Origin of the sequence: Fodinicola feengrottensis (assembly GCF_010993775.1) — a bacterium.
Lineage (GTDB): Bacteria > Actinomycetota > Actinomycetes > Mycobacteriales > HKI-0501 > Fodinicola > Fodinicola feengrottensis.
This window is the reverse complement of record NZ_WOTO01000044.1, coordinates 1-57,671: the sequence shown is the minus strand read 5'-3', so window position 1 is coordinate 57,671 and position 57,671 is coordinate 1. Positions and strand designations below refer to the sequence as shown.

Annotated in this window: 52 protein-coding genes, 9 pseudogenes and 1 riboswitch (1 of these 62 running past the window's edge); of the genes and pseudogenes, 23 read left to right on the top strand and 38 right to left on the bottom strand. The window is 66.8% G+C overall.

Translation table 11 applies throughout. The features are described 5' to 3' along the window. The 3 genes from GNX96_RS33290 to GNX96_RS33280 all read left to right on the top strand — a co-directional run. Positions 1-543: the 3' portion of a hypothetical protein gene (locus tag GNX96_RS33290; RefSeq protein ID WP_163571911.1), read on the top strand. 183 nt of this gene lie to the left of the window's left edge; 543 of the gene's 726 nt are visible here — the last part of the coding sequence; the start codon falls outside the window, past its left edge; it ends in the stop codon at positions 541-543. Beyond that, complete coding sequence (locus tag GNX96_RS33285; RefSeq protein WP_163571910.1) at positions 498-2,168, top strand: helicase-associated domain-containing protein; 1,671 nt, start codon at positions 498-500, stop codon at positions 2,166-2,168. The genes GNX96_RS33290 and GNX96_RS33285 overlap by 46 nt, the downstream gene beginning before the upstream one ends. A gap of 66 nt (positions 2,169-2,234) precedes the next feature. Next, complete coding sequence (locus tag GNX96_RS33280) at positions 2,235-2,690, top strand: pyridoxamine 5'-phosphate oxidase family protein (RefSeq protein ID WP_279582144.1); 456 nt, start codon at positions 2,235-2,237, stop codon at positions 2,688-2,690. Here the strand turns inward: GNX96_RS33280 and argH are convergent. The 8 genes and pseudogenes from argH to argC all read right to left on the bottom strand — a co-directional run bounded on the left by argH (position 2,691) and on the right by argC (position 9,846). Continuing rightward, a pseudogene (gene argH / locus GNX96_RS33275) lies at positions 2,691-4,105 on the bottom strand (argininosuccinate lyase). 101 nt (positions 4,106-4,206) lie between these two features. Then, complete coding sequence (locus GNX96_RS57125; RefSeq protein ID WP_279582143.1) at positions 4,207-4,434, bottom strand: arginine repressor; 228 nt, start codon at positions 4,432-4,434, stop codon at positions 4,207-4,209. 48 nt (positions 4,435-4,482) lie between these two features. Continuing rightward, complete coding sequence (locus GNX96_RS57120; RefSeq protein WP_279582142.1) at positions 4,483-4,710, bottom strand: arginine repressor; 228 nt, start codon at positions 4,708-4,710, stop codon at positions 4,483-4,485. Then, positions 4,707-5,627, bottom strand: coding sequence for an ornithine carbamoyltransferase (argF, locus tag GNX96_RS33265; protein WP_163571909.1), 921 nt, complete (start codon positions 5,625-5,627; stop codon positions 4,707-4,709). The genes GNX96_RS57120 and argF overlap by 4 nt, the downstream gene beginning before the upstream one ends. Further along, positions 5,624-6,793 carry an acetylornithine transaminase gene (locus GNX96_RS57115; protein ID WP_279582151.1) on the bottom strand — a complete coding sequence of 390 codons (1,170 nt, stop codon included), beginning with the start codon at positions 6,791-6,793 and terminating at the stop codon, positions 5,624-5,626. The genes argF and GNX96_RS57115 overlap by 4 nt, the downstream gene beginning before the upstream one ends. An 87-nt stretch (positions 6,794-6,880) precedes the next feature. Then, positions 6,881-7,582: pseudogene (gene argB, locus GNX96_RS57110) on the bottom strand (acetylglutamate kinase); the annotation flags it as partial. A gap of 98 nt (positions 7,583-7,680) precedes the next feature. Further along, entirely contained in the window at positions 7,681-8,781 is a 1,101-nt protein-coding gene (gene argJ, locus GNX96_RS33255; protein WP_279582141.1) for a bifunctional glutamate N-acetyltransferase/amino-acid acetyltransferase ArgJ, read from the bottom strand. A gap of 46 nt (positions 8,782-8,827) precedes the next feature. Further along, positions 8,828-9,846, bottom strand: a pseudogene (argC, locus tag GNX96_RS33250) (N-acetyl-gamma-glutamyl-phosphate reductase). A 334-nt stretch (positions 9,847-10,180) separates the two neighbouring features. Here argC and GNX96_RS33245 point away from each other — a divergent pair. Then, positions 10,181-11,251, top strand: coding sequence for a M20 family metallopeptidase (locus GNX96_RS33245; protein WP_313885837.1), 1,071 nt, complete (start codon positions 10,181-10,183; stop codon positions 11,249-11,251). A gap of 111 nt (positions 11,252-11,362) precedes the next feature. Here GNX96_RS33245 and GNX96_RS33240 read toward each other — a convergent pair whose 3' ends face one another. From GNX96_RS33240 to pheS, 5 genes and pseudogenes are all read right to left on the bottom strand, one after another. Continuing rightward, complete coding sequence (locus tag GNX96_RS33240) at positions 11,363-11,545, bottom strand: BldC family transcriptional regulator (RefSeq protein WP_163571906.1); 183 nt, start codon at positions 11,543-11,545, stop codon at positions 11,363-11,365. Positions 11,546-11,677: 132 nt separating this feature from the next. Further along, positions 11,678-12,911 (bottom strand): annotated as a pseudogene (locus GNX96_RS33235) (Nramp family divalent metal transporter). A 635-nt stretch (positions 12,912-13,546) separates the two neighbouring features. Then, positions 13,547-13,771: pseudogene (locus GNX96_RS61595) on the bottom strand (phenylalanine--tRNA ligase subunit beta-related protein); the annotation flags it as partial. A 27-nt stretch (positions 13,772-13,798) separates the two neighbouring features. Then, a complete protein-coding gene (gene pheT / locus GNX96_RS33230; protein ID WP_313885835.1) occupies positions 13,799-16,042 on the bottom strand; it encodes a phenylalanine--tRNA ligase subunit beta in 2,244 nt (747 codons plus the stop codon). Further along, positions 16,042-17,111 (bottom strand): annotated as a pseudogene (pheS, locus tag GNX96_RS33225) (phenylalanine--tRNA ligase subunit alpha). Before pheS ends, pheT begins: the two are co-directional and overlap by 1 nt. Before the next feature lie 455 nt (positions 17,112-17,566). On the opposite strand from pheS, the gene GNX96_RS33220 reads away from it, so the two are divergent. From GNX96_RS33220 to GNX96_RS33210, 3 genes are read left to right on the top strand one after another with little or no spacing between them, the layout of a single operon-like run. After that, positions 17,567-17,917, top strand: coding sequence for a hypothetical protein (locus GNX96_RS33220; RefSeq protein ID WP_163571905.1), 351 nt, complete (start codon positions 17,567-17,569; stop codon positions 17,915-17,917). After that, entirely contained in the window at positions 17,902-19,029 is a 1,128-nt protein-coding gene (locus GNX96_RS33215) for a serine hydrolase (protein WP_279582140.1), read from the top strand. Before GNX96_RS33220 ends, GNX96_RS33215 begins: the two co-directional genes overlap by 16 nt. A 24-nt stretch (positions 19,030-19,053) precedes the next feature. Then, positions 19,054-20,592, top strand: coding sequence for a serine hydrolase (locus GNX96_RS33210; protein ID WP_163571903.1), 1,539 nt, complete (start codon positions 19,054-19,056; stop codon positions 20,590-20,592). On the opposite strand, the gene GNX96_RS33205 is transcribed toward GNX96_RS33210, so the two are convergent. Further along, complete coding sequence (locus tag GNX96_RS33205) at positions 20,518-20,949, bottom strand: hypothetical protein (RefSeq protein WP_163571902.1); 432 nt, start codon at positions 20,947-20,949, stop codon at positions 20,518-20,520. The two genes, GNX96_RS33210 and GNX96_RS33205, sit on opposite strands and share 75 nt — an antisense overlap. A 35-nt stretch (positions 20,950-20,984) precedes the next feature. Between GNX96_RS33205 and GNX96_RS33200 the strand changes: the two genes are divergently transcribed. Beyond that, on the top strand, positions 20,985-22,100 hold the full coding sequence (locus tag GNX96_RS33200; RefSeq protein WP_163571901.1) for a serine hydrolase: 1,116 nt from the start codon (positions 20,985-20,987) through the stop codon (positions 22,098-22,100). Between the two features lie 117 nt (positions 22,101-22,217). Next, positions 22,218-23,798: a D-alanyl-D-alanine carboxypeptidase/D-alanyl-D-alanine endopeptidase gene (dacB, locus tag GNX96_RS33195; protein WP_163571900.1), complete on the top strand. Its 1,581-nt coding sequence runs from the start codon at positions 22,218-22,220 to the stop codon at positions 23,796-23,798. A gap of 39 nt (positions 23,799-23,837) precedes the next feature. On the opposite strand, the gene GNX96_RS33190 is transcribed toward dacB, so the two are convergent. Continuing rightward, on the bottom strand, positions 23,838-24,407 hold the full coding sequence (locus GNX96_RS33190; protein ID WP_163571899.1) for a CPBP family intramembrane glutamic endopeptidase: 570 nt from the start codon (positions 24,405-24,407) through the stop codon (positions 23,838-23,840). A 28-nt stretch (positions 24,408-24,435) separates the two neighbouring features. On the opposite strand from GNX96_RS33190, the gene GNX96_RS33185 reads away from it, so the two are divergent. Then, positions 24,436-24,747: a hypothetical protein gene (locus tag GNX96_RS33185; RefSeq protein ID WP_163571898.1), complete on the top strand. Its 312-nt coding sequence runs from the start codon at positions 24,436-24,438 to the stop codon at positions 24,745-24,747. 119 nt (positions 24,748-24,866) lie between these two features. Here GNX96_RS33185 and GNX96_RS33180 read toward each other — a convergent pair whose 3' ends face one another. From GNX96_RS33180 to GNX96_RS33150, 7 genes are all read right to left on the bottom strand, one after another. Beyond that, positions 24,867-25,694 carry a TrmH family RNA methyltransferase gene (locus tag GNX96_RS33180; RefSeq protein WP_163571897.1) on the bottom strand — a complete coding sequence of 276 codons (828 nt, stop codon included), beginning with the start codon at positions 25,692-25,694 and terminating at the stop codon, positions 24,867-24,869. A gap of 17 nt (positions 25,695-25,711) precedes the next feature. After that, positions 25,712-26,098, bottom strand: coding sequence for a 50S ribosomal protein L20 (gene rplT / locus GNX96_RS33175; RefSeq protein ID WP_163571896.1), 387 nt, complete (start codon positions 26,096-26,098; stop codon positions 25,712-25,714). 100 nt (positions 26,099-26,198) lie between these two features. Further along, positions 26,199-26,393, bottom strand: a complete 195-nt coding sequence (gene rpmI / locus GNX96_RS33170; protein ID WP_163571895.1) for a 50S ribosomal protein L35 — start codon at positions 26,391-26,393, stop codon at positions 26,199-26,201. Between the two features lie 84 nt (positions 26,394-26,477). Further along, positions 26,478-27,074, bottom strand: a complete 597-nt coding sequence (infC, locus tag GNX96_RS33165) for a translation initiation factor IF-3 (RefSeq protein WP_163571923.1) — start codon at positions 27,072-27,074, stop codon at positions 26,478-26,480. Between the two features lie 203 nt (positions 27,075-27,277). Continuing rightward, a complete protein-coding gene (locus GNX96_RS33160) occupies positions 27,278-27,745 on the bottom strand; it encodes a PH domain-containing protein (protein ID WP_279582139.1) in 468 nt (155 codons plus the stop codon). Between the two features lie 200 nt (positions 27,746-27,945). Then, positions 27,946-28,560 (bottom strand): hypothetical protein, encoded by a 615-nt coding sequence (locus GNX96_RS33155; protein ID WP_163571894.1) that lies wholly within the window; start codon positions 28,558-28,560, stop codon positions 27,946-27,948. A 1,544-nt stretch (positions 28,561-30,104) separates the two neighbouring features. Continuing rightward, the gene (locus GNX96_RS33150; RefSeq protein ID WP_163571893.1) at positions 30,105-31,031 is read right to left on the bottom strand and encodes an ATP-binding protein; all 927 of its coding nucleotides are present in this window, start codon (positions 31,029-31,031) and stop codon (positions 30,105-30,107) included. Positions 31,032-31,130: 99 nt separating this feature from the next. Here GNX96_RS33150 and GNX96_RS33145 point away from each other — a divergent pair, with 99 nt between their 5' ends. The 4 genes from GNX96_RS33145 (at position 31,131) to GNX96_RS33130 (ending at position 33,544) form a co-directional block, all read left to right on the top strand. Further along, a complete protein-coding gene (locus GNX96_RS33145; RefSeq protein WP_163571892.1) occupies positions 31,131-31,634 on the top strand; it encodes a hypothetical protein in 504 nt (167 codons plus the stop codon). Further along, positions 31,603-31,914, top strand: a complete 312-nt coding sequence (locus GNX96_RS33140; RefSeq protein ID WP_163571891.1) for a hypothetical protein — start codon at positions 31,603-31,605, stop codon at positions 31,912-31,914. The genes GNX96_RS33145 and GNX96_RS33140 overlap by 32 nt, the downstream gene beginning before the upstream one ends. A gap of 95 nt (positions 31,915-32,009) precedes the next feature. Further along, entirely contained in the window at positions 32,010-32,345 is a 336-nt protein-coding gene (locus GNX96_RS33135) for a hypothetical protein (RefSeq protein WP_279582138.1), read from the top strand. A gap of 2 nt (positions 32,346-32,347) precedes the next feature. Continuing rightward, the gene (locus tag GNX96_RS33130) at positions 32,348-33,544 is read left to right on the top strand and encodes a hypothetical protein (RefSeq protein WP_163571889.1); all 1,197 of its coding nucleotides are present in this window, start codon (positions 32,348-32,350) and stop codon (positions 33,542-33,544) included. A gap of 66 nt (positions 33,545-33,610) precedes the next feature. On the opposite strand, the gene GNX96_RS33125 is transcribed toward GNX96_RS33130, so the two are convergent. The 8 genes from GNX96_RS33125 to GNX96_RS33100 all read right to left on the bottom strand — a co-directional run bounded on the left by GNX96_RS33125 (position 33,611) and on the right by GNX96_RS33100 (position 37,550). Next, positions 33,611-34,009, bottom strand: coding sequence for a S26 family signal peptidase (locus tag GNX96_RS33125; RefSeq protein WP_163571888.1), 399 nt, complete (start codon positions 34,007-34,009; stop codon positions 33,611-33,613). After that, on the bottom strand, positions 34,009-34,761 hold the full coding sequence (locus tag GNX96_RS57105; RefSeq protein ID WP_279582148.1) for an ABC transporter ATP-binding protein: 753 nt from the start codon (positions 34,759-34,761) through the stop codon (positions 34,009-34,011). Before GNX96_RS57105 ends, GNX96_RS33125 begins: the two co-directional genes overlap by 1 nt. Positions 34,762-34,807: 46 nt before the next feature. Next, on the bottom strand, positions 34,808-35,221 hold the full coding sequence (locus tag GNX96_RS57100) for an ABC transporter ATP-binding protein (RefSeq protein WP_279582136.1): 414 nt from the start codon (positions 35,219-35,221) through the stop codon (positions 34,808-34,810). After that, on the bottom strand, positions 35,209-35,757 hold the full coding sequence (locus tag GNX96_RS57095; protein ID WP_279582135.1) for a 6TM ABC transporter family protein: 549 nt from the start codon (positions 35,755-35,757) through the stop codon (positions 35,209-35,211). Before GNX96_RS57095 ends, GNX96_RS57100 begins: the two co-directional genes overlap by 13 nt. Positions 35,758-35,838: 81 nt before the next feature. Beyond that, positions 35,839-36,381 carry a TlpA family protein disulfide reductase gene (locus GNX96_RS33115; RefSeq protein WP_313885834.1) on the bottom strand — a complete coding sequence of 181 codons (543 nt, stop codon included), beginning with the start codon at positions 36,379-36,381 and terminating at the stop codon, positions 35,839-35,841. A gap of 81 nt (positions 36,382-36,462) precedes the next feature. Further along, on the bottom strand, positions 36,463-36,657 hold the full coding sequence (locus GNX96_RS33110) for a hypothetical protein (protein WP_163571886.1): 195 nt from the start codon (positions 36,655-36,657) through the stop codon (positions 36,463-36,465). 157 nt (positions 36,658-36,814) lie between these two features. Next, positions 36,815-37,021 carry a hypothetical protein gene (locus GNX96_RS33105; protein ID WP_163571885.1) on the bottom strand — a complete coding sequence of 69 codons (207 nt, stop codon included), beginning with the start codon at positions 37,019-37,021 and terminating at the stop codon, positions 36,815-36,817. A gap of 43 nt (positions 37,022-37,064) precedes the next feature. Further along, a complete protein-coding gene (locus GNX96_RS33100) occupies positions 37,065-37,550 on the bottom strand; it encodes a hypothetical protein (RefSeq protein WP_163571884.1) in 486 nt (161 codons plus the stop codon). A 159-nt stretch (positions 37,551-37,709) separates the two neighbouring features. Between GNX96_RS33100 and GNX96_RS33095 the strand changes: the two genes are divergently transcribed. Continuing rightward, the gene (locus GNX96_RS33095; protein WP_163571883.1) at positions 37,710-38,687 is read left to right on the top strand and encodes an excinuclease ABC subunit UvrC; all 978 of its coding nucleotides are present in this window, start codon (positions 37,710-37,712) and stop codon (positions 38,685-38,687) included. Positions 38,688-38,851: 164 nt separating this feature from the next. Further along, on the top strand, positions 38,852-39,883 hold the full coding sequence (locus GNX96_RS33090; RefSeq protein ID WP_390624200.1) for a phytanoyl-CoA dioxygenase family protein: 1,032 nt from the start codon (positions 38,852-38,854) through the stop codon (positions 39,881-39,883). A 7-nt stretch (positions 39,884-39,890) separates the two neighbouring features. On the opposite strand, the pseudogene hisG reads toward GNX96_RS33090, so the two are convergent. The 3 genes and pseudogenes from hisG to GNX96_RS57090 form a co-directional block, all read right to left on the bottom strand. Next, positions 39,891-40,762 (bottom strand): annotated as a pseudogene (hisG, locus tag GNX96_RS33085) (ATP phosphoribosyltransferase). Between the two features lie 18 nt (positions 40,763-40,780). Beyond that, on the bottom strand, positions 40,781-41,098 hold the full coding sequence (locus GNX96_RS33080) for a phosphoribosyl-ATP diphosphatase (RefSeq protein ID WP_279582134.1): 318 nt from the start codon (positions 41,096-41,098) through the stop codon (positions 40,781-40,783). 195 nt (positions 41,099-41,293) lie between these two features. Further along, the gene (locus GNX96_RS57090; protein WP_279582133.1) at positions 41,294-41,416 is read right to left on the bottom strand and encodes a hypothetical protein; all 123 of its coding nucleotides are present in this window, start codon (positions 41,414-41,416) and stop codon (positions 41,294-41,296) included. Between the two features lie 2 nt (positions 41,417-41,418). Between GNX96_RS57090 and GNX96_RS33075 the strand changes: the two genes are divergently transcribed. Then, complete coding sequence (locus GNX96_RS33075; protein WP_163571881.1) at positions 41,419-42,168, top strand: FAD:protein FMN transferase; 750 nt, start codon at positions 41,419-41,421, stop codon at positions 42,166-42,168. Between the two features lie 81 nt (positions 42,169-42,249). Then, the gene (locus GNX96_RS33070) at positions 42,250-42,531 is read left to right on the top strand and encodes a DUF6355 family natural product biosynthesis protein (RefSeq protein WP_163571880.1); all 282 of its coding nucleotides are present in this window, start codon (positions 42,250-42,252) and stop codon (positions 42,529-42,531) included. Between the two features lie 253 nt (positions 42,532-42,784). Here the strand turns inward: GNX96_RS33070 and ribH are convergent, their stop codons facing one another. The 3 genes and pseudogenes from ribH to GNX96_RS33055 all read right to left on the bottom strand — a co-directional run bounded on the left by ribH (position 42,785) and on the right by GNX96_RS33055 (position 45,096). Beyond that, the gene (gene ribH / locus GNX96_RS33065) at positions 42,785-43,270 is read right to left on the bottom strand and encodes a 6,7-dimethyl-8-ribityllumazine synthase (RefSeq protein WP_163571879.1); all 486 of its coding nucleotides are present in this window, start codon (positions 43,268-43,270) and stop codon (positions 42,785-42,787) included. Further along, positions 43,267-44,509, bottom strand: a pseudogene (locus GNX96_RS33060) (bifunctional 3,4-dihydroxy-2-butanone-4-phosphate synthase/GTP cyclohydrolase II). Before GNX96_RS33060 ends, ribH begins: the two are co-directional and overlap by 4 nt. After that, positions 44,506-45,096 (bottom strand): riboflavin synthase, encoded by a 591-nt coding sequence (locus GNX96_RS33055; RefSeq protein WP_163571878.1) that lies wholly within the window; start codon positions 45,094-45,096, stop codon positions 44,506-44,508. Before GNX96_RS33055 ends, GNX96_RS33060 begins: the two are co-directional and overlap by 4 nt. A 97-nt stretch (positions 45,097-45,193) precedes the next feature. Further along, a riboswitch (FMN riboswitch) is annotated at positions 45,194-45,322 on the bottom strand. A 446-nt stretch (positions 45,323-45,768) separates the two neighbouring features. On the opposite strand from GNX96_RS33055, the gene GNX96_RS33050 reads away from it, so the two are divergent. The 4 genes from GNX96_RS33050 (at position 45,769) to GNX96_RS33035 (ending at position 51,323) form a co-directional block, all read left to right on the top strand. Next, on the top strand, positions 45,769-48,351 hold the full coding sequence (locus GNX96_RS33050) for a transglycosylase SLT domain-containing protein (protein WP_163571877.1): 2,583 nt from the start codon (positions 45,769-45,771) through the stop codon (positions 48,349-48,351). Positions 48,352-48,510: 159 nt separating this feature from the next. After that, positions 48,511-49,161 (top strand): peroxiredoxin-like family protein, encoded by a 651-nt coding sequence (locus tag GNX96_RS33045; protein WP_279582132.1) that lies wholly within the window; start codon positions 48,511-48,513, stop codon positions 49,159-49,161. A 167-nt stretch (positions 49,162-49,328) separates the two neighbouring features. After that, positions 49,329-50,723, top strand: coding sequence for an alpha-amylase family glycosyl hydrolase (locus GNX96_RS67415; protein WP_163571876.1), 1,395 nt, complete (start codon positions 49,329-49,331; stop codon positions 50,721-50,723). A gap of 198 nt (positions 50,724-50,921) precedes the next feature. Next, positions 50,922-51,323, top strand: coding sequence for a hypothetical protein (locus tag GNX96_RS33035; protein WP_163571875.1), 402 nt, complete (start codon positions 50,922-50,924; stop codon positions 51,321-51,323). A 23-nt stretch (positions 51,324-51,346) separates the two neighbouring features. On the opposite strand, the gene GNX96_RS33030 is transcribed toward GNX96_RS33035, so the two are convergent. Next, complete coding sequence (locus GNX96_RS33030; protein ID WP_163571874.1) at positions 51,347-53,074, bottom strand: DUF4185 domain-containing protein; 1,728 nt, start codon at positions 53,072-53,074, stop codon at positions 51,347-51,349. Positions 53,075-53,175: 101 nt separating this feature from the next. Next, positions 53,176-53,846 (bottom strand): annotated as a pseudogene (gene rpe, locus GNX96_RS33025) (ribulose-phosphate 3-epimerase). 158 nt (positions 53,847-54,004) lie between these two features. Here rpe and GNX96_RS33020 point away from each other — a divergent pair. Then, complete coding sequence (locus tag GNX96_RS33020) at positions 54,005-57,631, top strand: TIGR03560 family F420-dependent LLM class oxidoreductase (RefSeq protein WP_163571873.1); 3,627 nt, start codon at positions 54,005-54,007, stop codon at positions 57,629-57,631. The last annotated feature ends 40 nt before the right edge of the window (positions 57,632-57,671 follow it).

The window sequence follows — 57,671 nt, the reverse complement described above, 5'->3', positions numbered from 1 at the left end:
GAGGCGTTGGCCGCGCTTGGCGACCAGCCGTCGGTGAAGGACTTGGCGCACCTGATGGGTGTCCGCAGCCGGGACGAGGACCTGCAGCGCTGCTTGGCCGTCCTCCGCTCGTACGCACTGGTCACCGAAGACACCGGTGGCAACCAGCCCCGGCTGGTCGCCGACCACGGCGCGACGGTGGGGACCTTGCGGCTGGTAGCAGCGGCGCGGATGGCGTGGGATCCCCCGCTCGGTCTCGGCCCGCCGCTGGCCGACCTGCTGCCGGACCGGACCGTCGACGCCCTCGGCAAGATGTTGCTCGCCCTCAATATCCCCCGGCCGCGGCTGAAGGCCGAGATAGTCGACGCGCTGCTGGCCGCGCTCGGCGATCCGGAGCGGGTGCGATCGATCGTCGGGCACGGCGACGACGAGATCCAGGCCATCCTGGCCGAAACCGCCGAGACCGGTCAGGCCATCAGCAAGTTCGACTATCCAGCCGTACGAGCGAAAAAAAAAACGTGTCGCCACTGGACTGGGCGGTGGCCCGCGGCCTGCTTTTCGTGAGCATGTGGGACAACACTGAGCTGGTGATGCCCTCGGAGGTCATGCTCGCGTTGCGGGACGGCGGTTTCACCGCGCCTTTCGAGCCGCGCCGGCCAGAGGTCGAGCACTGGCCGGTCGAGCCTGCCCTGGTCGCCCAGGACTCGCTCGCGGCGGCCGGCCGATTCCTGCGGTTGGTCACCGAAATCCTCGACCAGGCCGGTCGCAAGCCGATCCCGTCGCTGAAGAGCGGGAGGCTGAACGTACAAGAACGACGCCGGGTCGCGAAGACTGTCGACACCGCCGCGGAGGTCAACGCCGTCGTACGACTGGCCCTGAGCGCTGAGTTGCTGGCCGTGACCGACAAGGCGCTGTCGCCCACCGAGGCGTACGACGACTGGCGGCTGCTGGACCCGGCCGACCAGCTGGCGAACCTGCTGTCGACCTGGTGGACCCTGCCCGCGCCGGCGTCCCCTGACAAGGTCACCCACCCTGACCTGGACATTTCGCCTTTGCGCCGGAACATCCTGCGGGTCGCTGCGGCCACTGGGGAGGCGGTCAACGGCGAGAGAGCGGTCACCGCCGGGTTCTGGGCCGCGCCGGCCTGTTGGCCGGACGACCTCACCTCGGACGACGGGTGGGCGACCTGGCAGGAAGCGGTTCTCCTCGGGGTGATCGGCGCGGAGGCGGTCAGCCCGGCCGGTCTCGCGTTGCTGGCCGAGGATCAGGACGGACTACGCAAGGCCTTCGACGGCGTCGGTGAGACCGAGCACACCGTACGACTGCAGACCGACCTAACCGCCGTGGTGAGCGGCACCCCGAGCGCTCAGCTGCGGGCGTTGCTGGATCTGGTGGCCGATCGGGAGACTCGCGGCACCGCGTCGACCTGGCGGTTCTCCCCGGCGAGCGTCCGGCGCGCGCTCGACTCCGGCTATCCGCTGGAGGACCTGCTCGGCGATCTGGAGGCGGCCGCGAGCGGTTCGCTGCCGCAGCCGCTGGGCTACTTGATCCGCGATGTCGGTCGTACCCACGGAGGCATCCGCGCGGTCGAGGTGGCTTGCTGCCTGCGCTCGGAAGATGCCGCGCTGCTGACCGAAATCGTGGCGGACCGGCGGTTACGCGCTCTTGGGTTATGGACGCTCGCGCCGACCGTGGTAGCCAGCCCGCGACCGCTCGCCGCCGAGACGCTGGATGCGCTGCGTACGGCCGGTTTCGCGCCGGTCGCCGAGTCCGCCGACGGCGTACCGATGCTGGAACGTGTCGTGCACCACCGTGCCGATCCAGCCGGGAAGCGCCGGACCGCGACGGTGTCCCGGACGACCGATCCGGCCGAACTGGCTCGGCTGCTGCTGGCCAGCTCGGACCACGACGCGGCGCTGACCCCGCCGTCGAACACCACGAACCTGCTCCGCCCGCAGGCTCGCCGGCTGAGCGACAGCGACAGCGACCTGCGGATCCTCGCCGACGCGATCGACGAGCAGCGGCCGGTCAGCATCGACTACGTCACCCAGAACGGCGGCCACAGCCGCCGGGTGATCGAGCAGATCGAACTCGACGGCGCGGTCCTGCACGCATATTGCCGGCTCCGCGAAGACGACCGCGCCTTCACCCTCAGCCGGATCCTGTCCGTCGAACCCGTCACCGACTGATTTCCGTCAGACCCGGCCTTTCAGTGGGGGTCATGTTCTGTCGGTGCTCGGTGCGACGATGAACACATGACGGCGTGGCGGGACGTGGAAGCGGCGGAGCCGGAGTTCGCGCGGCGCGTACGAGCGCTGTTCGACGCTCACAAACACAAGACGATCGCGACCCTGCGTGCCGACGGGTCGCCGCGGATCTCCGGCATCGAGACGGTCTTCGAAGCCGGAGAGCTGGGTTTCGGCTCGATGCCGAAGGCGCGCAAGGGCGCGGACCTGCGCCGGGATCCGCGGTTCGCGCTGCACAGCAGCACACGTCGACCCGGTCGAGGGCGCCGAGGCGCAGTGGCCGGGCGAGGCGAAAATCGCCGGGCGGGCGATCGCCGCCGGACCGGACGACGACAGCTTCCACGCCGACATCGCCGAAGTCGTCCACACCCACCTCAACGAAACGGCCACGCTGCTCGTGGTCGAGTGGTGGACACCCGCCGCCGGACTCCGAAGAGTCGACCGCGATTAGGAGACACGCCCTAACTACCGGCCGGCCCAGGCGCGCTGGAGGGCCACGTCCTTACGAGCGTCCGCCAGTTGTTCCCGTACGCGATCAGGCGCGGTGCCGCCTACGGCGTTCCGGGAGGCGATGGAGCCGGAGACGCTGAGGACAGCGCGTACGGCCGGAGTGAGGTGCGCCGAGATGGCCGCCAGGTCGGCGTCGGTCAGGTCGGACAGCCCGATGTCGCGAGTCTCACACGCCTGGACGCAGGCGCCGGCGACCTCGTGCGCCTCCCGGAAAGGCACGCCCTGGCGGACCAGCCACTCCGCGATGTCGGTGGCGAGGGTGAAACCCAGCGGCGCGGTCTCGGCCATCCGCTCGGTGTTGAAGCGGATTGTCGACATCATGCCGATAAAGGCCGGCAGCACGGTTTCCAGCGTTTCCAAGGAATCGAAGACCGGCTCCTTGTCCTCCTGGAGGTCCCGGTTGTAAGCGAGCGGCAGGCCCTTGAGCGTGGTCAGCAGGCCGCTGAGGTTGCCCACCAGCCGACCTGTCTTGCCGCGCGCGAGCTCGGCGATGTCCGGGTTTTTCTTCTGCGGCATGATCGACGACCCGGTCGCGTACGCGTCGTCCAGCACCGCGTAGAAGAACTCGGCGGTCGTCCAGAGCACGATCTCCTCGGCGATCCTGGACAGGTTCACGCCCGCCATCGCGAGCACGAAGGCCAGCTCAGCGGCGAAGTCCCGGGACGCGGTGCCGTCGATCGAGTTCGCCACCGGGCCGTCGAAGCCCAGCTCGGCGGCCACGAACGCCGGGTCGAGGCCGAGTGAGGAACCGGCCAGCGCGCCGGATCCATAAGGCGAGTACGCCGTACGACCGTCCCAGTCGCGCAGCCGCGACGCGTCCCGGCTGAAGGCCTGGACGTGCGCGAGCAGGTGGTGCGACAGGAGCACCGGCTGAGCGTGTTGCAGATGCGTACGCCCTGGCAGCGCCACGCCCATGTGCAGCTCAGCCTGGTCGCAGAGCGCCTCGGACAGCTCGGCGAACAGCCGCCCGACGATCCGCGCGTGATCCCGGCAGTACATCCGGAACTGGGTGGCGATCTGGTCGTTCCGGGAACGCCCGGCGCGCAACTTTCCGCCGAGCGTGCCGAGCCGCTCGATCAGGCCGCGCTCCAGCGCGGTGTGCACGTCCTCGTCGTCGATGGTCGGCTTGAACTCGCCGGACGCGCAGGCCGCTTCGAGGTCGTCGAGCGCGGCAAGCATCGACCCGAGCTCGTCGTTGGTCAGCAGCCCGGCGCGGGACACAGCACCTTCGCGTGGGCGCGGGAGCCGGCGATGTCGTACGGCGCCAGCCGCCAGTCGAACTGCACCGACACCGACAGTTTCGCCAGCGCGTCGGCCGGGCCGCCGGCGAACCGGCCGCCCCAGAGTCGGGTGGGTTGCTGCGTCGTCACGTCTTGCGACCCTACGGGAGCCACTTCGGCGGCCTGCGATTGCACTGCGTTACCCCTTCACGAACTTGAAGTTTTTTTGTTGCTGTGTCCACAAGACCGGCTCAGGGTTCTCGGTGGGCCCAGCGGCGAAGACGAGAGGCGAGATCCTCGCCGCCGTCGGAAGCGCGGGCGATGACCAGGATCGTGTCGTCGCCGGCGATGGTGCCGAGGATGTCGGAAAGGCCGGAGCGGTCCAGCGCCGAGGCGACATATTGGGCGGCGCCGGGCGGCGTACGCAGGACGACCAGGTTGCCGTTGGCTTCGGCGGAGGTCAGCAGCTCCTCGAGCACCCCCGCACCATCCTCGCCGGCGCGTCCACCGAAGGGCGCAGCGGGCCTTCACCCTCGTCGGGAATGACGTAGACCGACGGCTCGCCGTCCGCGCCGCGCAGTTTTGACCGCGCCGAGTTCCTCCAGGTCACGGGAAAGCGTGGCCTGGGTGACCGACATTCCGTGCTCCGCCAGCAATCCGACCAGCTCGGTCTGCGATTTCACCGCACGCGTACGCACCAGCTCCGAGATTCGGGCGTGCCGGGCGGTTTTTGTGGGTGGCGCGGCCGAAGTCATCTCGACAGCAGCCAGGTAAGCAGCGCTTTCTGCACGTGCAGCCGGTTTCCGGCCTGCTGCCAGACCGCGCTGTGCTCGCCGTCCATCACCTCATCGGTGATCTCATCACCACGATGGGCCGGCAGACAATGCAGAACCACCACATTCTCGGCTGCCCGCCCGACCGCGGCACTGTCCACTGTGTACGGACGGAAGGGCCGGTGCCGGTCGACGCCGTCTTCCTCCTGGCCCATCGAGGTCCACGTGTCGGTGGCGAGCACGTCCGCGCCGTTCGCCGCCTCGGCCGGATCAGGTACGACCGCGACCGACCCGCCGGTTTCCTTGGCGATGGTCGCGGCCCGCTCGACAATCTCCGGCGCCGGGTCAAAACCGTCCGGGCCACACACTCGTACGTGCATGCCAGCCGTCGCGCCGGCGAGCAAATAGGAATGCGCCATGTTGTTCGCCGCATCGCCGAGATAAGTCAGGGTCAGGCCGGCCGTACGACCGAACTTCTCCCGTACGGTCAGCAAATCCGCCAGCAGCTGGCACGGGTGAAAGCCGTCGGTCAGGGCGTTGACGACGGGTACGCTCGCCGCGCTCGCCAGCTCGGCGATCCGGTCGTCGCCGAAAGTCCGGATAACAATCGCGGACACGTATTCTGAGAGCACTTTCGCGGTGTCAGCGATGGTTTCGCCGCGTCCCAGCTGCGAATTCTGCGCGTCCACGACCACCGCATGGCCGCCCAGCTCGGAAATGCCCACGTCGAAAGAAAGTCGCGTACGCGTCGAAGGCTTCTCGAAAATCACTGCCACCGACCGCGGTCCATCGAGCGGTTTTTGGCCGTAGCGGTCGGCTTTCATCGCGGCGGCGAGGTCCAGCACCTCGGCCTGCTCGGCCGGGCTCAGGTCATCGTCTCGCAGGAAATGCCGGGTCACTGGCCGGCCCTGTCCAGCGCGGTCGGCAAGGCGGCCACAAACCCGTCGGCCTGCTCATCGGTCAGGATCAGCGGTGGCGCCAGCCGGATCACGTCAGCGCAGGTCGCGTTGACGAGATAGCCGCTTTCCTGCAGCTCCTCCTGAAGCCGCGCCGCGATCGGGTCGACAGTGACCACGCCGATGAGCATCCCGGCGCTGCGGACCTTCGCGATTTTCCGATGGTCAAGACCTTCGATGCCGCTGACGATCCGCTCCCCCAGCGTCTTTGCCCGGTCCAGCAACCCTTCGGACTCGATGACATCAAGGGTGGCCAACGCGGCCGCGCAGCAGATCGGATTGCCGCCGAACGTCGTACCGTGCTTGCCAGGCGTCAAAAGCTCAGCAGCCGGGCCAAAAGCGAGGCAGACGCCGATCGGCAGGCCACCGCCGAGCGCCTTGGCCACCGTCACCAGGTCGGGTTCGATTCCCTCGGCCTGATAGGCGAACCAGCCGCCCGTACGCCCGATGCCAGTCTGGATCTCGTCGATCGTCAGCAGGGCGCCACTGTCCGCGGTGATCTGCCGAGCCGCGGCCAGATATCCGGGCGGTGACGGAATAACGCCGGCCTCACCGAGCACCGGCTCGACGATGACCATCGCGGTCTCGTCGGTGACGGCCGCGCGCAGCGCTTCCACGTCACCGAAAGGCACGTGCGTGACAGTTGGCAGCAAAGGCGCGAAAGGCGTGGTCTTCGCGGGCTGTCCGGTCAGCGAGAGCGCGCGCCCCATCGTACGGCCGTGGAACGCGTCCACGGTGGCGACCAGATGCGTACGACCGGTCAACCGGGAGATCTTGATCGCGGCCTCGACGGCCTCGGTTCCGGAATTGCCGAAATACACCTTGCCGTCGCGGCCAGTCAGCGCCAGCAGCCGCTCGGCCAGCTTCACCACCGGTGGGGTAGCGAAGAAATTCGACGTGTGCGCGAGCGTCGCGATCTGGTCGCTGACCGCCTTGACCACCGCCGGATGGCCGTGGCCGAGCGCGTTCACCGCGATGCCGCCAAACATGTCCACATAGGACTTGCCGGTCTCGTCGGTGACCACCGCGCCGTCGCCTCGGACGAGGGCGGCGCGGGGACGGCCGTACGTGTTCATGATCGACGACTCAAACTGGTCGAGAAGGCTCATGACGGGTCCACCATCGTTTCCGATCCCCTCCGGGGTGAAGATTTCCAAGAGCACCGAATGCGGCAGCCGGCCGTCGATCACGTGCGCACCGGAGCAGCCGCCCTGGACGGCCCGCAGGCAGGCCTCCATTTTCGGCACCATGCCACTGTCCAATGTGGGCAGCAGTTTTTCCAGGTCGTTGGCGTTGATCCGGCTCACCAACGAGTCGCGGTCCGGCCAGTTTCGGTACAGGCCCTCGACATCGGTGAGCACGACGAGCCGCTCGGCGCCCAGCGCGATCGCCAGGGCGGCCGCCGCCGTGTCCGCGTTCAGGTTGTGCACCTGACCGTCGACATCTGGGGCCACGGTGGATATCACCGGGATCCGGCCGGCTTGGATCAGGTCCGTCACCGCGTCCGGGTTCACCGACTCGACATCGCCGACCAGGCCGACATCGACCGCTTCGCCGTTCACGTACGCGGATCTGCGAGTCGCCGTCAGCAGCCGGCCGTCTTCACCGGACATCCCCACCGCCAGCGGACCGTGCGCGTTGAGAGTGTTCACCAGTTCACGGCCGACCTGCCCGACCAGCACCATCCGGACGATTTCCAGGGTTTCCGCAGTGGTCACCCGCAGGCCGCCGCGGAACTCACTGTCGATGCCCAGCCGGTGCAGCATCGACGAAATCTGCGGGCCGCCGCCGTGCACCACCACCGGCCGGATGCCGGCGGACCGCAGGAACACCAGGTCCTGCGCGAAAGCCTCGGTCAACGGCCGATCGGTCATCACGTGACCGCCGTACTTGATCACCACGACCTTGCCGTAAAACCGTTGCAACCATGGCAAAGCCTCGATAAGCGTACGCGCCTTGGCGACCGCGTCGACGGCGTGCGCCGGAATAGTGGCGCTCACGTCGAATACGCCGAATTCTCGTGGACGTACGCCTCGGTGAGATCGTTCGTCCAGATCGTGCCGCTCCGCGTACCCGCGTGCAGGGCCACCTTCACATGCACAGCCCTGCCTTGAAAAACGACCTTCTCCGGAGACTCGTCCGGCTCGCCGCCCGTACACACCTGGACGCCGTTGATCGCCACATCCAGTTGGTGCGGCTCAAAAGTCGCCTTGGTCGTACCAGCCGCGGCCAGCACCCGACCCCAGTTCGGGTCCTCGCCATAAATCGCGCATTTGAAGAGTGAGCTGCGGGCGACCGCGCGGCCGACTTCCAGAGCGTCCGCCTCCGAAGCCGCGTCGACCACCTCGATGGTGATGTCATGCGCCGATCCTTCGGCATCGCCCATCAACTGCATCGCAAGATCCTGGCAGACCGCGGTGACCGCTGAGGTCAGCTCGACCACATCCACCTCGATACCGGACGCACCGGATGCCAACAAAGTGACAGTGTCGTTTGTGGACTGACAGCCGTCGGAGTCGAGCCGGTCGAAGGTTGCCGCGGTCGCGGACCGCAGCGCCTGGTCGCAGGTCGCGCTGTCGGCCTTCGCGTCCGTGGTGATCACCACCAGCATGGTCGCCAGCGCCGGCGCCAGCATTCCAGCGCCTTTCGCCATGCCGCCGACACTCCAGCCATCCCGGCGTACGAGCGACTGCTTGGCGTGGGTGTCGGTCGTCATGATCGCCTCGGCGGCGTCATTCCCACCATCGCTGGAAAGTTTGTCCGACGCCTCGCGTACGCCAGCCAGCAGCCGGTCACGCTGGAAATGGACGCCGATCAGACCAGTCGAGCAGACCAGCACGTCGACCGCGCCGGAGCCGATCAGCTCGCCCACCAGTTCCGCGGTCGCGTGGGTGGTCTCAAAACCGGTGGCGCCGGTGTAACAATTGGCACCGCCGGAGTTGAGGACGACAGCCCGCAGATGCCCGTCCCGGATCGCCTGCTCGCTCCACAACACCGGGTTGGCTTTGCAGCGGTTGCTGGTGAAAACCGCCGCGGCCGCGTCGAACGGGCCGTCGTTGACGACGAGAGCAACATCTTTGTTGCCGCTGTCCTTCAACCCGGCGGTAACGCCAGCAGCCCGAAATCGGCCGGATAGGTCACACTCACGGAGCCACCCCGTTGATCGGCAGGCCGGCCGTCTCGGCCAGCCCGAGAACGATGTTCGCATCCTGCACCGCCTGGCCGGCGGCGCCCTTGCCCAGGTTGTCGATCGCGCTGACCACGATGATCCGGCCGGAGTCGATGTCCACCGTGCCCTGCAAATGAGCCGAGTTGCTACCAAAAGTCGCCGCGGTGTGCGGCATCTGGCCTTCGGGCAGGACATGCACGAACGGCTCGGTTCCGTACGCGTCCTGCAAAACTTCGCGTACGTCCGCGGCTGTCACGTTTTTGGTCGGTTGCGCCGTCACCGTGGACAGCAGGCCACGAGGCATCGGGGCGAGCAGCGGCGTGAGAGACAGGGTTTTCGCTCTGCTGGCCTGCTTGATCTCCGGCACGTGCTGATGGGCACCCACTTTGTACGGCGAAAGGTCCCCCATCACCTCACTGCCGAGCAGGCGCGCCTTGGCCGACCGGCCGGCGCCCCCGAGGTGCCGGAAGCGGCTACGACCACCACGTCCTGCGGCGACGCGATGCCGGCGGCGATGAGCGGCGCCAGCGCGAGAATCGTTGCCACCGCGTAACAACCGGTGTTGGCGATCCTCTTGGACGCGGCGATCGCCGATCGCTGGCCCGGCAGTTCCGGCAGCCCGTACGTCCAGGTGCCGGCGTGCTCACCGCCGTAATAACGCTGCCACGCATCGGCGTCGGCCAGCCGAAAATCGGCGCCAAGGTCCACTATCGCGGTCTGTTCCGGCAGTTGCGCGGCCAGCGCGGCCGACTGTCCGTGCGGCAGCGCGAGAAACACCAGGTCCGCGGCGCCGAGCACGTCCACGTTGGTCGGCTGCAGCACCAGGTCCGCGAGAGTGACCAGCTGCGGGTGCACCTCCCCGACCCGCTTGCCGGCCTGCTCGTACGCGGTCGCCGCGACGACTTCCAGCTCCGGATGGCCCGCCAGCAGACGCAGCAGCTCGCCGCCCGCGTACCCGCTGGCACCGGCCACCGCCACCTGTATGCCCACCATGTCTCCTCTCGCCCTCCCGTACGACTATGCACTAGACCGCATATTCATGCAATCTCATTGCTCGTACGGTCGCACTCCTCTCTCGCTGACTGTGACGAAACGGCGGATGAAACGGACTTGGGTTCGGCGACTCCGCAGCACCGAAGTCAGATACCGTACTCACACGGATCAAGAGAGGGACAAGGGTGAGCGTCCGAGGTGTCGACCGGATGGCCGTACGCGCCGGCGCACACGATGACCGCGAATCCGTTCTGGCTTTGACCCGTAGCCTTGTGCGGATTCCCAGCCGCAGCCGTATCGACTCGTACGAGCCGATTGTCGACTACCTCATGACCTGGATGGCCAGCCACGGCCTCCCGGCCGCGGTCCTTCGCGACACCGCGGGCAACGCCGTGGCCGTCACCGCCCAGATCAGCGGCGCGGCCGGGTCACACTGGGTTCTGGACGCCTGCCTGGACACCGCGCACCGTTCGGCGACGAGTCCGCCTGGGCCCATTCGCCCACTTCCGCCGTCATCCAAAACGGCTGGATGTACGGCCGTGGCAGCAGCGACTCCAAGGTCGCCATCGCCATTTTCTGTCACCTCGCGGTGCGCCTTCAGGCCGCCCGCCATCGACTCCACGGGACCCTTAGCCTGCTCTTCGATCTGGACGAACACACCGGCGGATTCGCTGGCGCCAAGGCATTTTTCGAGGGTTCACAAGGCAACGCGGTCCGCCCGGACGGGGTGATGATCGGCTATCCGGGCCTGGACGCGTTGGTCATCGGTGGGCGAGGCGTCCATCGGCTCCAGATCGACGTACACGGCGTGGCGTCCCACTCGGGTGGCCGCGTGGGCACCCCCAATGCGGTCGACAAAGCAGCCGACCTCATCCGTCGTCTTCGGGCCACACCAATTCCCGCGACGGGGACGACACATTTTCCACCCGAAGCGAAAATTACCGTCACCGCGATCTCGGGCGGTCAAGGTTTCAGCATCACACCCGACTTGTGCCACCTGAACGTCGACATTCGCACGACTCCAACCTTCGACGACGAAGCCGCGACACAACACATCGCCGAGATCGTCGCCAGCGTCGACAAAGACTGGACCGCCACACCTGCGACGCGCGTTCAACTACTTCTGCATTGGCCCGCCTACGCACTTGACAAGGAGTCGCCGCTGCGCGCGACGATCATCGCGTCCGCCGCCGGTCACGGTATTCGGGTCCGACCAAAGATCGCTGGACCTTCCAACATCGGAAACTACCTCGCCGAACTCGGCATCCCAGCCACCGCGGGATTCGGCGTCGTCCACGCCGGTCTGCACGCCACTGACGAACGATTCCGAATAGACTCGGTTCCCGCTGTCCAAGCCATCTACCACGAGTCTTTGCTGATGCTCATGAGTCCGAAACTGCGCTAGCTCGCCGACGGCCAGATCTGTTGCGCAGTCGAACATTCTCGCGAGTGCGCGCCCGTACGAACGAATGCCCAGCACCTAATCGATCATTATCATCGCAGATTTGAGGCGCCGTCACGAGCGACCGCTGCCCCAGGCGAAGCAGGCCTCTACGTCCGCTTCGGCAAAACGATGGTGTCCTCCAAGAGTCCGGACACTCGGGAGTCGACCCGCGATCGCCCATCGTCTGACTGTGCGGGGGTCCACCCGGAAAAGGACCGCGACCTCGGCGGGCGTGAGTAGCCTTTCGGAATCCATCCAACACCTCCACTCCAAGGATCCCGGCTTTTTCGTCCCTCGCCTAATGCGCAGTCGAACCGAGGTCGGGACCGACACCGGCCGGTGACTTGACCAGCTGCGTACGGGACCCACCCCAGGTTTGTCGGGTGACTACGAGAGGACGGTCAGCCAAATAAGGGTGAGGTTGAGGACAATCACGGCCGCCGCGATCAGGCTGGCGATGACCACCGTCGTACGCGCGTTGGCCGACGCGCCCATGATCGCCCGGCGGGAGGTCAGCACGACCAGCGGAATCATCACGAACGGGATCCCGAAGGACAACACCACCTGGGAGATGATCAGCGCCCACGTCGGGTCGACGCCGATGCCCAGGATGACCAGCGCGGGCAGCAAAGTGACAACCCGCCGGATCATCAGCGGGATCTTCCGGCGGAGCAGCCCCTGCATGATCACGGCGCCGGCGTAACACCCCACTGACGTCGACGCGAGGCCCGAGGCCAGCAGCCCCACCGCGAAAAGCAGCGCGACCGGCGCGCCCAGCACCTGACCGATGGCCGCGTGGGCACCCTGCAGCGTGTCCACGTGAGAGCGGCCGCGCAGCGCGGAAGCGGCCAGCAACACCATGCCCAGGTTGACCGTGCCAGCCAGCAACATCGCCAGCACCACGTCCCAGCGGGTCGCCGACAGCAGTCGCTTGCGGGTCTCGCCGGACACCTGACCATGCCGGTCCCGGGCGAGCGCCGAATGCAGGTAGATCGCGTGCGGCATGACGGTCGCACCCAGCATGCCCGCGGCCAGCAGGACGCTCGGCGGGCCGTCGAAAGCCGGCACCAGCCCGCCCACGACTCCACTCACCGACGGCGGTGACCAAAACAGGCCGGCCACGAACCCGACGGCGATCACCAGCAACAGGCCGGAAATCACCCGCTCGAACGGTCGCTGGCCGCGCTGGCTCTGCACCGCCAGCAAGCCCAGCGACACCGCCCCGGTGATCACTCCGCCGACCAGCAGCGGCAGATGGAACAGCAGGTTCAGCGCGATCGCGCCACCGATCACCTCGGCCAGGTCGGTCGCCGCGGCCACCACCTCGGCCTGCAGCCAGTACGCCACTCGGGCCGGCCGGTTCATTCGGTCCCGTACCACCTCCGGCAGCGACTGGCCGGTGACCAGGCCGAGCTTGGCTGACAGGTACTGCAGCAGGCCGGCCATCAGGTTCGCCACCACGATGACCCAGACCAGTAGGTAGCCGTACCGCGCGCCGGCCGACACGTTGGTCGCCACACATTTCCGGGTCGACGTACGCGACCGCGGCCACGAACGCCGGCCCCAGCAGCGCGGACGAGGCGACCATCCGTGCCATCGTGGGCCGTACCTTCTGCAGCATTCCCTGTTCCTACCGCCTCATCCGTCCCGATGGTTCGTACCCCATCTTCGCCGATGTTCGTCCCAACGGCGGATCGAGAACAGGAAAAACGAACCTGGCATCTCACCATGGTCGTGACCGGCCGGGCCCGCCGATGGTGTCGGCGTACGGCCGTGGCGGCTAACCCGCTGCTCCGTGCTCGGGCTGCTGCGCCGCAGCGGCAGCACTCTACATAGGGTGCGGCGCGAAACTGTCGTACCGTCGTGAAATTTTGAGCCCCCGCCCTTTCAGAAGGGTGGGGGGCGGGTGGCGGGTTTTTTATTACGTAAGTAACGCGCGCGCGAGATAAGCGCGCGTTCAACAGGGCACTGGCTGGCGGCTCGGCTGCCGGGCGGCTTGGCTTGCCGGGCGGCTTCGCCGAGTGCGGGACTTTATCCCGCACTCAACGCCGAGTGCGGGACTTTGTGCAGCGTTCGGTGTGAATACCGCGGGCTTGGCAGCCCAGGAGCCACACTGATCCCACAGGCCCCATATAGGGGCAGGCGCAAGAGACGAGCCGCTCCTGAACAGCGTTGACGCAATCGGAATCCGATTGTCACCGCGCCACCCCGGTGAGCTGCGGTTTCGGGATGGCGCGGTGACAATCGGACAAGGGGCTAACCGCGCAGGACCGCTCCGCAGCGGCGGCTGGCCTCGGCGACGGCGGCCTGGCGGGCGGCGGTCGCTTCCTCGACGGTGAGGGTGCGGTCGGGAGCGCGGAAGCGGAGCTTGTACGCCAAACTCTTGCGGCCCTCGCCGAGCTGCTCGCCCACGTAGACATCGAAGAGCCGCACGTCCTCGAGCAACTCCCCCGCGCCGTCCCGCAGTGCCGCCTCGACCTCGGCGGCCGGCGCGGGTCGACGGCACGGTCAGCGCCACGTCCTGGTGGCCGGCGGGTAGCCGGACACCTTCGGCGCGGACGGGTCCGGCTCACCGGCGTCCAGGATCGACGTCAGGTCGAGCTCGGCGGCCACCGTCCGGCGGGGCAGCTCCAGCGCCTCGCACACCGCCGGGTGCAGTTCGCCGGCATAGCCGACCACCTGCCCGTCGACACTGATCGCGGCGCACCGGCCCGGGTGCCACGGCGACTGCTCGGCGGCCGAAACGGTGATATCGACCTCGGCGGCCGAGGCGATCACGCGGACCGCATCCATGACGTCCGTCCACGAAAACTCCCGACCCTTGCCCCACCAGCCGGCCGGTTCGACCGCACCGGCGGCCGCGACCGCCACGTGCTCCCGCTGGATCGGCAGCGCCGCGTCCTGCGCGGCCAGCTCCTGCGCGGTCGGCCGGCGAGCGCCGGGCAGCACCGGGGCCGGCTGGCGGCCACCGACCGGCTCGGTGAAGGTCAGGCCGCATTCGTACGCCGACACGTCCCCGAGCCCGCGGCCAACGTTGCGTACGACCGTGGCCAACAACCCCGGCAGCAGGCTCGACCGCAGGTAGGACTGGTCGGCGGACAGCGGATTGGCCATCCGTACCAACCGGCGGCGCTCGTCGTCAGCCGGTACGCGCAGGCCGTCGAGCACCTCCGCGGACTGGAACGGGAACGACGGCACCTCGACATATCCGCCGTACGCGAGCGAGCGCGACACCGCACGGCGGCGCGACGCTGCCGGCGGGTCAGGCCACGGCCGGCCGGCGGCGGCCGGCAGCACCGGCTCGATCCGGTCATAGCCGTCGATCCGGGCCACCTCTTCGGCCAGGTCGGCGAGCTCGATCAGATCGGCCCGCCAGGTCGGGGGGGTCACGGTGAGCAGGCCAGCGGACTCGGCGACCGCGCATCCGACCTGGCTGAGCCGCCGGGCGACGGTGGCCGTGTCGTAGTCCACGCCGACCAGCCGGGACACCCCGGCTGGGTCGATCTCGACCGCGGGCAACGGTGTGGGCGAACCGACACTGCCGATGCCACCCTCGGCGTGGGCGCCGCCATAAGTCGTCAGCAGCTCGCTGGCCAGGGCGATCGCGACCGGACCCATCGCCGGGTCCACCCCGCGCTCGAACCGCCGGCCAGCCTCGGACAGCAGCGCGTGCCGGCGGATCGCCCGGCTGATCGTGACCGAGTCGAAGTGCGCCGCCTCCAGCAGCACGTCGGTGGTCGCGGCGCTGATCTCGCTGTACGCGCCGCCCATCACGCCGGCGAGGCCCTGGATGCGCTCGGCATCGGTGATCAGCAGGTCCTCATCGCCCAGGAAGTCCCGCTTGACGTCGTCGAGCGTGACCATCGACTCGCCGGCCGCCGCCCGGCGCACCACGATCGGACTCGCGAGCTTGTCCAGGTCGTACGCGTGCATGGGCTGGCCGGTCTGCAGCATGACGTAGTTCGTCACGTCGACCGCGAGGGAAATCGGGCGTACGCCCGCTTTCGACAGCCGAGCCCGCATCCACAATGGACTCGGCGCGGCCGGGTCGAAGCCGCGCAGCACCCGGTAGCTGAACCGATCGCAGCCCAGCGGATCCTCGATGCGCACCGAGAAAGCCGGCTCCGCACCGGCCGGCAATTCAATGTCACCCGGGTCGGCGAAATCCTCGTCCAGCACGGCCGCGAGTTCACGTCCAAGGCCACGCACCGAAAGTTGGTAACCGCGGTCGGGAGTCGGCTCGGTGACAAGCACGTCGTCGTGCAGTCCCAGCAGTTCCACCGCGTCGGCGCCGATCTCGGTTTCCGGCGGCAGCACCATAATCCCGGTGTGGTCGTCGCCCAGCCCGAGCTCGCGGGCCGAGCAGATCATCCCGTCCGAGGTCTTGCCGTACGTTTTCCGTGCGGTGATAGCGAAACCGCCGGGCAGCATCGATCCCGGCAGGGCCACCACGACGCGGTCCTGGGCGGCGAAGTTCTGCGCGCCACACACGATTCCGCGTACTGCGTCGTCACTGTCACTGTCCTTTGTGGATACCCGCAGCTGGGCCCACCGGATCGGCTTCTTGAAACCTTCCAGCACCTCGAAACTCAGCACCTCGCCGACCACCAGGCCGGCCACGTCCGCCGGGCCGGTGCTGACGATCTCGTCGACCTCAACACCGATCCGCTCGAGCAGGTCGACCACCTCGGTGGCCGGCCGGCCAGCCAGCGCCGGCACCGCTTCGACGAGCCACGACAACGGGACCCGCATTACGCCTCCACTCCGAAGTGCTGGGTGAACCGCAGGTCGCCCTCGGCGAACTCGCGCAGGTCCTCCACGCCGTGCCGGAACATGATCGTCCGGTCGATGCCCATGCCGAACGCGAAACCCGAATACTCGTCCGGGTCGATGCCGGCGGCCCGCAGGACATTGGGATGCACCATCCCGCAGCCGCCCCACTCGATCCACCGCGGGCCGCCCTTGGCCAGCGGGAACCACACGTCGACCTCCGCGCTGGGCTCGGTGAACGGGAAGAAGTGCGGCCGCAGCCGGGTCTTCGCGGCTGAGCCGAACAGCGCGCTGGCGAACCGGTCCAGCGTCCCGCGCAGGTGCGCCATCGACAGACCGCGGTCCACCGCCAGCCCCTCGACCTGCGCGAACACCGGCAGGTGGGTGGCGTCGTACTCGTCGTCTCGATAAGTGCGGCCGGGCACCACCACGTAGACCGGCAGCTCCCGGGACAGCAGCGAGCGCGCAGCTGTCCGGGTGAGGTGTGGGTCCGCAGGACGATGCCGTTTTCCGGCGGGTCAAGGAAAAGCGTGTCCTGCATGCTGCGGGCCGGGTGGTCCCGCTTGAAGTTCAGGCCGTCGAAGTTGAACCACTCCGTCTCGGCCTCCGGTCCCTCGGCGACCTCATACCCCATCGCCACGAACGTGTCCGCGATCAGCTCGGCGACGCTGGTGACCGGGTGCCGGGCACCGACCGGCCGGCGGCCGCCGGGCAACGTCACGTCCACTGTTTCTTCTCGCAGTACGTGGGCCTCGCGCTCGGCAGTCAACTGCGCACGGCGGCTGTCGTACGCGGCTTGGACGGCTTGCCGGGCCACATTCACTCGCTGGCCGGCATCTTTCTTGGCCTGCGGCGGCAATGCGCCGATCTCTCGACGGGCCAGCGACACCGGCGATCGGTCGCCGAAATGCGCGGGGCGCAGGGCCGTCAGCTCGTCAAGGTCCGCGGCGGCCGCAAAGGCCTTCTCGGCCGCCTCGGCGGCCGCGGTCAGGGCGTCCGGGCTGAGCGCGGCGACCTGTTTGGGATCGTAGGGATCGTTGGCACCTGACATCACATGATCGCTTCCGTGGGCGGACTCTCAGCAGCAGAGTCTATGGACGACGTCCGCACGGCTTGGCCGCGGCCCGCGAGGCCGGCGAGGACTGCTCAGACAGTCGCCGAGCAGGCGTCGATCGCGGCCCCAGCGGGCCGCGGAAATCGACGATCACGCACCATGGTGACGATTTTACCATCGCGGCCGCTGGGCAGCGGGACGCGGTCAGCACCGGACACCCCGAAACCCATCGGGTTTAGCGCCAAAAAAAAAGATCTCGAACCAATAACCCATCGACCGAACCGCCATAGAAGCCCCTCGACCACCTGCTATAACGTTGTAAATGTATGATCGCCCGCTATTTACTATCCGTCACCTACCGAACACAAAAAAATGACTTTTGTCATTTCTCCTTAACAATGCAACCAGCCAAGGCAAACCGTGAGTCTGTTAAACAAAAACGAGGTAGCTAAATGACGATGTCCAGGCGCGCCTTTGCCGTAGTGGCGGCCGGTGCGCTGCTGCTCGGTGGGGCCACCGCCCCTGCGCAGGCCGCCCCCAGCGGTGGCGCCGGGTTGGACGGCTGGCGCAGCGCACGGCTCGCGGTGGAACTACAGCACGCGATAGCGCAGCAGAATTTCAAGAACGTGCTCGACACCGAGCCGCCGGGCAGCGCGGCCGCCAGCCGGCTGGCCGCGATGTCCGACCAGGGGTACGAGCCGACGACGCCGACCCAACAGCGACTGCAGGCTCGTACGCTGAAGGCCGCCGCGACCACCCCCCGCAGCCGATCCACCAGACCCCCAACGTGGACGCCACGGTGATCGAGCTCGCCGCCGACGGCCACGCGCTCTCGGCCGCGAACGTGTTGCAGAGCCCGCAGTATCCGAACGGCCGGATCGTGCCGCTGGACGCGAACCTGTCCACCGACCAGGTCCGCTGGCGGTTCTGGGACGACACCCAGTGGGACGCCAACGGCGGCAGGGGCACCGACGACGTCATCGCCGGGGAGAACCAGCACGCTCCGATCGACTTCATGTCCCCCTATCCGGCGTCGGTGCTCAAGCTGATGGTCGGCTTCGGCGTGATGCAGCTGGTCGACAAGGGTGAGATCAAGCTGGACGACCCGTATTCGTACGTCCGTGCCGGCACCACTGGCTCGGCCTGCGGCACGAACGTCACCAAGCCGATCCGGCAGTTCTTCGACGAGATGATCACCGTCTCCAAGAACGAGTCGACCTGCGCGCTGATCAAGCTGCTGTGGGACCACAACGCGGTCAGCGGCCTCAACCAGCAGTTCGTCGACCTCGGCCTGCCGTATTTGCGGCTGGTCGGCACGAACCCGCAGAACGGCGGCACCTGGGGCGGGTCGAACATGAACTCGCTGGACACCGCGAAACTGCTGATGATCCTCAACGGCGCGGCCGGCCGGCTCTGGACCGCCCCGAACGGCTCCCCGGTCACCAAGGCGCTGCTGACCGACAGCTCCCGGCAGTTCTTCCTGTCCGAGCTGGGGCAGAACGCGCTCAGCCAGGTCTTGTCGACCACGGTCTGGTGTGGACGTGCGTACCCGGCGCCGGGCATCCCGGCGAAGCTGGCCGATCGCTGGGTGAACCCGACAAACGGCACGGTGACCGCGGACGGACGCGTGTACGGACAGGACGTACGCCCATGCAACGCCGCCGCGCAGGTGACATATGCACACAAGACCGGCTTCGTGGACACGTCCGGCCAGGATGCCGGCATCGTGCAGAACCTTCCTGGCAAGGCCTCGCGTCATTTCATCGTGGTGGTGCACACGAACCTGGGCACCCGCTACATCGACGTGAACCGCCCGGCCGACCCGCCCGGTATCTACCCGGTCGTTTACACCGAGAAGTTCGGCCTGCTCGGCAAGGCCATCGATCAACTCGTGACCAACCACCACAACAGCTAAACCCTTTCTCAACGAGGAGAACACATGAAATCGCATCGACGCCGGCTGCCTTGGTATGCCGGTTTCGCGGTGGGTACGGCGGCGGTCGTCGCCGGCGCCCTCGTGGTCGTCGGCGTGGGAGGTCAGGCCTCGGCGGACTCGGACGGCGGCAACGGCTGGCGCAGCGCCCGCCTCGCCGTGGAGCTGAAGGCCGCCATCATCAAGCAGAACTTCGGCAACGTGCTGGACACCACCCCGCCGGGGTCGGCGGCGGCCAAGCGGTTCGCCCCCAGCGCGGCCGAAAAGGACGGCATGGAGCCGTCCGTCGCCCAGGTCGCACAGCGGCTGAAGGCTTTCGCGGCCGCCTCGCCGGCCGCGCCGCCGCAGATCCACCAGACCCCGAACGTGGACGCGGCGGTCATCGAGCTGGACCACCAAGGCCACGCGGTCTCGGCCGCCAACGTGCTGCTGAGCCCGCAGTACCCGACCGGCAAGGTCGTCCCGCTGGACAAGAACATGGCCACTGACCAGGTCCGTTACCGTACGTGGGACGACGACACCTGGGACAACAACGGCGGCTTGGGCACCACCGACGCCATTCCCGGCCGGGAGAACGCCCCGATCGACTTCATGTCGCCGTATCCGGCATCGGTCTTCAAGCTGATGGTCGGCTTCGGGATCATGCAGCTGGTCGACAAGGGCCAGCTCAACCTGGACGACGATTACGCGTACGACCGGACCGGCGCGCCGAACACCGCGTGCGGCCTGAATGTCACCAAGCCGATCCGGCAGTTCTTCGACGAGATGATCACCGTCTCCAAGAACGAGTCGGCTTGCGCGATGACCAAGCTGCTCATCCAGAAGAACTACCTGACCACGCTGAACCAGGAGTTCGTCGACCTCGGCCTGCCGATGCTGCAGATCAACGGCGTCCGGGCGGTTGACGGCGGGCACTGGGGCGCCAACGTGATGAGTTCGCTGGACACCGCGAAGCTGCTGATGATCATCAACGGCGCCGGTGGCAAGCTGTGGACCGCACCGAACGGCACCGCGGTCACCAAGGCGCTGCTGACCGACAGTTCTCGGGCGTTCTATCTGAAGGAACTCGGTGACCAGGGGCTCAACCAGCTGCTGTCGACCACCAACTGGTGCGGCCGGGCGTACCCGGCGCAGGGCCTGCCGCAGAAGGTGGCGGACCGCTGGATCAACCCGGCCGACGGCACCATGACCGTCGACGGCCGCGTGTACGGCCAGGACGTACGCCCGTGCCAGGCGACCGCCCAGGTGACCTTCGCGCACAAGACCGGGGGCTGGACACCACCGCCGGGAACGACGCCGGCATCGTCACCTCGCTGCCCGGCAAGGCCGGCCGGCACTTCATCGTGGTCGTTAACAGCAACCTCGGCGACCGCTACATCGACACCAACCGGACCGCCGACCCGCCGGGCATCTACCCGGTGCAGTACACCGAGAAGTACGGCCTGCTCGGCAAGGCGATCGACCAGTTCGTCACCAGGCACCACAACGGCTGACAAAGTTCCTGACCCCGGAGATGCCGACCTGGCGTCTCCGGGGTCTTTTTAGCCAGTAATTCCCTTCAGGAGGACAGATGAAGTCACACCGACGCCCCAAGCGTTGGTACGCCGGTGCCGCGGCGGTCGCGGTCGCCGGCATCGCGGCCGGTGCGGTGATCGTCGCCGCCACCGGCTCGGCCTCGGCGGACACCGACGGCGGCAACGGCTGGCGCAGCGCCCGCCTCGCCGGCCAGTTGCAGGCAGCGATCAACCAGCAGGACTTCGCGAACGTGCTGGACACCATCCCGCCCGGCTCGACCGCGGCGAAGCGGTTCGCGCCGAACGCGGCGGAAAAAGACGGCATGGAGCCGCCGGTCGCGCAGATCGCGAAGCGGCTGAAGTCGCTCGCCGCCACCACGACGCCCACCCCCGATCCACCAGAACCCCAATCTGGACGCGGCGGTGATCGAGCTCGACGCCAGCGGGCACGCGATCTCGGCGGCCGACGTGGTGATGAGCCCGCAGTATCCGAAGGGCAAGATCGTTCCGCTGGACGGCAACCTCTCCACCGACCAGGTGCGCTACCGGGCCTGGGACGACGACACCTGGGACAGCAACGGCGGCCAGGGCACGATCGACGCGATCCCCGGCCGGGAGAACGCGCCGATCGACTTCATGGCGCCCTATCCGGCCTCGGTTTTCAAGCTGATGGTTGGTTTCGGCGTCATGCAGCTGGTCGACAAGGGCCAGCTCAATCTGGACGACACGTACGCGTACGACCCGACCGGAGAGCCCGGCGGCAGCGCATGCGGCGGGAAGGCCACCAAGCCGATCCGGCAGTTCTTCGACGAGATGATCACCGTCTCCAAGAACGAGTCCGCGTGTGCGCTCACCAAGCTGCTCATGCAGAAGGACGCGGTGACTCCGCTCGACCAGCAGTTCGTCGACATGGGTCTGCCGATGCTGCAGATCAAGGGCGAGCGGCCGGCCGACGGCGGCCGCTGGGTCGACAACATCATGAGCTCGCTGGACACCGCCAAACTGCTGATGATCCTGAACAGCAGCCCCGGCCCGCTCTGGACCGCGCCGAACGGCAAACCGGTCACCAAGGACGTGCTCAGTGACGCGTCTCGTGCGTACTTCCACCAGGAGATCGCCGACCAGGGCCTCAACCAGGTGCTGTCGACCACCAACTGGTGCGGCCGGGCGTACCCGGCGCCAGGCATCGCGCAGAAGATCGCGGACCGCTGGGTCAACCCGACCGACGGCACGGTGACCGCCGATGGCCGCGTTTACGGCCAGGACGTACGCCCCTGCCAGACCAACGCCCAGGTGAGTTTCGCCCACAAGACCGGGCTCGCCGACACCTCCGGCAACGACGCTGGCATCGTCCAGTCACTGCCCGGCAAGAACGGCCACAACTACATCGTCGTGGTCAACTGCAACCTCGGCTACCGGTACGTGGACCCGAACCGGCCGGCCGACCCGACCGGCATCTATCCGGTGCAGTACTCGCAGAAGTACGGCCTGCTGGGTAAGGCGATCGACGGCATCGTGGCCGGCCACCACAACAGCTGAACCGGCTACCGGCGGCACCCGAGCGGGGTGCCGCCGGTTCGCTTTCAGGTGGAAACGAGATGACATTCGCCAACCGGTAGCGTTCTGCGCGAAGACGACTTCCGGGAGGACTTTTTAGTGAAATATCAACGGATTGCCGGCGTTGTGGCCGGAATCGTGGCTTTCGCCGGTATTACCGGGACGGCGTTGGCGGCGACCACCCCGGCGCATGACTTGGTCGCCAAGCCGCACGCCGACACCACGTTGAAGGCCGACCTGGACAAGATCCTGTCCGACCCGCGGCTGGCCAAGGCGACCAGCGATGTGGACGTACGCACCGCCGCCGGCGCGAGCCTCTACGCGAGCTCCGCGGTGGACTCCCCGGTCCGGCCGGCCTCCAACGCGAAGCTGTTCACCACCACCACCGCGCTGGACCTGCTAGGCACTTCGTACCGGTTCAGCACGACCGTCGGCTCGGTGGCGCCGGTCAGCGGCTCGACTCTGCGCGGTGACCTGGTCCTGCGTGGCACCGGCGACCCGACCGTGAGCGCCGCCGACTACGACACGCTGGCGGCCGGCATCGCGAGCCGCGGGATCAAGACGATCAGCGGCAAGCTGCTCGCTGACGACACGTATTTCGACAGCCAGCGGTGGAACCCGCACTGGGATGACAGCGACAAGCCTTTCGCGTACGCGTCGGAGATCTCCGCGCTGACGGTGGCCACCGACTCGGTCGATGACACCGGGGCCGTCCAGGTCACCATCTCGCCGGCCGCGCAGGGCAAGCCGGCGGCGATCGCGCTCAGCTCGGACACCGGCTACGTGAAGGTGTCCAACAAGGCCACCACCGGCGCGGCGGGCTCGGCCAACACCATCGCGGTGGACCGCCCGGCCGGCGCGAACACCGTCGTCGTCACCGGTTCGATCCCGGCCGGCGGCGCCGCGGTGGTCAAGCTCCGCACGGTCGAGGACCCGGCGCTGTATGTGGCCAGCATCTTCCGCGCCGCGCTGGCCAAGCACGGCGTCAGCGTGACCGGCCAGACCGCCCACGGCACCGCGGCGGCCGGCTCGAAGGTGCTCGCCACCAAGCAGTCCGCGCCGCTGAGCGACATCCTCACGCCGTACCTGAAGCTCAGCAACAACGGCATCGCCGACATCCTCACCAAGACGATCGGCAAACGGGTCTCCGGCACCGGCAGCTGGGCCGCCGGCACCGCGGCCATCAAGCAGCACATCACCGCGCTGGGCGTGAACACCACCGCGCTCAGTCTGTACGACGGTTCGGGCCTGTCCGACGACGACCGGGCGTCCGCGCACGGGGTCGCCGACCTGCTGGTCAAGGTGCGCTCCAAGAGCTGGTTCCCGACCTTCTACGCGGCGCTGCCGATCGCCGGCCAGCCCGACCCGCTGGTGGGCGGCACGCTCGCGGCCCGGATGGCCGGCACCAAGGCGGCCGGCAACGTACACGCGAAGACCGGCACGCTGACCGGCGCGACCTCGCTGTCCGGCTATGTCACCGGCCCGGACGGGCAGGTGGACGTTTTCTCGATCCTGCTGAACAACTACGTCACCCCGACGCCGACCGACCTACAGGACCGGATCGCGGTTCGGCTGGCCACCGGCTCGGCGGCGACCAGCAGCCTGCTGCACGCCCCGGCACCGACCAAGCGTTCGGGCAGCGGTAAGGAAATCGAGCCTTCCTGGGCCAAGGCCGCCTGATCACACCACCACGGTCTGAGTCACCCTTTGTCGGGTGGCTCAGACCGTTGTTTTGGTGACCAGCAAAGAAAGCAGAATGTACGCGAGGGGCAGAACGGCGACCGGGATGCTGACCAGGAAGTGCGCGAAAACCAGCGTCGCGATCCGCCGCTGCAGGTGCGAGATCACCCCGGCGACGATCCCCCAGACCAGATAACCAGCCACAAAGACCGGCACCGAGCCCCAGGCCCACGCGTACGCGGCATATTGCAGGCCGAAGAAGATGCTGGTGAAGCCGATGGCGATCCAGGCGTGCTTGGTCCGGGCGGCGATCCTGGGCTGCACATAGCCGCGGTAGTGGATCTCCTCCAGCAGCGGGTTGATCAACGGGAACAACACCGCGATCAGAATCCCGTACCAGAGCGGGAAACTCCGGCCCGCGCTCAGCCCGAGCGGACCGATGAAAAGCTTCTGCACGGCCAGGATGAGCGTGTTGAGGTCCTTCGGGTGACCAAGCGCCACCGCCACCCCTGCCACCGCGAGGTCGAAGGGCAGCATCAACGCGGGCACCCAGAGCAGGCTCCAGCCGGCGTCCTTGAGCAGCGACTTCCAGCCGGTCCGAAAACCCATCAGGTCGCGCAGCCGAAAAACCCTCGCGGTGGCCGCGCCAGACCAGGATCTCCAGGCTCACCAGGTTGGCCACCAGCGTCATCGGCAGTGCCGCCGTCAGCGCGAGAAGCAGCGCCTGCGAGCTGTGGAGCAGGACGGCGACGCCAAAGACGATGCCGACGCCGGCGGCGATGATCCCCAGCCGGATGGCGATCATCGCGATCGGCCACCCCCAGCCGACCGTGCCGGCCCTGACGGCGACCGCGCCGACTCGTACCGCATCGGGCGTTTTGGTGGGCTTGGGAGGCACGGTCGTGTCAACCATCAGCATTCGTACGCACCATCACGGCACCCGACGTAGTCGTGCGCCCGCTTTCCGTCGTGGTCTACCCCGTCGCCGATCATCGCCTTCAACCCTATCCACGGTTGCCAACCACCACGGCCGTTTCAGGGCATTGATGCCCGGAAAGGCCGTGATGCCTATCGCTGTGCGGCGGCGGTCGTGTAGAGGCAGACAGCCGCGGCGGCGGCCAGGTTGAGGCTTTCGGCGCGGCCGAAGATCGGCACCCGTACCCGTGCGTCCGCGAGCGCCGCGATCTCGTCCGGCAGCCCGCGGGCCTCGTTGCCGAACAGCCAGGCGGTCGGTCCGGCCAGCCGGCCGGCGGCGGCCTCGCCGAACAGGTCGGCCTCCCCGTCGCCGGCGGTGGCCAACACCCGCAGCCCCGCCGCGCGGACCTGCGCGACGGTCTCGGCCGCGTCACCGCCGCGGACCACCGGGAGGTGGAAGAGGCTGCCGGCCGAGGCGCGTACGCACTTGCCGTTATAGAGGTCGACGCTGCCGTCGGTGAGGACAACGGCACCGGCACCGGCCGCGTCAGCAGTACGCAGGACCGTACCGGCGTTCCCGGGGTCGTTGGCCTCGACCATGACAGCGACCAGCGCCGGCAGGCCCGTCAGCGCGGTCGCGAGCGGCACGTCGAGGAAGCCGCAGACGGCGACCAGGCCCTGCGGGGTGACCGTCTCGGACAGGCCGGCGACCGCGCTGTCCGTGGCAACGCTCACCCGTACGCCCCGGCGCTCAGCGGCTTCCAGCAGCTCCGGATAGCGGCCGGCGGCTTCTTCGGTGGCGTACACATCCGTCGCCGCGCCCGGCGAGTCGGCGGCCCGTGCCACCGCTTCGGCCACCGCTTGCGGGCCTTCAGCCAGAAACTGGCCGGCCTTGTCCCGATGGGAGCGCCGCATCAGCTTGCGGGCAGCGAAAACCCGGGGAGTCCGCTCGGTGTGCAGCGGAATGTCCCCGGGTTGCATGAAAAGTCGAGTGACGCTCAGGCAGCCGAGTCGGCGGCGCCGGTGTGCCCGACAACCGCGCTCTTGGCGACCTTCACCAGTGCCGCGAACGCGGGCGCGTCGGTGACGGCGATGTCGGCGAGAACCTTGCGGTCCACCTCGACGCCGGCCAGCTTCAGGCCCTGCACCAGGCGGTTGTAGGTCATGCCGTTCTCGCGCGCGGCGGCGTTGATCCGGGTGATCCACAGCTGCCGGAAGTCGCCCTTGCGCTGCTTGCGGTCACGATACGCGTAAGTCGCGGAATGGAGCAGCTGCTCCTTCGCCTTGCGGTAAAGCCGGGAACGCTGGCCGCGGTAGCCGCTGGCCGCCTCAAGCGTGGTCCGTCGTTTCTTATGGGCGTTTACCGCCCGCTTCACGCGCGCCACTTGTCCACCTATCTCGTCGCTATCCCACTTTGCGGCGGGATTTTCATCTCGGTCCGCCGTCGCCGGCGGTCACTGTCTTTTGGTGCTGGTGCTGGTATTTCTAGCGACCGAGCATCCGCTTGATCGTCTTGGTGTCCGCCGGAGCGATGTCCACGATGGCGGCCAACTTGCGGGAGCGCTTGCTGGACTTGACCTCAAGCCGGTGCTTGCGGTTGGTCTGCTCACGCTGCAGCTTGCCCGAACCGGTGATGCGTACCCGCTTTTTCGTCCCGCTGTGGGTCTTCATCTTCGGCATTGGTCGTTGTCTCCTCGTTCAGATGGCGGCGGCTGGCATCCCTCCGCGCCGGCGTACGCCGGGCGGAGAGCGAGTCAACTGCCGTTATTTCGCGGTCTTCAGTGCACGGTGCGGGGCCATCACCATGATCATGTTTCGACCGTCCTGCTTGGGCTGAGACTCGACGTAGCCGAGCTCCTCCACATCCTCGGCGAGCTTGCGCAACAGCCGGAACCCGAGTTCCGGACGGCTCTGCTCGCGACCACGGAACATGATCGTGATCTTGACCTTGTCGCCGGCCTTGAGGAACCGCTCGACGTGACCCTTTTTGGTGTCGTAGTCGTGTGGGTCGATCTTCGGCCGAAGCTTCATTTCCTTGATGACCGTGAGGGTCTGGTTGCGGCGGGCTTCCCGGGCCTTCTGCGCGCTCTCGTACTTGAACTTGCCGTAGTCCATGAGCTTGCATACGGGTGGGCGTGCGGTCGCCGCGACCTCCACGAGGTCAAGGTCGGTGTCAGATGCCAGTGCTAGCGCTTTGTCGATCGGCACGATGCCGATCTGCTCACCCTCCGGACCGACTAGACGCACCTCGCGGGCGCGGATCTGGTCGTTCACACGCAGGTCGACGCTGATGGGGCCTCCTTGGACGTAACTGTTTCTGCTTCGTGCAGCCCCGAACACAACAAACAGGGCCCCGGGCATATGCCCAGGGCCCTCGCTCAACCGGTCCGCCACGCTGGAAAAGCCATAGCCGGCGACGGGGTGAACCGCCACCAGGACCGGAACCCGGACGCCTGGGTCGTACGCAACGGCGACTCGGGTGGGAGCGGGGCTCCACTTGACGCCACCTGACAATCCAGGAGGCTGGTCAACAAGCGATGCTAGCAGGTCAGCGGTGCGCTGTCCTAATCGGTGCCCTCGGCACCAGTCTGCGAGTCGGCGAGCAGGGCCCGCAACCCTCGTACGGCCGCGACCGCGCGGTCCTTGTCCTGCCGCTGGATCGCCATCACCGCCACCTGATCGTCGTCGGCGAGGTCCAGCGCCGCCCACGGCGACCCCTCGTCGAACCGTACGGCCGTGACCACCTGCCAGGGCAGGTTGTACGACCCGAACATGTTCCGGATCCGGACGCCCTTGGTGTCCGCGTACACACGGGGCCGGGTGAACCAGAGCACTCCCGCCGCCAGCAGGATCCCGAGACCCACCATCGCGTACTGGTCACCGGTGCTGAACATCCCGCCGCCCTCGGTCCGTCCGGTCAACCCGAACGACAGCGCGATGAACATCAGCACGATGAACGGCGCGACCACCCAACACACTTGCGACAACCGGCGCGGCAGAGCCCTCACGTCCGGCGGATGCTGTTCACTCACGCCCCCAGTCTGCTCCCCCGCCAGACCGGCCCTTCACCGTGCCCTCGCGAACTGCGCCATCTCTCCTTGATCAACAACTCCATCCAGCGACAGGTCCAGCGTCGAGTGCGGGACAAAACCCCACACTCGACGTCGACTGTGGGGTTTTATCCCGCACTCGACGAAAATCCAACCCAACCTCAAGTTCACGACGTCCGGCCTCAGGGCTGGTCCGTCACCTTCCAGGTGCGCGGCAACCCTGGCCCGGCCTGATAGAAGCACTCCGTGCCGGTCACGACTGCTCCGCGCAGCCGTGATCCCAGCTCCTGGTCGGCGGCGGCGACGGCGTCCACGGCACGACGTAGGGCCTTCTGCACAGCCGTACGCGCGCGCTCACGGCTGTCAGTGAAGGCGCGCGACCGTCCGCCGAGGCCGGTGTGGCGGGCGATTTCGTCCAACAGGGCGGCTCGTTCGGTCCGAGCGAGGTCGGCGCGGCCCAGGTCGGCGCAGGCCTCGGCATCGGCCAGGGTCTCGTCCAGGTCAGCGAGCCGGCGGCGGTACGAGCGGCGGGCGGCCGGGTCGAGCACGGCCTGCGCGGACGCGGCGGCGGTCCAGCCGGCGAGGTCCTCGGCGGCAACTGGTTGGCCGGGGTGACCGAGCAGGACCGCGAGGTGGGCCATCCCCCGGGAATGCGGCACGTCGACCGCTTGGCCGCCGATTTCCAGGCGCCAGCCGGCGGACATTCGCCGCAACGTCCCGACGGTCGCCTCGGCGGCGTCGTTGGCGGTGGTGTCCGCGCGCTCGAGCCACTGGCGGGCCCGCTCGTCCAACCCCATCGCGGCGGCCGCCGCGGCGGCTTCCCGCCATCGTACGATCGCTTCCGCCGCGTCGCCGCGGGCCGCCAGCGCGTCGCCGAGCTCGCCCCGGGACAGGCACGCGAACGGCAGGTTGCCGAGCTTTTTTGTTTGCTCGTACGGCAGCGTCGAAGTGCTCCACGGCAGCGTCCAGATCGCCGGTGGTCATCGCGCACACGCCCAGGGTCCGCTCGACCGAACCCAAACACACCACCGCGCGAAGACGTGTGGACGGCCAGGTCCGCGTACGGGCGCAGTTTCGTGGCCCACTCCGCCGCGAGCGCCCGGTCTCCCAGCAACCGCGCGCGTCTCGCTGATCACCACGCCCATCGCCAGCCACGTCGAGGCCAGCCGCTCGTCATCGTCCCCACGCGGTCGGACCGTGTCCAGGCACCGCCGCGCGCCGGCCAGGTCGCCGCCGGCGGCGAGCACCAACGACGCCATCGCCGTGTACGCCGAATCCGGGCCCAGCGAAGCCGAGTGCAGCTTCCCGACCAGCTCGGTGAGCTCGCCGGCGCGGCCCTGCATCCACCGGATCGCCAGCAACTGCGTGCCGTACCACCCGAGCGCGTCCGGGTCCCCGGCGGCGAGCCCGGACTCCAGGCAGGTCGGCGCCTGTTCCTCGACCTCGACGATCCGGCCCTCCCGCAGCATCAACATGAGATCGAGTACGTCCACCACGTAGCCGATGCCCCGATGCCCCAGCGCTCCGGACCGAATCCGCAGGGTCGAGCGCTCGCTCAGCGTCCGGATCAGTAACCAGGAAGGCGTCGATCGTCGCCCAGCACCGGCCGTACAGGACCAGTACGTCGTTGCCGGCCGCGGTCGCCACCTCGACGAGCTCACGCGCCACCGCCACCCGCTCGACCGCCGCGGCCGGACCCATCAGGGTGTGGTGTCGCATCGAAAGCGCCTCGCCGAGCGCGTCCCGGTCGCCGATCTCACGGGCCCGGGCAAGCGCCAGCCGGACCGGCTCGTCCGGCCCGCCGGCATAGCATTCGACCGCCGCGATCCGGGACTGCAGCCGGACCCGCAGTGCCGCCTCCCGCGCCGGCAGCCGTTCCAGCGCCGACCGCTGCAACGCGAGGATCCGCTCGCCGTCCAGCGCCGTCACCGTCTCGTTGATCCACACACCGCCGAGCCCGAGCGCGGCCCTGCCGAGCATCACCGCGTCCCGCTCGTCCTGCGCGGCGGCGCCGGCCAGTTCGAAGGCGGCTCGCGCGGCGGACAGCTGGCCGGCGGCCCGCAATGCCTCAGCGCGTGCGGTCAGCAACGGCGCCCGCGGGTCTGTCATGCCCGTACGGTCGAGCACCTCCAGCGCCTGTCCCAGCCAGGTGGCGGCCCGCTCGTACCCGCTGGCGTAGTCAGCGTCCGCGGCGGCCCGCAAACACGAATCGACTGCGAGCCGGGCATCGGCTCGGCCGCGGGCGGCCGCTCGTACGGCGTGATGCGCGCACCTCGCGAGCCGCTCCGGTCCGCTGCCGGCGGCGAACAACGCGGCCGCTTTCGCATGTGTTTCCAACAAATCACCGGCCGGCAGGCTGTTCGCCAGCGCCTCCCGGACGAGGTCGTGGGCGAACCGCAGCCGGTCGGCGGCCGCTGGCTCGGCAAGCTCGGCATGCACCGCTTCGGCGACCACGGACAGGACGGCCCGAGCCGACACCCCGGCGATCGCGGCGATCTCCTCGACCGTACTTTCGGTGCCCAGCACCGCGGCCCGGGTCAGCACCGACACCGTCGACAACGCCAGCGGCCGCAGCCGGGCGGTGATCGCCTGCCGGATCGTGAGCGGCAGCGGCCGCCGGCCGTGCGCGACGCATTTCCTTCAGGAACAACGGATTCCCGCCAGTGGCCGTACGCAACCGAGGGGCGTCGGCGGCCGACAGGCCGACCGCGGTGAGATAGCCACCCACGTCCTGGACGCTCAGTCCCTTCAGGGCCAGCGTCGCGCCTTCCCTTGCCAGCTCAGCCAAACCCGCCGCCGACCGGGCCTCGGTCGACCGCCAGCTGGCCAGCAGCAGGAGCCGGGACCGAGCCGCCTCAACTGCCAGCATCCGAGCCACCATCAGCGCGTCCGGGTCGGCCTGATGCAGATCCTCCAGCACGAGCAACCGTGGCCGTTCCACGCAAGCTGCCCGTACTGCTTCGACTATGCCCAGGAAACGACCAAAACGCGGCAATGGATCGGCACTGTTCTCCGGCTGACCCAACTCCGCGATGACCTTCGGCCACGGCCACAACGCCGGCGCGTCGCCGCCCGCCCAACACCGCCCCCAATGTACGACAAAGCCGGCGTTTTCCGCGGAAAGCGCGCATTCCTCCAGCAGTCGCGTCTTGCCCATGCCCGGTTCGCCGGTCACCATGACCAGCCGGGACTCACCGTTGTCGGCGGCCGCGAGCGACTCCCGGAGCAGACGTGTCTCTGCCCGGCGCCCGACAAACGGCCTGCCCATCCCCGCCACGGCCCAACCGTATCGTCCCACCGCATTCCCGATAGGGCAGTTGGCACACCGATGTCACACCGTGAGATGGAGGTCATCGGGAGGTCACACATGCTCATCGGGGGCACCACACAGCTCGACCACACCAGAATCCTGCTCGGCATCTGGACCGCGGCCGACCAGGAAGTAGCCGCGGCCACCGCGGCTGGCTATGTCATTCCGGTGGAACTACGCAGAATAGGGCGGCATGCCCAAAATCAACTGAAACGCGCAAGACACCGTTGGGCCGCCCATCTTCCCGACCACGAACAGCAGATGAGCCCGGCCGAAGAACACCGCCTCGCCGACTTCCAGCGAAACGCCCTGGATCTCATCACCGACATGCGCGTTCGCCGTACGGCCGACATGCGCCGGACCGCGACCGCCGAGATCCGGGCACTGGAAGAACTCGCACACGGCCGCCTTCTCTCGCTGCGCGTCGGCGGTCGCGGACCAGCGCCGGCACGCTTTCGCGACGAACCAGCAGGCCGGGATCGGCCCCCTGCACAACGCACTCGTCGAGATCACCCTTGCCATCGAGGAAGTGCTGGCCACCGCGCAAATCATCACCACTGAGCTGGCATCCGTCGCGGCCGGAATCGACCGGCCACTGGTCATTCCGATGGACCAGATCAAGCACATCCACGACCGCATCCGCTGCGCTTTGCGACTGCTGGACAAAAGTGACACGGCCGTGACGGAGCTGGACCGCGGCTCGCATTACCTGCGACAGCCCGGCTACGCGATCAAACGCTTCGCCGGCGCCGACGCGTGCCCCTTCGTGCAGACGTACGTCAGCCAGTTCCTGGTCCCCGCGCTTGACCGCTGCCTCGCGTCCCTGCCGGAGCTACCGTGAGAACTCGCCCCACCGGCGCCGAACACCGGCTGCCACCCGGACCGCCGACCGCTCGCGCGACCAGTGCGGATACTCGAAAACTGGCGCCTGCCGCGATGATCGCCCTGCAGCGTGCGGCCGGCAATCGAGCGGTCGCCGGCGCCGTACGGCAGCGGGCAGTCACCGTCCAACGACACAATTCGTACGAACATGCCCTCATGGCGGACACCCCGCGCAAGGACATCGAGTCAGTGGTCTCGGGGCTGCCCGGTCGCGCGCACGCGGCCGAAGAGGAACGCCTGCGGCTGCAGTTTTTCGCGACGGACCCGGCACGCGAGAAACCACAGCTGCAGTTTCCTGACGTCCACTGGATAAAGCTCGATGGGAGCGGCCTCTGGGTGAGCGCCGGCGAGATCACCGCGCTGGCCGATATCCTGCCCAACCCGCCGTGATCATGTCCTCCTCGAAGAAATTCCTGGCACCGGTCTTGCAGAAACTCCGACAGGACATGGTCGACGCGATCACCGGCCTCACGTACGTCGGGGACACCAAGGTCACCTCCTTCGCTGGCGCCGCCGGGCTGCCTGCGTACGTGAAAGTCGGCAAGAAGGTGGTGGATATTCCGGACAGCGCGGCACAGATCGCGACCTTTGACGAGGCCACCGCCACCCTCGGCCCCGACCGGCATCGTGGAGTGCTGGCCCGAAACGCCTGTCATTTCGCACCATTCTCCTGGCAACGCTGGGCGAACTATCACAATGAGGCGCGTCGGGAAGCCACCGCGCACCATGCCAAGACCGGCGGAAAGCTTGGTGCACCGGGAAAGCTGGAGCACCACGAACAGCTGGCCAGGGTGAACAATTATTATGCCAACCATTTCCTGCAGGACAGCTTCGCGGCTGGCCACCTGATCAACAAAACCCTGGTCATGCAGTGGTTTCTGGAATATGCGAGTAAATGGGCCGGCATGCCCAAACTCAATGCCGCCAAGGCAATGACCACCAAGGCACAGCCGGGAATCGCCGGGCGACATCTCTATGGCGGACCTGACACCAGGACATCGGCCAGCCAGGACAGCAACAGCGGAACCATCGCGGCCGACCCACAAACGACCAGAGAGCGCACCGACGGTGGCCGAAAGCTGAGCGGCAGCGGCCTGAACGCCGGTGCGCATGGGAGGGCCTTCGCGTACGCGCAATACAACGCTTTCCTCAACTCTTCCTACATCAGCCTCGCCGCCAACGCGGCCCACGATCATTTCAACGACATTGGCTTGACTGTTGTCAACGGCCGCGGCGACCGATACACGATTGGCGGCGACGGCACGCTGCTGGACCTGAACGACGCAGCCGCCATGACCAACGTACTGGAGGCGAACGTCAACGCCGATCAGGCGATCGAGGAACTGCTCACGCTCACGGTCGGCAAAACCAGTGTGGACCTGGACTCGATCTTCGCGCGGTTCCCGAGGGCCGTGGTGGTCAAAGGCGTCAGCGCACCGGTCCCGCTGGAAAGCTGGAACGATGGAGTGTTGCGCGAGATCTGCTTCAAGACAATCTTTCCCAAGGAAATGGAAAGTTTTCTCGTACTCCGGGCCCAGTTCCCGGAATTGGTGGAAGGCACCGGCCCAGTGCCCCTCTCGAGTGACTGAACCCTCTGACAAGGCCGCCATCTCGCAGAATCGGCACTTTCCCGAAGATTGCCCACGGCCCGAAAGTCAGGGGGCGAGGCGGCGGATGGCGATGCCCAGGACGCGATCAGTGCGGAAATAGCCGGCGGTCCGCGAATCGTAGCTGGCCGCCGGATTGTCGCCAACCAGAACGATCTTTCCTGCTGGTACACGATCTTCTGGCACATCGGCTAGCGCGTCGGCCCGGTCGCGCGGCACTGGATCGCCGGCCACCGCGACCACTCGCTTGATCATCCAGCCGCCGGTTCCCACCGGTGAGCCGGTGGGTATCTCCACCACGACAACCTGTCCGACCACGGGTGAATGGCCGCGTCGTGCCAGCACCCGATCGCCGTCGCGGTAAGTCGGCTCCATGCTCACGCCCCGCACAATCACCGCGATCAACTTGCGGCTCATTACCCCAAGAACCACCTGCCACCAGGTCATCAACGCCCGCTCGCCAGGATCGGCTCATCGGCTTGGTAGCCGGCCGCCTGCAAGGTGAAGAGCCGCGCGTATCCACCACCGGCGGCCAAAAGTGTGGCGTGGTCGCCCTGCTCCGCGACTGCGCCGCCGGCCAGTACGACGATGTGGTCGGCGTCCCGCACCGCGCCCAGCCGATGCGAGATCAGGAGGCTGGTTTTCCCGGCGCGGTGGGCGCCGAGGGAGGCATGGATTTCGTGTTCCGCCTCAGCGTCGAGCCCCGCGGCCGGTTCATCGAGGATCATCAGGTCGCAGCGATCACGCACGATGGCGCGGGCCAGCGCGAGCCGCTGCTGCTGGCCGCCGGAGAGTACGACGCCGGACTCCGGATCGTCTTTGTCGGACTCGGTAAAGAACATCCGCGACAGCATCGTGTCGTATCCGTGTGGCAGCTCGGAAAGTTTCTGGTGAATGCCGGCCTTGCGAGCGGCGGCCTCCAGCCGGGGACGATCCTGAAGAGCACCCAGGTCGCCAAGGGCGATGTTCTCCGCGGCGGTGAGGTCGTAGTGCATGTAGTCCTGGAAAACCGCGCCAATCCGCCGGCGCAGCTCAGCCGGGTCGACTTCACGAATATCCACGCCGTCCCAGCGAATCTCGCCCTCCACCGGGTCATAGAACCGGCACAACAGTTTGACCAGGGTGGATTTCCCGGCGCCGTTCAACCCGACCAGAGCCAGCGAATTCCCACGTGGGATGAACAAGTTTACCCCGCGCAGGATCCACGGGTGGTCGTCAGAATACCGGAACCAGACGTCCCGCAGCTCAATCGTCGCGCAGCGCCGGGAGCGCGTGGGGAGCCGCGACGACCGGCAGATCCGGTGCTGCCGCGATCACCGCCGCATAGTGTTCGAATGTCAGCAAAGCCTGGTGCGTACCGGCAACCTCGCCGGCCAATGACGCGAGCGCGCCCTGTACGCCGACCGCCGCCGCGGTGAAAACCGCGATATCACCAACCGAAAGAGTACCGGCCCGCGCGGCGATCACCGCCCACAGCAGCCCCCCCCCGCCGGAAACCAGCGCGGTCAGCAGGCCAAGGCCACCCTGCACGACAACCTCGGTGCGCTCGGTAACCCGCTTTCCCTCATTGGCCTTTCGCCGCTCGGTCCGCATCCTGGTCCGCAGGAACCCACCAATCCCAAACAGGCGAACCTCTTTTGCCGCGTTCACGCTGGACAACAGCTCCGCATAGAAGAACTCGCGGCGCTGGGCGGGCTCGATTTTCCAGAGCATGTGCGCTTTGCGCCGAGAAAGCGCGACCTGCGCGCGAGCAGCCCGGGAGCCCCGGAAGCGAGCACCACCGCGGTCATCACCGGGCTGATCACCCAGAGCGAGGCGGCGAAGCCGCCGACCGTGATCACCGCCCGACCCACTCCAAGCATGCCGTCCACAGCCTGTTGTACGGTCCGCATACTGGCCTGCTGCGCGAGCCGCAGCCGGTCCAGAAAATGCGGATCCTCGAACCGGGCCAGTCCGACGAAGCCTTCCAGCGCGACGAAAAGCCGGTCGGTCGCCAACAAGGCCACCTGTCGCTCCAGCTCGGACCGCAAAAACTGGATGAGCTGCGGAGTGACCCTCGCGAGGACGCCGGCGACCGCCAACCCCAGCCCCAACCAGACCAAAATGATCAGCGGCGCCGAACCCACCACGCCATCGAGCACCAGTTTTGTCAGCCAGGCGACCACGACCGGCAGAGCACCGGTGGTCAGGGTCAACAAACAGTAGACGGCTAGCCGGCCCGGCGAGGTTTTCGCGCGCGAGCGCACAGACCTGCCCCAGCTGCCGAGCGAGCGCTCTCACCCGACGAGAGCCGGTTGACCCAAAGGCACGTCGTTGGCGCGTACGACCAGACGGCCGGCCTCGTCCGGGGCGACTGTCAGCAGCGTCGGGAACGACTGAGTCTGGAACGCTGACACCAACGAACTTTCCATGCTCTCGACGACAACTCGCGCGACTGGGCGCAATGCGGCGACAAACTCCGCGGCCGCCTCGGGCTCGCCGACAATGGTCGCCAGCACTCGCTCCCGGCCGCCGGGCATCGCCTTCGCGTATTCCACGAAGCTCGGCATCTTCGCCCGGCAGGGCTTGCATTCCGGCGAGAAGAACGCGACCACGGTTTCCCCGTCCAGCCGCGCCGGACTCAGCACCTCACCGTCCACAGTGGACGCGGAGAACGTGCCGATCTCGGTGCCGACCGCGACCACCGGCTGGCTGCTCCTGCTGTTGGCGAGCTGCTCGGTGTGCTCTCGCAACCTCCTGATCACGCCCACCATGAGAACGAGATTCACTGCGCCCAGCACGCCAACCAGCAGCACCGACGCGACCAAGACTGCCATCACAAAACTCCCTCTATTTTCCGCTATCCGCATACGAACAGCTGGGAAGGAAGGCCGCCGGACCTCCCCTCCCAGCTCAGCAAACTAGTTGTAGCAGCTGGTGACCCAGCAGTCCTCGCGGACAATGCAGCCGGCACCCGGCCAGCAGTGGTTGGAAAACGGCAATGGGCAATGACCCGGGGCATAGCAGAACGGGGTGCACTGCGCCGCCGACGCCTGGACCTTGGGCACGAACCGGGCCAGCATCCGGTCCGCGACTGCCTGGAACTTCTTCTGCACGCTGAGACTCCTCACATGTCTTTTTGACCTTCCGATGGGTACGATGCGCGAGACCCACCCATTGGTTGCGGCGAACCCCAAATATCTCAGCAAACACCGCGAACAAATGGCATTTCGGCCGAATTTTCCTTCAGTTCCTGACAAATGTCATCACGAGTCAATGGGTCGACAGAGCCGTTCGTTGACCCGCTGCACGGCACCAGTCGGTTCGCGCCGGCGACGGCACATCCACGTACGAAAACCCGGTCACGTCCGCGATGAGCTGTCCGAGAATCGCGTACCCGCCATTGCTGGGCAGGAACTCGCTGCGCCGATTGTGGCCCGGCACCGCCATTCCCCACAGGGCCACCCGGATCGGGGACACTGTTCGCGAATTCCCGCCGATCGCGGGTCGCTTTCGCCAGGTATTAGTTGGGGCGGCGTCCCGAGGTGGAGAAGAGCGGGTACGAGCTGACGGCCAACTCCGGATCGTCCAGCAGATTCAGGAAAGTTTCCACCTCGGCCTCGGCGGCGAGGCCTTTCGCGACCAGTTCGGCGCGGACCTGCACGGTGTTGGCGCTGTGCAGGCCAATCGCCGCCGACCCGCCCTGCCACGACTCCGAAAAACTGGTCATCGAGAGATCGACGAACCCGGCCTCGCGCATCGCCCGGTAAAGCGTGGATGCCCCATTTCTGGTCACCACCACGGTCGTCGACGAGCTGATGAACACCGCCGCTGATCTTCGCGAAGAGCTCCGCGCTCGGCTGGTCCGGGGCCGCCAGCACTGGGAGGTACGAGCAGTCAAACTCGTCCAGCAGCGCCAGCCCGGCGCGATGTCCAGATCGGTCAGCCGAGCGGTGGTCACCGGGTCATAGCGGTGCTCCAGCGCGGCGAACCGGTTCGCCGTCGGCACCCGTCTGGCTGTTGTCGAAGACGTAGCCGGACACCGGAAACCTCCCCCTTGGATCCTCCCGAATGTAACGTCGTCGTCGGCGTCGGCTACCCGTAGTAAGGACCGATGTCCTCATCGGGCACCGCGGAGCGCGCGTGTACGCGGCAAACTGTCCGCCCGATGCTGGATGATCGGTTTCGGGGGCAGCTCAGCGCGAAGACGATCAAGGAGTTCTGGCCGATGGCAGCTGCGGGACCGCCGCCTTCGGTGCGGATGCTGCCGGCCGAGCCCGGTGTCTACCGGTTCCGTACGGCTGCTGGGCGCGCGCTCTACATCGGACGCGCGATCGATCTCCGCCGCCGCGTCGGGTCGTACTGGCGGGATCTGCGCGACCGGCCGCACCTGTCCCGGATGGTCGCCCAGGTCGGCCGTATCGAGGCGGTGGCCTGCGACTCCGGGCACGAGGCCGCGTGGCTGGAGCGCAATCTGCTGGAGCGCGAAATGCCGTATTGGAACCGCACGCCCGGCGGCGCGGAGGTCCCCGTCTACATCCGGCTGGACCAGCGGGTCGGGCTGCGGGCCGTCCGCTCCCCCGACACGGTCGCCGGCTCCCGTCTTTTTGGACCGTATTTGGGCGGTCTCAAGGTCCGGCTCGCGCTGTCGGCGCTGGAACGACTGATCCCGATCGCGTACGCGGCCAGCAAGCTCAGCGGCTCGGAGCGGGACCTCGCTCGTGTACGGGGTGTTGAACAGTCTGATCGCGCCGCACTTATGGACGCGGCGATGGCCGTGTTGGAGCGTGACCCGGCGGCGGTCGCGGCAGTGCGGACCGAGCTCGTACGTCGGCGGGACTGCGCGTCCGCCGACCTTGGCTTCGAGCTCGCCGGCCAGCTGCAGGCCGAGCTGGAGGCGATCGAGTGGATCGTCTCCGAACAGAAGGCGACCCGCACCGACACCCGTGATCTTGTCGTGCACGGCTGGGCGGACGGTCTGCTCGTACGCTTCGAGATGCGCGCTGGCCGGCTGTCGACCTGGACCCAGCGCCGCTGCAGCGAACCCACCGCCCGCGACCGGGTCGCCGCGACGGCGCCGGAATGGCAGTCCTTCGCGACCCGCAATGCCGCCCTCGCGGCCCGGTTGCATCACGTTCAACGATAGAAAGCCGCTCGGCGTACGACCTGAGGATGAATGCCGCACGCTGGACATAATCCGCTGAGCAACGCTTCACGCGACCGGTTGCGGACGCGGTCGGGCGTTGTTCGCGTGCACAGTTGCATAAGGCCGATCAAGGCAAAAGAAAGTTTCATCCTTCGACCAACCTGATGCCGCCCACAGCCGTTTATTCCTGTGAAGGACCTTCGAGGCATCACCGGGAGAAGGGGTGTGGACATCACCCGGCTGTTTTGGGTGATCTGCACGACACATCACAAAAGAGGGAAACGCGAAACATGACTATTGACGACGACGTCAGAGCTGTCTCCAGCACTGGGTACGAACGCATCAGCAAAAGTGAGCGCGAGCAATTCCAGGAACAGGGCTGGCTGTTGATTCCGAACGCGTTGGAATCGACGATGCAAAAGCGGCTCGTACGCGCCGTCGACAAGGTCTATCAGGAGGAGGCCAACGCGGGCGGATTGCGCGCCGACAAATCCCTGCACCTACTGGGATTCTTCGCCCGCGATCCGATGTTCGCCGAGCTGCTCGACTATCCGAGCACTTTCCGCTACGTGTGGAGTCTGCTGGGCTGGAACATCTACAGCCACCACAACCACATCGATGTCAATCCGCCGATCACCGAGCCGGTGGCACCGTTCTGGAACTGGCACCAGGACGGTTACCGGCAGAATTCCGACATCGACGCCGCGGTACGTCCAATGCTGTCGCTGAAGGTCTGTTTTGTGTTGTCAGACCTCGGGAAAGGCAGCGGCGCGACCCAGATCATTCCGGGCAGCCACCTCAACAACGAGCTGGCCGGCCGGCCAGCCAAGCCCGGCGATCCGGTCATCACGCCACCCGGCGCGGTGAGCATCGAAGCCAAAGCCGGCGACGCGTTCATTTTCGACCGCCGACTGTGGCACTCCCGCTCGGTCAATGTTTCTTCCGTCACCCGAAAACTCGTCTTCGTCGGCTACACCCATCGCTGGATCCGGCCATTGGACGAGGAGCGCTATCACCCGGATCCACACTGGCAGCGCATTCTCACGCCCGTCCAGCAGCAGCTGCTGGGTAACGGCCCGGACCACGCGAATTTCTGGGGCGTACGCCAGGATGGCTGGATCGACAACGACATTCCGCTGCGCGCCGAACTCCGGGCCCGCGGCCTCCTCGACGGCAGCGAGCCCTACCTCCGCTAGCGGTGGTTTACAAGCGGCACGCGTGAATGTCGGTGACGAGAATCGCGCGCGCCCCCACCTCGTAAAAAGTGCATCCATGATCGGGTGGATATCGGACCGCAGGATCATCGCCTGCACCGCCACCCATCCTTCGCGCTGCAGCTGCGAAACGGTCGGCGACTCGATGCCCGGAGTGTGCGCGGTCGCCTCGGTCAGCAGCGCGGTCGGCACGTCGTACGCGAGCATCACGTACTGCCGGGCGACCAGCACGCCCTGCAGCCGGCGCAGCAGCAGGTCCACGGCGTGCTGGACGCTGTCGTGGCCACCACCGGGCCGGCGGACCAGCACCGCCTCGGACTCCAGGATCGGGTCGCAGACGATCTCCAGACCGGCCGCGCGCAACGTGCTGCCGGTCTCCACCACATCCGCGATGGCGTCCGCGACACCGAGCCTGATGGCACTCTCCACCGCGCCCTCCAGCTGGATGATCGTGGCCGCGTGGCCGTGCTCGCGTAGGTGCGCGGCGACCAACCCGGGGAACGAGGTGGCGATCCGCAGCCCGTCCAGGTCAGCCAGTTCCTTGACCGCGCCGGGACGTGCCGCATAGCGGAACGTGGAACCGCCAAAGCCCAGCTTGAGCAGCGTCTCGGCCTCGATTCCGGCGTCCAACAGCAGGTCCCAGCCGGTGACGCCGAGGTCGATCTCGCCGGAGCCGATGTAGGTGGCGATGTCCCGTGGCCGTAGGTAGAAGAACTCGACCTGGTTGGGCGCGTCGAGGATGGCCAGCTCGCGATGGCTCCCGCGCTGCGCGTACCCCGCCTCCCGAAGCATGGTCGCCGCCGGGTCGGCGAGCGAACCCTTGTTGGGCAGGGCGATGCGCAGCGTACGGGTGGATTCCATGACAGCCAGCGGTCTCCTTTAGAGGTGTGCGTAAACGTCGTCGAGCGTGATGCCGCGGGCCAGCATCACGACCTGCAGGTGATAGAGCAGTTGGGAGATCTCCTCGGCGGTGCGGTCGGTCGACTCGTACTCGGCCGCCATCCAGACCTCGGCCGCCTCCTCGACGATCTTCTTCCCGATCGAATGGACGCCGGCCTCCAGCGCCGCGACCGTGCCCGAACCCGGCTCGCCGGCGGCCGCCTTGGCCGACAGCTCGCCGAACAACTGCTCAAAAGTCTTCACATCGGTATCTTTCCAGGCCGGCCGGGCCGTACGACGGAGGGTCTCGGCGGTCATTCTCACCGACCGAAGAGCACATTCTCAGGAAACTGTCAGGTACCTCACGCAGACTCAGGTTTATGAGCACGTCCGGGGAACGTCGATCAGCACCTGAGATTAATAAGAACGCACTGGACCGGCGAGCCAAGTCCAGCCGCGAGCGCCGCCGGATGGCCGCCGTCACAGCGGCCACGGCTGGCGGATTGATCAGCCTCACGGTGGCCCTGCTGGGCCCGACGCCAGCACGGGTGCGGCCAGTACGGCAGCGCCGAGCGTGCAGCGACCAGCGCCGTCCTCGGTGACGGTCGCCGCGACCACCCAGCGGCGGTGACGCACGGATGAACGTCACGCACAGTGAGGTGCACCCGTCCGCGTCCCTGATCCGCCTGAAGACGTACGACGACGCCGACGCCGCGCCGATCTTTCGCAGTCATGTCTGCGACGACCGCGACGACGTCGAGCTGGTGGTGATCGGCGGCGACGCCGGGGTCATCGAGGATGCTCGCGACTCGCTGCATCGGCTGGCCCGGCGGTGGGATCTGGAGCGCCGCGGCAGCGAGCTTTGCAAGATCAACACCGCCGACGGTCCGGTCCCGGTGAGCCCGGAGACGCTGCTGCTGGCCGGCCTGCTGGAGGATCACGGCATCGCGCTGTCGGTGGATTTCACCACCGGGACGGTTCGCCGCGACAGCGCCGAGCCGATCGATCCGGCCGGCATTCCGGCCGCGCTGGCCACCGACCTGGTGGCCGCGGAGGCGCTGGAAGCCGGCGCGGACGGCGTCGCAGTGGCCGTCGGCAATATCGTACGCGTCGCTGGTGTCGGTCCTTATAGAGCCGGCTGGCAGGTGGAAGCGTGGTTGGGGTCGGACGGCTGGCGGCCGCTGACGCTGCGCGAGGGCGCGGTCGCGGCCGTGCGAGCCGGCGCCCGTACGGCCATCGCGGTGGACACTCAGGCGTGGCGAGCGCAGCGCGCGCTCACCGCGCTGCTCGCCGGCGACGAGCCGGAACCGCAGGTGGGAGCGCTGGTCGTGGGCGGCGAGCAGCCTGCTTGGCGGACGGCGGCATGGGACCAATACATCTCCGCTTGAGGCGTTTGTCCGTATTCTATCCCGATTCCATCTCGGCTTGGCACTGTGCGGGAGTCACAGTTCCACCGAGAGGAGACGATCGTGAAGCTCATCCCCGCCGTCGCGTTGGCTGGCCTGCTGGCCGCCGGCACGGTCGCTTTGACGGCCGCGCCGGCCGCCGCCGACGGCCCGCCCTCCCAGTGCGGGTTCTGGTCGGACACCGCGAACCACTCGCATTGGGGCAACTGCCGCCCGACCAACGTGAACATCGAGGTGCACACCTGGGTCGGCTCGAACTGGACCCGCTGCGTGCCGGGCTTCCAGACCACCGACCTCGGCAACGGCTTCAACATCCGAACCGCCAACGAAATCGGCGGTTGCTAGTGGTCTGTCCGCCGCGAGGGCGGAGATTTCCCACGCCACCCTCGCGGAATCGGCTCAGCTCTGCGGGTTGAACGCGCGCTTATCTCGCGCGCGCGTCAACTTACGTAATAAAAACCCGCCACCCACCCCCCCCCCTTCTGAAAGGGCGGGGGCTCAAAATTTCACAACGGTACGACAGTTTCGCGCCGCACCCTAGGTAGACCTGCACAATCGGAATCCGATTGTCACGAAGGCGGGCGCCTGGTGGGTCGGCTCAAACCGATGCACCAGCCGCCAGCCGGCGGAGCGTGACGGCCGTGTCGAGCGCCGCGACCGTCGCCTCATAGCCCTTGTCCTCCGCAGATCCGGGCAACCCCGCCCGGTCCTGCACCTGCTCGAGGGTGTCGCAGGTGAGTACGCCGTTCCCGACCGGTACGCCGGCGTCCAGCGCGACCCTGGTCAGGCCGGCCGTGACGGCGTCGCACACGTACTCGAAATGCGGTGTTCCGCCGCGTACGACCACGCCGAGCGCGACCACCGCGTCGACCTCCCGGGCCAGCGCCTGCGCCACCACCGGCAGCTCGATCGCGCCGGCTACCCGCACCTGGACAATGTCCGTCACGCCGGAGTTGGCGGCCGCGATGCGGGCCCGGTCAAGCAAAACTCCGGTCAGCTCGCCATGCCAGCGGGTCGAGACGATGCCAAGGCGCAGCCCACTCGCATCCACCGATTCCACGGCCGGCCGCCCGTCGCCGCTCACAACACACCCGCTTCCGGAAGATCGAAGATCTCGTGCCCCATCCGGTCCCGTTTCGTCCGCAGATAACGAATGTTCTCGGGATGGACGTGGGTCGGCAGCGGCACCTGCCCGTTGACGGACAGCCCGTAACCCTCCAAACCAGCGCGCTTGGCCGGATTGTTGGTCAGCAGCAACATGCTTCGTACGCCGAGATCGGCCAGGATCTGCGCGCCAATGCCGTAATCCCGTGCGTCGGCGGGCAACCCGAGCAGCGTGTTCGCGTCGACGGTGTCGGCGCCCTGGTCCTGCAGTTTGTACGCCTGCAGTTTCGCCATCAGCCCAATGCCACGGCCTTCATGCCCGCGGATATAGAGCACCACGCCCCTGCCCGCAGCCGCAACCGCGCCCATCGCCGCGTCCAACTGCGGACCGCAGTCACACCGCAGGGAGCCAAAAGCGTCACCGGTCAGGCATTCCGAATGCACTCGTACGAGCACGTTCTCGCCGTCGCCGAGGTCGCCACTGACCAGCGCGACATGTTCGCGCCCGTCCACAATGGACCGATAGCCGTATGCGGCGAAGTCACCGTATTTGGTGGGAATCCGAGTGTCGACCACCTGCTCCACCTGCTTTTCCGACCGCCGCCGGTAAGCGATCAGATCGGCGATGGTGATCAGGCAGAGGTCGTGTTCCTTGCAGAACTCGACAAGCTGCGGCAACCGCGCCATCGAACCGTCGTCGTTCACGACCTCACAGCAGGCCGCGGCTGGCCGCAGGCCGGCGAGCTGGCACAGATCCACCGAAGCCTCGGTGTGGCCGGGCCGACGCAGCACCCCACCATCCTTGGCTCGCAACGGAAAGATGTGTCCGGGCCGGGTGAGATCGGCGGCGACCGTCGCCGGAGCCGCGATCGTACGCAACGTGTGCGCCCGATCGGCGGCCGAAATGCCGGTGTCGACGCCGTTTCTTGCGTCGACCGACACCGTGTAAGCGGTGCCCTTCCGGTCCTGGTTTGTGTGGTACATCGGCGGAAGTTCGAGCCGGTCCGCCTCGTCACCAGTAAACCGGCGCGCAGATCACGCCGGATGAATAGCGAACGGTGAAACCGACCAGTTCCGGCGTCGCCATTTCGGCGGCGAAGATGATGTCGCCCTCGTTCTCGCGATCCTCGTCGTCGACCACCACGACGGCCTTGCCCGCCTTGATGTCCGCGATCGCGTCTTCGATGCTGTTAAAGGGCGTTGTCCCTGGCTCAATCATCGCGTACTCACCAACCGTTCCACGTATTTCGCGATCACGTCGACCTCGATGTTGACCAACTGGCCGGGTTCCTTCTTGCCGAGCGTGGTCAGGCCGAGGGTGGTCGGGATCAGGCTGACCTCGAACCAGTCGTCGCCGACCGCGGTCACTGTCAGCGAGACGCCGTCCACAGCCACTGAGCCTTTTTCGGCCAGATACCTGGCAGATCGGCGGGGTACGGAGAATCTGAGCACGTCCCAGTGCTCGTCCGACTGCCGGCTGAGCAGCTCGCCGGTGTCGTCGACGTGGCCTTGGACGATGTGCCCGCCGAGCCGGTCGCTGGCGCGTACGGCCCGTTCCAGGTTGACCTGGTCGCTGGGCTGGACGCCGCCCATGGACGAGCGGTCGAGGGTTTCGGCCATCACGTCGACGGTGAAATGCTCACCGTCCGTACGGATGACGGTCAGGCAGACGCCGTTGACGGCGATCGAGTCGCCGTGTTTCGCGTCCGCGGACACGGTCGGGCCATGCAGCGTCAGCTGCCCCGCCGTACCCAGGTTTTCCCAGCTCACGACGGAGCCGAGCTCTTCCACGATGCCAGTGAACATCCTGCCTCCCGGTCAGACGATGGTCACCGGGGTTGCGTCAGGCAGGTGCCTTGGAGCGACGCCCACAGGAGCACGTTTCCGTACGCCCATCGGCGGCGCGCGCATCCTCCCATCCGGACTTTAACCGTCGGTCCCGGAATTTCACCGAGTCAACCGGCCGCTGGCTGCGGACGGGTCGCGGACTTTAACCGCCGGTTCGGAATTACACCGACCCCGGAGCGCGTACTGCTGTTACGCCTGCGATTGTCGCACGTGATCGTCGAGTCCGTCGCCTAGGTGACCTGCCCCACATCCGCGATCACCGCGAAGGGGCAGGATCCGCGCACAGCGGACTGGGGGGCCTTCTGTTCGCCAAGACCGGCAACACGCCCGTCCTGCGCGCAAACGGCCTTCCGCCACGTTGGCCACATCAGCACCACCGGCCTCACGTCCGACGGCGAAGGCCTCCGAAGCAGAGGGAACGCACGTGTGTGGCGTTTTCGGCCGTGGCCGAAAACCGTTGGCCAGCGCTGACTCCTTCGTCATGCTCTGGAAGGTCCGCCGGTAGGACGCCGGTGTTTCCGGCCCAAAAAAAGGAAAGTTACATGAGTGAAAGTATACGGCCAGCTCTGCGTCGGTGGTCAGGCGCGCTGATCGCGACCACGACTTTGCTGGCGAGCTTCGGCTTCGCCGGTGCTGCGACACCAGCCTTCGCGGCATCCGGAATTGGCGGGAATCACCAGGTCGGAGCTGATCGCCCGGGCCGACGACTGGATGCGCCGGGCGCCGGCGTACGACCCCAACGGATCGGTCTTCGACGCGGGTCAGACGCGCAAGTATCGTACGGACTGCTCAGGATTCGTCGACATGGCCTGGCACCTGAATTCCGACGACAACACAACCGATTTCGCCGCTGACCCGTCGCGATTCGTCGAGGTCAGCGGCCGGGGCGCGGACAAGAGCGGACTGCGGCCAGGCGACCTGCTGAACGACACCATCGACGGACACGCGTTCCTCTTTGAGGCGTGGGAATCCGACCACGTGCATTTCTCCTATTTCAACTTCGGCGGACTCGACGGGTCCGCTCCGCCAGAACACCACACGCACGAAACATTCAGCCAGGCCAAGGTGGGATTCGAGCCGACCGGGAACTACGTGGCCTATCGGTATGTCAATGTCGTCGACGACCCTGGGGTGTCCGCCGTCTATGACGCCGCTGGCGCGTACCACGTTTTCTCGATCAACAAGGACGGAACGCTCTATCAGCGGATTCACACCGCCGATGGGTGGGGCGCTTTCCAGAACCTTGGCGGCACAGTGCACGGCACGCCAGGCGTGACCTACCACGACGGCCGGTACGACGTCTTCGCCATTGGCGGCGGTGGCGCCCTTTACCAGCAAATCTACGACGGAACCTGGCACGGCTGGACGAAAATCGGCGGATCCAATCTAGTGGGCGGCGTCCAGGCCCTCTACGTCAACGGCGTCTACCACATTTTCGCGATCAACAATGACGGCACGCTTTACCAGCTCATCCACAACGCCGACGGCTGGGGCGACTGGCAAAACCTGGGCAGCGGCGTCAGCGGCGTGCCCGGCGTGACGTACCACGACGGCCGGTACGACGTTTTCGCGGCCGGCGGGGAGGGTGTTCTTTACCAGAAAACGTACGACGGCACCTGGCATGACTGGAACAGGATCGGCGGCTCGAACCTGACCAATGTCGAGGCGTGTACGTCGATGGCGCGTACCACGTCTTCGCGATCAATAACGACGGCACCCTTTACCAGATCATTCACAACTCCGACGGCTGGGGAAGCTGGCAGAACCTGGACGGGACCGTGCACGGTACGCCCGGCATCACATATCACGGCGGACGTTACGACGTCTTCGCGGTCGGCGGCACCGGAGCCATTTACCAGCAGACGTACGACGGCACCTGGCACGGCTGGGGCGCCACCGTTGGCGGCAGCGACTTCTACTGATCCGGAAAGGGTCGAGATGACGAAATACTCCTACCACAGACTGAGACGCGCCGCAGCGCTGATTGCCGTCGCGGTCTTGACGATCGCGGGTCTCGTGGCCACCTCGCCCGCGGCGTCGGCGGCGGTAGGCTCGGATTTATGCGCCCAGGTCGGCTATAACGCCGGGTTTCGCGACGACTCTCTGGTCACCGCGGTCGCGGTCGCACTGGCCGAGTCCGGATGCGATCCCAGTGCGGTCTCGCCGCGGAACTCCGACGGCTCGGTCGACCGGGGACTCTGGCAGATCAACAGCGTCCACATTCCACCGTACACAGTGGACTGCTTGCTCGATGCGCAGTGCAACGCCGGCGCCGCTTGGGACATTTCCGGGCAGGGCAGCACTTGGCAGCCGTGGACGACATACAACAATGGTGCCTACCGGCAGTTTCTCGACGAGGCGCGAGCGGCGGTGGGTCGGCTGCAATCGACTGCTCCCGGATACCTTCCCGGTATCTCCGCGGTCTATGACGCGGCGGGCGCGTATCACGTTTTCGCGATCAACAAGGACGGCACCCTCTATCAGCGGATTCACACCGATGATGGTTGGGGTGCCTTCCAAAACCTCGGTGGCACGGTGCATGGCACACCGGGCGTGACCTATCACGATGGCCGTTATGACGTGTTCGCCATTGGCGGCGGAGGTGCTCTGTACCAGCAGATTTATGACGGCAGCTGGCACGGCTGGACGAAGATCGGTGGATCCAATCTGACCGGCGGAGTGGAAGCGCTGTATGTCAACGGCGCATACCACGTTTTCGCGATTAACAACGATGGCACGCTCTACCAACTCATCCATACCGCGGACGGCTGGGGAGATTGGCAGAACCTCGGCGGCAATCTCAAAGGCGTGCCTGGAATTACCTATCACGACAACCGCTATGACGTGTTCGCCGCTGGCTCGGATGGCGTACTTCAGCAGCGTACCGCGGAAGACGGGACGTGGAGTGGATGGCACTCTGTCAGCGGGTCCAATTTGACCGGTGGCGTGAACGCACTATACATCGACGGCAACTATCACATTTTCGCCATCAACAACGACGGCACGCTCTACCAACTCATCCATAACACCGACGGCTGGGGAAGCTGGCAGAACCTCAACGGGGTCGTGCACGGCACGCTGGGCATCACCTATCACGGTGGCCGCTACGACGTATTTGCCGTAGGCGGGACCGGCGGCATCTACCAGCAGACGTACGACGGCACCTGGCACGGCTGGAGCGCCACCGTCGGCGGCAGCAACTTCCTTTACTGATCCACGGGACACGTGTCGAGGCCTGAGCGTTGACGGCGCCGACCTCGGGCCTCGGGCCTCGGGCCTCGACAGAGAGACGGAAGTTTTGGAGTTGACATTCCAAAAATAGGTGGCTAGCTTGTGGAGCATTCACTCCATACTTCGTCGAGAGGTTCTCTCGTGACCAGCATCGCTGAGCAGGTAACCCGTCTCCAGGAGGGCATGGCCGGCCAGGCGCCCGCCGAAATCCTGGCCGTCTTCGGGGCCGAGCAGGCCGTGCTCGACACGGCCGGTGTCCCGTCCGGGGTGCCCGCTTCCGGGGCGGCCATGCCCGACGGCGACCTCCTGGACGCCCACGGCACGGCCACCACGCTGGAGAAGGCGCGCGGCGGGAAGCCCGCGGTCGTCGTCTTCTACCGCGGTGCCTGGTGTCCGTACTGCAACATCGCCCTCCGCGCGTACGAGCAGCAACTCGTCCCGGAGTTGTCCGCGCGCGGCGTCGAACTGGTCGCCATCAGCCCGCAGAAGCCAGACGGCTCGTTGTCCATGCAGGAGACCAACGAGCTGACCTTCACGGTGCTGTCCGACCCGGGAAACCAGCTCGCCGGCCCGCTCGGCATCCTCACCGCGCCGTCCGAGGAGGCCCGTGGCGCGCAAGGCGCCCTCGGCCTCGACGTGACGGCCGTCAACGCGGACGGCACCGCTGGCATCCCGATGCCGACCACGGTTTTCGTGGACGCCTCGGGAGTCATCCGCTGGATCGACGTGCACCCGAACTACACCACCCGCAGCGAGCCGGCCGCCATCCTCGCCGCGGTCGACGCGGGCTGACTTTCGGCCGGGACGCTCAGAAGCCTTGCGGTCGGCGCGAGGACGGGACACGATGCCTGCCATGAAGGTGCGTGCTCTGCTTGCCGCTTCGCTTCTGATCCTGCTCGCCGCGGCCCAACCGGCCGCGGCCGCGCGCCGCCGCCTACAGCGGGCCGCGAGCCGGGATCGTGCAGCTGTTTCAGTGGCCCTGGAACGATGTCGGCAAGGAATGCACGAATTTCCTCGGCCCGAAGGGCGTCTGGGCCGTGCAGGTGACGCCGCCGCAGGAACACGCCCGGGTCGCCGGCGATCCGTGGTGGGAGGTCTACCAGCCGGTCAGCTACCGGCTGGACAGCCGCAGCGGGAATCGCGCGCAGTTCGCCGCGATGGTCAGCACCTGCAAAGCCGCCGGCGTCACGGTGATCGTGGACGTGGTCCTGAATCACATGACCGGCACCGACGGCACCAGCATCGACGGCACCGCGTACACGAAATACCACTACCCGTTCTACGGCCCGCAGGACTTTCATCAGCCGACCTGTCAGGTGACCAACTACCAGGACCGGTCGAACGTGCAGAACTGCGAGCTGGTCGAGCTCGCGGACCTGAACACCGGGTCTGATTACGTACGACAGACCGAGGGCGCTTATCTCAACGACCTGCTTTCGTTGGGAGTTGGTGGATTCCGCGTCGACGCGGCCAAGCACATGGCCGCCACCGACTTGGCCGCGATCATCGGCCGGGTCGACTCGAAATACCACCCGTACATTTACCAGGAGGTCATCGACTACGGCGGCGAGGCTATTTCCCGCGACGAATACACCGGCATCGGCAATGTGACGGAATTCAGGTACGGCCAGGACATCACCGGAGTTTTCCGGTCCGGCCGGCTTTCCACCCTGATGCATCCGGAGCAGAGCTGGAACAACTGGGGTCTGCTCGGCAGCTCCGACGCCGTGCCGTTCGTCGACGACCATGACACCGAACGCGACGGCAGCGCACTCAACTACAAGGACGGCTCGCTCTACAACCTCGCCCAGGTGCTCACTTTGGCGTGGCCGTACGGAAACCCGCTGATCACTTCGGACTTCAACTGGTCCAACCGAGACGCTGGCCCACCGACCGCCAGCAACGGCATGACCATCGGCCCGTACGGGCGGCCGCGACACCAGTTATCCGAGCGGCTGTACGAATATCCAGCCCTGGGTCTGCGACCACCGGTGGGGCAACATCGCCAACATGTTCGGCTTCCGGGCCGCCACCACTGGCGCCTGGTCGGTGGACAACAAATGGGACAACGGCAACCAGCAGATCGCCTTCAGCCGCGGTTCCCTCGGATTTGTGGCCGTCAACCGCGAATCCGGCGGCCTGGACCAAACCCTGCACACCGGCCTCGCCGCCGGCACGTACTGCGACGTGCTTTCGGGCGACTTCAACCTGACCACCCATGCGTGCACCGGCCGTACGATTTCGGTCGCCAGCGACGGAACCGCGCACATCACGCTTTCGGGAATGACAGCTGCCGCCCTCTACACGACCTCAAAGCTGTCCTGACTTTGACAAACGTGTTCAGTGTGATCTGACAAAAGTCATCGTTCCGCGCATTCCCGCCGTCGCGGATGTAAGACATCCGCTTTCATTCGCTACTTCGCAATGACGACTTCTTCCAGTTCAGTCCTATCTTCGACGTCATCTCTTGACCGCTCCGGCACGATCGCGTACTAATCCACACACCAGGTCTCATTCGTACGTGGATTCGCGTGCTCGATAGGAGCGATCACATGATTGACAAGAGGAATCGTCCCCTGTGGACAGTCGTCGGCATCTTCGTCGCCATTGCCGGCGTGCTTCTGATGGCTTCTCCCGCGAATGCGAATGTCGCGCGTCCGATGGGGTCGGCGAGTAACGCCCACATCGGCATCTCGAATTTCTGGGATGGCCACTACTACTACACGAAGGCTCGCCCCAACAGCTCCCCCAGCGGTAGTTCGCTCTATGGTCACTGGCAGTTCTGGGACCACGACCACCCCAACAGCCAGTTCAACACGCAGGAGATGTCGTTTCCGGTCGGCGTCGACCTCACCCAGAACGCCACGTGGGGCTACACCTGCGCGGTTTTCTGGATCCACAACAGCAACGGCAGCTACAGCCAATGGGGTCCGGCGATCTGCGCCACGGCATAATTCGACGACCGGCTGTGCGGTGGTCAGTTGTCGAGATAGACCTCTAGTTCGGCAATGGACGTGAAGGTGCTGGCGCCACCGGGCTGGCCGACGACGCGTACGCCGTCGCCCCAGGTCGTCTCGAAGCTGATCGTGTACGGGACGTTGGCGCCAGCGCTGGAAGAATGCGGATAGTCCGGGGTGATTCGCAGGTGTCGGACGTCCACCCAGTCGAAATTCTGCCGTACTTGTACGCGTGGGCCGCTCGCGAACCAGCCACCGTCCGGGAACATCGTGCCGGTCGTGTAGACCAGGCGATTCATCCGGTAGGAGCGGGAAAAAGCGTAGCCCCAGAAATCGAGCGACTTCACCGCGCCGTCGTAACTGTCCTCACTTCTCGTACGGTCGCCGTCGTTGTAGTAGCTACTGTGCGCGTAATGCGCCGACACCTGGATCGGCGTCACGTCGGCACCGCTGCGGGCAAGGTTGTCGTGCGAGTTCGGATGGTTTACCGGGATCGTCGGCCGGTACGGGGTGACGCGCAGCCGACGGAGGTTGAAATTGTAGTTGGCTTCCGGAGTGGGCACCGGCGCCTTCCACCAGTTGCTCTGCACCCACATCAACTGGCCATCATGACTCACGTACTTCGACGGGATAGTGGTCGCATACCCGCCATTTTTCGGCGTGTGGGTCCTGTCCCCCATCTCGTACCACTCGACCAACCCGAAATCGTGCGAGAGGAAGCGTTTCCACGGTCCCCACGGTGTGGGCGACTCATAGAACTCGAAAGTCGGATCGGTCCACGAGGTGTAGATATAGCGATCGAGCGGCCGGTTGTAGAGCACCCCACCCTGTGAGATCACCGTCAGATCACCGGATTTTCCCGGCAAAGGCTGGGTGAAGCGGCGGGTCGGGTCGTGCAGCACCGCGACCTTGTCCTGGATTTTCCGGCTCCAGGTCGGCCGGTGGTTTCTGGTGCCAGTGAAGAACTCCCATTGCGACCGCTGCTGGACCGCGTGCCGCGGCACCCGGGCGAGATACACGTCGACCGGGTCCGGCACCGTGTTGGTGTTCGAGTCCCGCCAGTTCCAGTCCAGCCCGTACGCGTAGACGAATCCAGCGTCCAGCGGCCCGAGGGCATAACCGGCGTTCCGGGAATCCTTGCCAAAGTCCAGAAAGAAGATGGTGGTGAACCGGTGGTCGGTAAACATCGGCTGGCTGGTCTTCTGCCACGTACGCCCATGATCGTCGGACCGGGAAATGCTGGCATTCGGTACGTCGTCGAATGCGTTCGCGCCGGATTTGAGATCCTGTACGGCGACGTAAAGAACTCCGTCGACACAGACCATGCCGGTCGGCTTGCGATTGTACTGGGTGGGATCGCCCCAGACAGTGCCGATCTGGTCGGCCTCGGCCAGTTTCACGCCGGACAGTCCGGATTCCGGAGTGCCGTCGATCCGGTTCATCACAATGTCTTTGAACGGCTGGTCACTGAATCCGCGGCCGTCGCCATTCGCCGCGTACGTACTGTCATCGTCGGCCCAGCAGTTGGCCCATAGATCACCATCGCTGCCCGGTGCCGCGTATGTGCCGGATTCCTCAATGGAAACCGTCGAGAAGAACGTGCTGGGAGTGTCTTGGGGAACCGCGGCGGCCGCGGCCACCGGCAGCGACGCGCCCAGGCCCACTGTCACCACCGCTCCCGCGACAGCCGTACGCCGCAGGAACTGCCGACGCGACAGCTCGGCACCGCTTTCCTGGTCCTCGCTCATGCCCAGCCTCCCGACGGAAATCGATTTCCGCAAGCTATGTCGGGGTCAGGAGGAGTGTCAAGGGCGAGCCAGCCGATGTCCCCATCCGGCTCCTTAAGGAGCTACTTCTGGCCGATGGCCAGGGCGCGGAGGCGGCGGACGGCTTCGGCGGGATCGGCGGCGCCGAACACGGCGGACCCGGCCACGAAGGTGTCCGCACCGGCCTCGGCAGCGGCTTGGATGATGTGTCCGCGTTGATACCACCGTCCACCTCCAACCGGATCGACAGGTCGTCCAGGTCGATGGCCTGCCGGATCGTACGCACCTTGGCCAGCAGCTCCGGCATGAACGCCTGGCCACCGAAACCGGCCTTGATCGTCATGATCAGCACGGTGTCGAAATACGACAGGAGCGACAGGTACGGCTCGACCGCCGTGTCGCGGTCGATGGCGAGGCCAGCCATGCTGCCGGCGGCCCGCAGGTCCTTCGCGATGGCGATCGGGTCGTCGGTGGTCTCGGCGTGGAAGGACACGTTGACCGCACCGGCCTCGGCGTACCCGACCGCCCACCGCTGCGGATTCTCGATCATCAGATGACAGTCGAGCGGAATGCCGGTGGCCGCCTTCAGGCTCTTCACCACCGGCAGGCCAAGGGTCAGGTTGGGCACGTAGTGGTTGTCCATCACGTCCACGTGCAGCCAGTCCGAGCCGGCCACCGCGGCCGCCTCGTCGGCGAGGTGGGCGAAGTCCGCGGACAGGATGCTGGGCGCCACGAAGGCCTGCTGAATAGCCATGATGGAGGCAGCTTACGACCAGCCGCCGGACCGGCACGCTACGCGGTCGACACACGTGATTTCGTCGATTCAGGCGACCAGCACCACGGAATCACTTGTCGATCATGTCTGATTCTGTCAAAGTCGCACTTATCCTGGCCCCTCCCCGCGGAGGTCACATGTCCGAATCGGCTCCGGAGCAGTTGCGGCGGGTGCTCGGCATCGCCGACGGGATCGGCATCTCGGTCTCCAGCATGGCGCCGACCTTCACCATCGGCGTCGGGCTCGGGGTGACCGCGGCGATCGTCGGGCCGGCGATGCCGGGGATCTGGATTCTCGCGATCCTGCCGATGCTCGGCATCGCTGCTGGCCTGGCCAGGCTGAACGTACGGGAGGCGAACCTCGGCAGCGTCTACCACTGGGCCGGCGTCCACCTGAACCCGTGGCTCGGGTTCGTGTCGGCGTGGATCACCGTCGCGGGCGCCGTTTTGCTGCTGTCGTACACGATCCAGGTCACCGGCCAGACCACGCTGCAAACCCTCGCGTCCGCCGGCGCGCTGTCCGACCACGTTGTCAGCAGCGTCCCAGCGGCGGTGATCATCGGGGCGGTATGGCTCGCCGGGCTGTGTTTTCTGGCCGTACGCGGAGTGGATCTGGCCGCTCGCTTCCAGACGGTTCTCATCGTGGTGGACGTGATAGCGGTGATCGGCATTTGCGGGCTGGCGCTGCTGCACGGCGGCGGCGAGCCATTTTCCTTAGCCTGGTTCAATCCGTTCGCGGCCGGCTCCATCGGCGCGGTGGTGCACGGCGTCGTCGTCACGATTTATCTTTACTGGGGCTGGGACAACTCGCTCCGGTTGAACGAGGAGAGCCTCCGGGCATCGTCGGCCGGCCGGGCCGCTATCTGGTCTTTGACGCTGATCCTGGTGGTTTTCCTGCTCGCCCAGGTCGGGTTCCAGCGGGCGGGCCACACGATCGGTGAACTGGTGGAGCATGGCGCCGCCGGGCTGACTTTCGTCGCTGGCCGGGTCGGCGGCCGCCCGGGCGAGCTGATCGCGGCGCTAGCGCTGCTTGTGTCGGTGCTGGCCCATCGCCCAGGCGGTGGTGCTCGCGGTCAGCCGACAGACGCTCGGGATGGCCCGGGACGGCGTGCTCGGCCAGGTGTGGGGACGGATCCATCCGCGCTGGAACACGCCGGCCGCTGGCACTGTTCTGATCGGCGGCGTCATCGCCACCGCCATCTGCGTGGCGAGCGCCGCGCTGGGCAGCCTCAGCCAGATCATCGCCGCCTTCGTCACCGCGATCGGCATGCCGATCTGCCTTTATTACGCCATCGCCGGGCTGGCCGTCGCGGCCGCTTTTCGGCGCGACAGCGGCAACTTCGGCGACCGGCTGGTGGTGTGGTGGCTGCCGATCGGGTCGGCGGTGGCGCTTTTCGCGATGGCCGTTTACCTGTTCGTGCTGAACTGGATCACCGCCGATGGATTTGCCTTCACCGCGACCAATACCCGCTTCCAGGACGTGGTCGCTCTGGTGGTGCTGATCGGTGGCGTACCGATCGCGCTGGCCCGCCGGAACAGCCCGTACTTTCACCGACTGGCGAGGACCGATGGCTGACATTGTTATCACCGGCGCGAAAATTTCATGGCATCGACGCCGCGGCGATGGCCGTACGGGACGGCCGCATTGTCGGCGTCGGCGACGAGGCGAAAGTGCTGTCGGTGGCCGCACCGCAGGCCCAGCGGCTGCACCTGCCCGGTCGGATGGTGGTGCCCGGATTCCAGGACGCGCACGTCCACGCGCCCTTCGCCGGCCGCGACCTGCTCCGCGTACATTTGAACGACCTGGCCGGCAAGGAGGCCTACCTGGCCGCCATTTCGACGTACGCGCGGGAAAATCCGGACGAGGAATGGATCGCCGGGGGCGGCTGGGCGATGGAGTATTTCCCCGGCGGCTCACCGTCCAAAGAGGACCTCGACCGGATCGTGCCGGACCGGCCGGTGTTCCTGTTCAACCGAGACGTGCACGGCGCCTGGGTGAATTCGGCGGCGCTGCGGATCGGTGGGATCACCGCGCACACTCCCGATCCCGCCGACGGCCGGATCGAGCGGACCGCTGACGGCGAGCCCAGCGGGATGCTCCAGGAAGGCGCCGCCTACACATACCGGGACCGTTTCCTGCCCGTACTGACCAGGCAGGACTGGGAAGCCGCGATCCTGCACGCGCAGGAATATCTGCACAGCCTGGGCATCACCGGCTGGCAGGACGCCTGGGTCACCCCGGACACCCTCGCGGCCTACCGCTCGCTGGCCGACGACGGCCGGCTGACCGCTCGGGTCGCGGCCGCGCTCTGGTGGGAACGGCATCAGGGCCTGGAGCAGATCCGGTCCTTCACGGAGCAGGCGTCCTGGGGATCGGGAGGCAATATTTCGGTGCGTACGGTCAAAATCATGACCGACGGAGTGCTGGAAAACTACACCGGCTCGCTGCTTGAGCCCTACCACGACGGTTGTGGCGGCGACAACGTTGGGCTGTCCTATTTGGACTCCGACGAGCTGGCGGCCGCGGTCACCGAGCTGGATCGAGTCGGTTTCGGCGTACACATGCATGCGATTGGCGACCGGGCCTGCCGAGACAGTCTGGACGCGGTGGCGGCCGCCCAGGCCGCGAACGGCGTTTCCGACAACCGCCACCACATCGCGCACATCCAGCTGATCGACCCAGCCGACCTGCCGCGGTTCAGTCACCTTGGTGTCACCGCGAACATGCAGGCGTACTGGGCACAACGCGATGGACAGCTGGAAAAATTGACCCGCCCGTTCCTCGGCGACGAGCGTACGGACCGGATGTATCCCTTCGCCGACCTACGCTCGGCCGGAGCCCGGATCGCCGCCGGCAGCGACTGGCCGGTGTCCACTCCGGACCCGCTCGCGCAGATCGCGATCTTCGAGCGCCGACCTCTTCGAATCGGCGTGGAACTGCGGCACCATCGTCTTACGCGCGAGGACCAGGGCGGGAGACCAAACGCCCACGAGGAGGACACGGTGCGTATCCCGATCAAGACCCGGCCTGAGCACACCACCTGGGCGATCCGGGATGTCTGGATCCGGCCGACGACTCATTCGCGGTATCTTCGAATCGGCGTGGAACTGGGGACCATTTCTCATCCCCGGTCGGGCGATCCGGCCGGCTCTAACCTGGAAGCGTGGAGCATGCTCGCGGCGCTCGCCCAGGCGACCCGGCGGATCCGGATTGGCTGCCAGGTGAGCGGCATGATTTACCGGCATCCGGCGCTGCTGGCCAATATCGCCGCCAGTGTCGACATTATTTCCGCCGGCCGCCTGGAACTCGGCGTCGGTGCCGGCTGGAACCAGCAGGAATGTGATGCGTACGGCATCGAGCTGCCGCCGTTGAAGGAGCGTTTCGACCGCTTCGACGAGGGTGTCCAGGCCATCATTGGCCTGCTCACCCAAGAGCAGACGACTTTCCAAGGTCAGTACGTGAAACTCACCGAAGCCTTTTGCGAACCAAAGCCGGTACAGCGCCCGCACCCGCCCATCGTGATCGGCGGCAAAGGCCCGAACCGAACGCTGCGAGCGGTCGCGAAGTGGGCGCAGCAGTGGAACGCGATCACCGAAAGCCCGGAACAATGGCGTGAGCTCAAGGAAGTTCTGGTCACCCGGTGCGCCGAGGTGGGTCGCGACCCGGCCGAGATCACCTGCTCGGTGAACGTCCGCATCGACCCCGCCGAGCCGCTGGAGCGGGCCGCTGAAACGGCTGCCGCGTACGGAATCCGCGTGATCTGATTGGTGATAACCTGCCGACTGGACGCCGGTCCGGAGTTTT

Excerpts from the sequence above, each read along its gene's own strand:
- GNX96_RS33280 (WP_279582144.1), top strand. The coding sequence starts at position 2,235 with ATGACGGCGTGGCGGGACGTGGAAGCGGCGGAGCCGGAGTTCGCGCGG.
- GNX96_RS57120 (WP_279582142.1), bottom strand. The coding sequence starts at position 4,710 with ATGACTTCGGCCGCGCCACCCACAAAAACCGCCCGGCACGCCCGAATC.
- GNX96_RS57115 (WP_279582151.1), bottom strand. The coding sequence starts at position 6,793 with ATGAGCCTTCTCGACCAGTTTGAGTCGTCGATCATGAACACGTACGGC.
- GNX96_RS33240 (WP_163571906.1), bottom strand. The coding sequence starts at position 11,545 with ATGGATTCCGAAAGGCTACTCACGCCCGCCGAGGTCGCGGTCCTTTTC.
- pheT (WP_313885835.1), bottom strand. The coding sequence starts at position 16,042 with ATGCGGGTCCCGTTGTCGTGGCTCGTCGAAGCGGTGCCGGCGCTGGCT.
- GNX96_RS33220 (WP_163571905.1), top strand. The coding sequence starts at position 17,567 with ATGACGATGTCCAGGCGCGCCTTTGCCGTAGTGGCGGCCGGTGCGCTG.
- GNX96_RS33210 (WP_163571903.1), top strand. The coding sequence starts at position 19,054 with ATGAAATCGCATCGACGCCGGCTGCCTTGGTATGCCGGTTTCGCGGTG.
- GNX96_RS33190 (WP_163571899.1), bottom strand. The coding sequence starts at position 24,407 with ATGGGTTTTCGGACCGGCTGGAAGTCGCTGCTCAAGGACGCCGGCTGG.
- GNX96_RS33180 (WP_163571897.1), bottom strand. The coding sequence starts at position 25,694 with ATGCAACCCGGGGACATTCCGCTGCACACCGAGCGGACTCCCCGGGTT.
- rpmI (WP_163571895.1), bottom strand. The coding sequence starts at position 26,393 with ATGCCGAAGATGAAGACCCACAGCGGGACGAAAAAGCGGGTACGCATC.
- infC (WP_163571923.1), bottom strand. The coding sequence starts at position 27,074 with ATGCCCGGGGCCCTGTTTGTTGTGTTCGGGGCTGCACGAAGCAGAAAC.
- GNX96_RS33155 (WP_163571894.1), bottom strand. The coding sequence starts at position 28,560 with ATGGGGTTGGACGAGCGGGCCCGCCAGTGGCTCGAGCGCGCGGACACC.
- GNX96_RS33150 (WP_163571893.1), bottom strand. The coding sequence starts at position 31,031 with ATGGGCAGGCCGTTTGTCGGGCGCCGGGCAGAGACACGTCTGCTCCGG.
- GNX96_RS33145 (WP_163571892.1), top strand. The coding sequence starts at position 31,131 with ATGCTCATCGGGGGCACCACACAGCTCGACCACACCAGAATCCTGCTC.
- GNX96_RS33135 (WP_279582138.1), top strand. The coding sequence starts at position 32,010 with ATGATCGCCCTGCAGCGTGCGGCCGGCAATCGAGCGGTCGCCGGCGCC.
- GNX96_RS33130 (WP_163571889.1), top strand. The coding sequence starts at position 32,348 with ATGTCCTCCTCGAAGAAATTCCTGGCACCGGTCTTGCAGAAACTCCGA.
- GNX96_RS33125 (WP_163571888.1), bottom strand. The coding sequence starts at position 34,009 with ATGACCTGGTGGCAGGTGGTTCTTGGGGTAATGAGCCGCAAGTTGATC.
- GNX96_RS33095 (WP_163571883.1), top strand. The coding sequence starts at position 37,710 with ATGCTGGATGATCGGTTTCGGGGGCAGCTCAGCGCGAAGACGATCAAG.
- GNX96_RS33090 (WP_390624200.1), top strand. The coding sequence starts at position 38,852 with ATGCCGCCCACAGCCGTTTATTCCTGTGAAGGACCTTCGAGGCATCAC.
- GNX96_RS33080 (WP_279582134.1), bottom strand. The coding sequence starts at position 41,098 with ATGACCGCCGAGACCCTCCGTCGTACGGCCCGGCCGGCCTGGAAAGAT.
- GNX96_RS33075 (WP_163571881.1), top strand. The coding sequence starts at position 41,419 with ATGAACGTCACGCACAGTGAGGTGCACCCGTCCGCGTCCCTGATCCGC.
- GNX96_RS33055 (WP_163571878.1), bottom strand. The coding sequence starts at position 45,096 with ATGTTCACTGGCATCGTGGAAGAGCTCGGCTCCGTCGTGAGCTGGGAA.
- GNX96_RS33035 (WP_163571875.1), top strand. The coding sequence starts at position 50,922 with ATGATTGACAAGAGGAATCGTCCCCTGTGGACAGTCGTCGGCATCTTC.
- GNX96_RS33030 (WP_163571874.1), bottom strand. The coding sequence starts at position 53,074 with ATGAGCGAGGACCAGGAAAGCGGTGCCGAGCTGTCGCGTCGGCAGTTC.
- GNX96_RS33020 (WP_163571873.1), top strand. The coding sequence starts at position 54,005 with ATGTCCGAATCGGCTCCGGAGCAGTTGCGGCGGGTGCTCGGCATCGCC.